Consider the following 57,671-nt stretch of genomic DNA (forward strand, 5'->3'; position numbering starts at 1 on the left):
CCAAGCGCGCTGGCCAGCGACCAGTTCGCCTGCCGGATCGCATAGTTCGCCACGAAAGAGCTGATGAGTTGGTCATCCCCGCCCCCCAGCAACGCCGGCAGGATGTAGAACCCCAGCGAGGTCATGAACACCAGCAGGGCCCCCGACACGATCCCCGGCATTGCCAGCGGCAAAAGCACGGTGCGGAAGGCCGCCAGTGGCCGCGCCCCCATGGAGGCCGCCGCCATCATGAGGCTCTTCGGCATTGCAATCAGCACGCTGTAGATCGACAGGATCATGAAGGGCAGCATCACATGCGTCATCGCGATCAGCACGCCGGTTCGGGTGAACAGAAGCGGCACCGCCTCGCGCAGGCCGCTGAGGGTGCGGATGATTTCGGCCATCACACCGTCCTTCTGCAGGATGATCAGCCACGCCATGCAGCGCACCAGAACCGATGTCCACATCGGCAGCAGCACCGCCGCCATCAGAACCTGCCGCACCCAGCCGGTCGTGACGGCCAGCAGCATGGCAAAGGGCAGTCCGATCAGGGCGCAGAACAGCGTCACCAGCGCCGAGATCCCGATCGTGCGCAAAAAGACCTGCCGGTGAACGGATTGGTCAGGGGGCATCGCCTCGACTCCCGCCTCGCCGCGCTGCAGGTCCAGCGCGCCCAGAAGGAAGCGGGTCGTATAGGGCGGAAGGGCCGACCGGATCGTATTCCAGAAGACCGGATCCTCCCATCGCTCATCGATGGAGGGAAGGTCGACGGCCCCCTCGGCCCGCTCCACGGCCTGCTGCGTGCGCCCGAAAAGCGACCGAAAGCCCGATGTCTGGGTGTTCAGACGACGCACCGCATCACCCATTGCCGTTTGCGCTGTCTCTCGGATGTCGGCGACCAGCGCCTCCTGCATGGCGGGAGTCGGAGGCGAGACCCCATCCCATTCGTCGATCACGCGGCCAAGGTTCGGAAAGGCGCGGGCGACCTCGTTGTCCGATACCGCCGTCGTGGCGATGCTGACCAGCGGCCAGACGAAGAACAGCGCAAGGAACAGGATCAGGGGCAGAACCAGCGCGAAGGCGCGGATCCCCAACGTGCGAGACCCCGTCATGCCGGCAGCACCCAGCAATCCTCGGGCGTGAAGGAGGCGTTGATTGGCATTCCTGCGCGCAGCCCGTTCGCGCTGCACGGCAAGCGCCCGATCAACGTGCCGTCCGGCCCGTCCAGCGCCACACGCAGGTGATCGCCCATATAAACGCGGTCCGTCACTTGGCAGGACAGGACGTTTCCGCCCTTTCCGCCCAGATGCAACCTTTCGGGCCGCAGGCAGATGGACACATCGACGCCCGGCTCCAACCGCTGATGGACGCGGATGCGCGTATTGCCCGGCAGGGCGATCACGGAACCATCGGCCCCTGTCTCGGCCACCTTGCCGGTCATCAGGTTCGTTTCCCCGATGAACTCGGCCACGAAACGGGTCGCGGGCCGGTCATAGATGACTTCGGGCGTGCCGATCTGTTCGATGCGGCCATTGTTGAAGACGGCGATGCGGTCGGACATAGTCAGCGCCTCGGACTGGTCATGCGTCACGAAGACGATGGTCAGCCCGAGGCGCCGGTGCAGGTCGCGGATGTCCAGCTGCATCTGTTCGCGCAGCCGCTTGTCCAGCGCGCCCAGCGGTTCGTCCATCAGCACGACCCGCGGTTCGAACACCAGCGCGCGGGCAAGGGCCACGCGCTGCTGCTGCCCGCCGGAGAGTTGCGACGGGCGGCGTTCGGCCAGATGGCCCAGCTCCACCATCTCCAGCGCGCGGGCGATCCGGGTGCGTGCCTCGGACCGCGCGATCTTGCGCATCCGCAGCGGGAAGCCGACATTCTCGGCCACGCTCATATGCGGGAACAGGGCATAGTTCTGGAACACCATTCCCATGTTGCGCCGGTGCGGGGCCAGATCGTCGATCCGGTATCCGTCCAGCCAGATCCCGCCCTCGCTGGGGCGTTCGAACCCCGCGATCATCGTCAAAAGCGTGGTCTTGCCCGATCCCGAGGGGCCGAGAAGGCTCACGAACTCCCCCTGAAAGATGTCGAGCTGCAGGGAGTCGATGACACGGCTCGCCCCGAAGGACTTGGACACGCCATCGCAGCGGATGAAGGGCGAACGGCTCAATCCCGGATCCCTACTACTGTGCCAGCCAAGCGTTGAAGCGGGTGGTCAGCGCCTCGATGTTATCCACCCAGAACCAGGTGTCGATCGGGATGGAATTACCGGAGTTCTCGGGTGCAGTCAGCAGGAGCGAGGCTTCCTCGGGCGTGAGCATCGACATCGCCTCGCTGTTGGGCACGCTGTAGGGCAGAAGCGCGGGCATCTGCGCCATCCTGTCCGCCTGGCTCATGAAGGAGACAAGCTCCATCGCCTGATCCTTCATCGGGGTGCCCTTCAGCACGACCCAGCTGTCGGTGGCATACAGCGCGCCGTCGAAGGACAGCTTGAAGTTGCGGTTTTCGTCCCGGGCGGCCATGGTCAGCCGGCCGTCATACGCGGCTGCCATGACAACCTCGCCCGCGCCCAGAAGCTGCAACACCTGCGCGCCAGACTCCCACCAGATCACATCGGACTTGATCTCGTCCAGCTTGGCGAAGGCGCGCTCCACACCTTCGGGCGTGGCCAGCACATCATAGATCTCCTCTCCCGGAACGCCATCGGCGAGAAGCGCGATCTCCAGCGAACCTTTCGCGCCCTTTCGCAGTCCGCGCTTGCCGGGGAAGCGATCGGTGTCCCACATGTCGGCCCATGTCTCGGGGCCTTCGGGCAGCACGTCGGCGTCCCACCCCAAGGCGAAGGCCCAGGTCAGCGTGCCCGCGCCGCATTCCGAGGCGGTGCCGCCCGCGAACTGGTCCTCGGTCCCGATCAGTGCCCAGTCCAGCGGCTCATAGATGCCGTCGGCACAACCAAGCTCCAACTCGTCCGCCTCCACCTGCACTACGTCCCAATTTATGTCGCCGGTGCCGACCTTGGCCTTGATGATGCCATAGCCGCCGCCCCAGCTTTCCTGCTGAAGCGGGATACCTGTTTGTTCGGTGAAGGATTCGAAGAAAACCTCCTCCTGGGCGGCCTGGCCGGCGCCGCCCCAACCCACCACCACCAGGTCACGGGCCGAGGCCGCCGCGGAACCGAAGGCAAGAACCGCAACGCCAAGCGCAAGGGTGCGAAATGCCATGTCTCTCTCCTGTCCAGTGGCTCAGGCCAGCACGTCGGCGGCCACGTCGTCCAGCGCCCGGCGGACGCGAACCATCATGTCGTCGACATCGGCGCGGGTCATGATCATCGGCGGGCAGAAGCACTGCGCATCCACGACCGCACGCGAGATCACGCCATGTTCCATCAGCTTTGCCTGCACCTTCGCGCCAAGCTGGCCCGGCTTTTCCAGCGCAGTCCGCGCCGCCTTGTTTGTGACCAGTTCAAGCGCGGCGATCATGCCGATGCCCCGCACCTCGCCCACAAGCGGATGGTCGGCCAGTGCGCGCAGCCCTTCGATCATGTAGCTGCCAACTTCGGCCGCGTTGGCAACAAGGTCCCGCTCCTCGATGATGACGATGTTTTCCAGCGCCACGGCGGCGCAGACAGGATGGGCCGCGGCGGTGTATCCATGCGCCAGCACACCCACGCGGTCCGACTGCTCGATAATCGGGTCCAGCACCCGGTCATTCATCAGGATGGCCGAAATAGGCAGATAGGAGGAGGATATCTGCTTGGACAGCACGATGATGTCGGGCGTGATTCCGTAGGTGTCGCAGGCAAACATCTGGCCGGTGCGCCCAAAACCGGTGATGACCTCGTCTGCGACCAGCAGGATATCGTATTTGCGCAGAACTTCCTGAATCTTTGGCCAATAGGTTTCAGGCGGGACAACCACGCCGCCCGCGCCCATCACGGGTTCGGCGATCATGGCGCAAACGGTTTCGGGGCCGGCCTTCAGGATCTCACCCTCCAGCTCCTCGGCCAGACGGGTGGCGAAAGCATCCTCGCTTTCTCCCTCCTGCGCCTCGCGATAATGGTGGGGGCAGGTCAGGCGGATCATGTCCGGCACGATCAGGTCGAAGCTGTTATGGTTGGCCGCGATCCCCGTCAGCGAGGTCGCGGCAATGGTGATCCCGTGATAGGCGCGATTGCGCGAGATGATCTTCTTCTTCTGCGGCTGGCCAAGCGCGTTGGAGCGATACCACAGGAATTTCAGCGCGGTGTCGTTCGCCTCGGACCCGGAACTGGTGAAAAAGGCCTTGGACATGTTCCCCGGCGCCATCGTCACCAGCTTTTCCGCCAGATCCACCGCAGGTCCATGGGAGCGGTGGGAGAATATCTGCGAATAAGGCAGCTTCAGCATCTGCGCGTAAGCCGCATCGGCCAGCCGCTTCTCGCTGAACCCGACGCCCACCGACCAAAGCCCCGCCATCGCTTCGATATACGTCTTGCCCGAGGTGTCGGTGATCCGCACGCCCTCCCCCCGCTCCATGATGATGGGGCCGGTGGTGCGGTGCGCCTTGGCGTTGGTGACCGGGTGCAACAGGTATTCGATGTCGCGCGCCTCGGTGGAATTGGGGGCATGGCGCGGCAGCGAGTTCGGGTTTTCCAACTGCATGGGGATTGGTCCTTTGGCTTGTTCGCAAGGCAGTTCCGCAAGCAAAAGCCGCGGCTTGACCTGTCATCCTGCCGATACGCTACGGAAGGGCCGCGCCAGCTGTAAAGTGCCAGTGGTCGCCTTTGTGAAAGGACCAGTTGATGCCTTACGACATGCCCGTCATCGGCCTGACGCTTGACCGTGCCAGTGCCGTCCCGATCCAGCAGCAACTGTTCGAGCGTCTGAGGGAAATGATCCTGTGTTACGATCTGGAAAAGGGAACCGAGCTTCCGTCCACCCGCGCGCTGGCCGGTGCGATCGGCGTCTCCCGCAATACCGTCTCCTGGGCCTATGAGCGACTGGCGGCCGAGCGGTATATTGCCACCCGCCCCGGTGCGCCCGCCCGCGTGACGCTGGAGCCCGCATTCCGGGAGGAGCGGGTGCGACCCGAGGGCGCCCTTCCCGCTCCCGCCTCCGCCCTACGCACGGGGGCGGGTCTCATGCGCGGCCACCGGACACCGCGCGCCATTGCCGAGCGTCCGGGCTTCTGGCCTTTCGTGCCCGACCTGCGGCAGTTCCCCTTCAAGACGTGGCACCGGATGGTTGCGCGGCACCTGCAGATGTCGCGGCATGATGACCTGACCTATGACCAGCCCGCCGGACTGCCCGACCTGCGGGCGCTGATCGCGCAGAACCTGCGCCTCAGCCGAGGTGTGGTCTGCCATCCGCATCAGGTGGTCATCACCAATGGCGGGCAGGCAGCGCTCGACGTGATCTTTCGCCTGATCCTGAAGCGGGGCGACATGGTGTGGATGGAAGAGCCTGGCTATACCGGCGCCCTTGCCGCGATCCTTGCCGCGGGGGCCACGGCCGCTCCGCTGCCGGTGGGGCCGAAAGAGGGGTGGGACCTTTCGCACCCGCATCTCGTCCCGCCCAAGGCGATCTATGTCACGCCAAGCTGCCAGCAGCCGTTCTGCCGCGTCATGCCGCTGGCACAGCGGCACTGGATATCGGACTACGCCCGCCGGACGGATGCATGGATCGTGGAGGACGATTTCGACAACGAGTTCCTGCCACCCCGCACCATCATCCCTGCGGTCCAAAGGCTGGATGGCGGACAACGGAGCTTTTATGTCGGCACTTTCGCCAAGACGATGTTTCCCGCCCTGCGTATCGGTTATGCCGTGGTCCCCGAGGCATTTGCCGATGACATGGCAGAGGCGACCTTCATCTCGGGCCACATGGCCAGTCTGCCGATGCAGGCGGCGCTTCTCGACTTCATCCGGCAGGGCCATTTCGCTCGCCACATGACGAAGATGCGCAGGGTGTATGACGCGCGTAAGCAGCGCCTGCTGAGCCTTGTGCAAAGCACCCTGCACCCTTGGCTTGAGCCGCTGCCCACCTGCGTCGGCCTTGCCTTGCCAACGCTGATGCGTCTGCCAGATGTACCGGTGTCGGAAGAAGCGCGCCGGCAGGGCTTGCGCATCCCGCCCATCTCCGGCCGCTACCACCAGTCATCCCCGCGGCAGGGGCTTCTGCTGGGCTTCTGCGCCATGACAGAGCCGGAACTGTTGGCCAACGTTGCCACGCTGCGACGTATTCTGGAGCGCGCTGCCTGATTGGTTGCTTCTGGAAGACGTGGCAAACTCTGACGGACGGGCATCCATGCGACATCGATGTGCCTTCCGAAGCGTAAAAATAGCGCCTTCGGGGGGAGTGGAACTTCCCCCGGTATCACGCGCAAGCAGATGCCTGATGCGCTGGCGGCGACCGAGCGTTCGCGCCTACCGGCGCACCGCGAACTGGCCATTGCGGCAATCGCGGAACGCATGGGCGACACCACCACAAACCCCGACTCGGATTACGCCGTCCGCCTTACCCGAGTCCTGTTCATGTGATCACCAGGCGGGACCGGAGGGTACCTTCATTCCGGTCCACTCCACGTCCGCCCTCGAGGCCCCGTGGTAGCAGAGATGCCCTTCAGGTCCCGACCTGACCAAAGCCGGGCAGACTTTGAATCCATCCTGAAAAGCAAAAGAAGAAGGCTTCATTGCGCGTCAAATGATCCTCGGTATGCATCTGGGAAATGACCACGGCGCTCTGCCCCACGCCTGGCGGATGCCCGGCACGGACCCCCGCGCCTATACCAGCTTCGATGCGAAGGTGCGGCAGGCGCAGACCGCCGAGCGCGGGAAGTTCCAGTTCCTGTTTCTGCCCGACGGTCCCTCTGCCGTTTCCGTCGATCTCGATCACGAGCCGTCCGGCTTCAATCTCGACGTGATGATGACGCTGGCGGCCGTCGCCCGCGAGACCGAACGGATCGGCCTGGTCGCCACCGGATCAACCACATTCAATGGCCTTCAATCTCGCCCGGCAGTTCAAGGCACTGGATATCATGAGCCATGGGCGGACGGGCTGGAACGCCACAGCGCTTTGGGCTGTAACGAAAGCACGTCTCTCTGACGCCGAACGTCCGACAGGCCAGCACAACACTGATCCCCTGCGTCACCACCGCCTTCGCAGTCCACTCGCGGCGGCAGAGGATTGACTACGGGTTCATATGTGAACAAAAGGTGAACTATGCTATGAACCGATCCCTCAACGGAGGCTGACACTGCCATGTCCGCTCGCTCCCCTAACCCGGCCCTTGCCGCGCTGCGCCAGCAGGTCGCGGCGATCGAGGGTGACGGCGGCCCGCCACCCGCGGTGCTGCCATTCGATATACCCGAACTCGATCGTCGCCTGCCAAAGGGCGGCCTCGTCCTCGGCTGTCTGCATGAAGTCGCGGGCGGCGGGGGTGGTGCCGTGGACGGGGCGGCGGCCGCGTGCTTTGCCGCCGGCATCGCCGCCCGCCTCAACGGCCCAGTGCTGTGGTGCGTAACGCAGGCCGATCTTTTCGCACCCGGGCTGGAGCAGGCCGGGCTGCCCCCCGACCGCGTCATCTATGTGGACGCCGGTGATGATCAGGGCGTGCTGGCCTGCATGGAGGAAGGCTTGCGTCATGGTGGCCTTGCCGCCGTCATTGCGGATGTGGCCAGATTGTCGATGACGGCATCGCGGCGTCTGCACCTGGCGGCCAAGGGATCCGGCACCACCGGCATCGCCCTGCGCCGCTGGCGGCATCCCACGGAAGCCAGCGACTTCGGCCAGCCCACGGCAGCCATGACGCGCTGGCGTGTGTCGGTGCTTCCTTCATCGCCGCTGCCGGTTCCCGGCGTCGGGCGGGCCCGCTGGCTGATCGAACTGATCCGCGCGCGGGCGGGCGAAAGTCTGGATATCGAGCTGGAGGCATGTGATGGCACGGGTCATCTCGGTCTGCCTGCCGCTGTGGCCGACCGATCGGCTGCGACGGCAGGACGACACGCTTTCGGCTAGGCCGCTGATCATCGCCGGACGGGTCGGCAACCGCCGCATCGTCACCGCTGCGGACGAAGCCGCCATGGGTTTGGGCCTGCACCCCGGCATGCCGGTCAGCAAGGCGCAGGCGCTGGTTCCGGACCTGCTGATCGAACGGGCCGATCCGGCGGCGGATCTGGCAAGCCTTGAGCGGCTGGCTTTCTGGGTCTTGCAGCGCATCGCCCCCATCGTGGCGGTGGACCCGCCGGACGGGATCGTCATCGATTCCACCGGCGCCGACCATCTGCATGGCGGCGAGGAGGCGATGCTGGATGCGCTGATCGGACGGCTGGTCCTGTCCGGTGTCAGCGCCCGCGCCGCCATTGCCGACACATGGGGGGCGGCCCATGCGCTGGCGCGGTTCGTGGCGCAGCCGGCGATCATCGCACAGGCGGGTTCGGCAGAGGCACTGCTGTCACCCCTGCCACTGACAGCCCTGCGCCTGCCGCCATCCGTTGCGTCAGGCCTGCACGATCTTGGCTTTGCCTGCATCGGCGATCTTCTTGGCCAGCCCCGCGCGCCGCTGACCCGCCGTTTCGGGCCAGAGCTGTGCCGCCGTATGGATCAGGCGCTTGGGCAGCTTGCCGAACCCATCGAACCGCTGCGCCCCGAGGGGCTGGTCGAGGTGCGCCGCGCCTTTCCCGAACCCATCGGTGCGGCAGAAACCATCGCCCGCTATATCCGCAAGCTGGTCGCCTCCCTCTGCACGGCGCTGGAGGAGCGGGGCCTTGGCGTGCGCCGTCTGGACCTTCTTTGCACCCGCGTCGACAACCGGGTGGAGACGGTGCGCATCGGCCTTGCCGTCCCGCAGCGCGACCCGCAGCGGCTGACCCGCCTGCTTTGCGACAGGATCGAAACCATCGCTCCCGGCTTCGGCATAGAGATCATGACCCTGACCGCGACGCTGACAGAGCCGCTGGCGGCCAAGCAGATCAGCAGCCTCGATGCCACGGCACCGGACCTCTCCGGACTGATCGACGTGCTGGCAAACCGGGTCGGCCCCCGCGCCGTTTACCGCATGGCCCCGGTGGCCAGCGACGTGCCGGAACGGTCGGTTCGGCGCATCCCTGCCCTGGCCGAGGAGACCGGTGCCGGCTGGCCCGACCACTGGCCCCGCCCCTCGCGCCTGCTGCCCCGGCCCGAGGCGATCGAGACCATGGCCCTTCTGCCCGATCACCCGCCGAACTGGATCTCGTGGCGGGGCATCCGCCGGCGCGTGCGCCGGGCCGACGGGCCAGAGCGGGTGTTTGGCGAATGGTGGAAGCGGGACGCCGAGCTGATCGCCGTGCGCGATTATTTCCGCATCGAGGACGATGCGGGCGAGCGGTTCTGGATCTTCCGCGCGGGTGATGGCGAGAATGCCGCCACAGGCTCGCATCGCTGGTTCCTGCACGGGGTGTTCGGATGAGATATGCCGAGCTTCAGGTCACCTCCCACTTCTCCTTCCTGCGCGGCGCATCTTCGGCCGAGGAGTTGTTCGCCACCGCCGCCCTGATGGGGATGACCGCGCTGGCGGTGACCGACCGCAACACCCTTTCCGGCATCGTGCGCGCGCATGAGGCGGCGAAGACGACCGGCATGCGGCTGATCGTCGGCTGCCGTCTGGACCTTGCCTGCGGCACGGCGCTGCTGGTCTATCCCATCGACCGCGCAGCCTATTCGCGCCTTTGCCGCCTGCTGTCGCTGGGCAAATCCCGCGCCGGCAAGGGCGGCTGCCATCTGGAATGGACCGATCTTGCGCCTTATGCTGAAGGGCTGATCGCGGTGCTGGTGCCCGACCTTGCCGATGACACCTGCGGGCTGCGCCTGCGGCGGTTGCGCAAGCTGTTCGGCGACCGCGCCTATCTTGCGCTGACCCTGCGCCGCCGCCCGAACGACCAGATGCGGCTGCACGAGCTTTCCACGCTAGCGGCACAGATGCGGGTGCCGACGGTGGTCACGAACGACGTCCTTTACCACGAGCCGTCCCGCCGCATCCTGCAGGACGTGGTCACCGCCATCCGCCACACCACCACCGTCGACGCCCTCGGCTTTCGGCGCGAACGTCACGCCGACCGCTATCTGAAGCCGCCGGAGGAGATGCACCGCCTCTTTGCCCGCTATCCCGAGGCGCTGGCCCGCAGCATCGAGATCGCGAACCGCTGCCGCTTCTCGCTGGACGAGCTGAAGTATCAGTATCCGGAAGAGCGCGATGATCCCGCGTTGACCCCGCAGGAGACGTTGGCCCGCCTTACCTGGGAAGGTGCCGCAACCCGATATCCGGACGGCATTCCGGACGGGGTCACTGCTTCGCTGAACCACGAGCTGACGCTGATCGACAAGCTCGGCTATGCCCCCTACTTCCTGACCGTGCACAGCATCGTCCGCTTTGCCCGCTCCCGCGGGATCCTCTGCCAAGGGCGCGGGTCGGCCGCAAATTCCGCCGTCTGCTACGTCCTTGGCGTCACCTCGATCGACCCGAGCCGCAATGACCTCCTTTTCGAGCGGTTCATCTCTGCCGAACGCCACGAGCCACCCGACATCGACGTGGATTTCGAGCATGAACGCCGCGAAGAAGTGATCCAGTGGATCTACAAGACCTATGGCCGCGATCGCGCTGCCCTTTGCGCCACGGTCACCCGTTATCGCGCCAAGGGGGCGCTGCGGGATGTGGGCAAGGCGATGGGGCTGCCGGAGGATCTGATCGCCTCCCTTTCCGGCCTGATCTGGGCCTGGTCGGAAACCGGCGTCAGCGACAGCCAGATACAGGAGCTGAACCTGAACCCCGATGACCGCCGCCTGCGGCTGACCCTGGCGCTGGCGGCGCAGCTTCAGGGCACTCCGCGCCACCTGTCGCAGCATCCGGGCGGGTTCGTGCTGACGCAGGACCGGCTGGACGATCTGGTGCCGATCGAACCCGCCGCCATGGCCGACCGGCAGATCATCGAATGGGACAAGGACGACATTGACGCGCTGAAGTTCATGAAGGTCGACGTGCTGGCGCTTGGCATGCTGACCTGCATGTCCAAGGGGCTGGATCTGATCGCCGACCACAAGGGTGTACGCTATGACCTTGCCACCATTCCGGCCGAGGACCCGCGCACATATGCCATGATCCGCCGCGCCGACACGCTTGGCACCTTCCAGATCGAAAGCCGGGCGCAGATGGCGATGCTGCCGCGCCTGAAGCCACGCACCTTCTATGACCTTGTCGTGCAGGTGGCCATCGTCCGGCCCGGCCCGATCCAGGGCGACATGGTCCACCCCTACCTGCGAAGGCGGGCGGGGCTGGAGGCGGTGGAATACCCGACGGACGCGTTGAGGAACGTGCTGGGCAAGACCCTCGGCGTGCCGCTGTTCCAGGAACAGGCAATGCGCGTCGCCATCGACTGCGCCGGCTTCACGCCGGGCGAGGCTGACATGCTTCGGAAGTCGATGGCGACATTCAAGTTCACCGGCGGCGTCAGCGCCTTCCGCGACAAGCTGATCGACGGCATGGCCGAGCGCGGCTATTCCCCCGACTTCGCCGAACGCACCTTCCGGCAGCTGGAGGGCTTCGGCTCCTACGGTTTTCCCGAAAGCCATGCCGCCAGCTTCGCTCTAGTTGCCTATGCCTCAAGCTGGCTGAAGTGCTGGCACCCCGATGCCTTCTGCGCCGCTCTTTTGAACAGCCAGCCGATGGGCTTCTATGCCCCGGCGCAGATCGTTCGCGATGCGCAGGAACACGGGGTGGAGATACGGCCCGTCTGCATCAACGCCTCCCACTGGGATTGCACGCTGGAGCCTGCGGGCGAGGCCTTCGCCGTCCGGCTGGGGCTGCGCATGGTGAAGGGGCTGGCCAATGCCCATGCCGCTGCCATCACGCTGGCGCGGATGGATGACCCCTTCACCTCGATCGAGGATCTGTGGCGGCGGGTGGACGTTCCTGCCGCCAGCCTTGTCCGCATTGCCGAGGCCGACGGCTTCCACCCCAGCCTGCGCCTTGCCCGCCGAGAGGCATTATGGGCAATCAAGGGCCTGCCGCAGAATGAACTGCCGCTGTTTGCCGCCGCGGATCGCGAAAGCCGGCAAGACACTGCGGAACCCGCCATTGCCCTGCGCCCCATGCCCGACGGACGCGAGGTGGTGGAAGATTACAGCCATACGGGCCTCTCACTGCGCCGGCACCCGGTGGCCTTCCTGCGCCCGGACCTTGCAAGACGGCGGATCATTTCCTGCGCCGAGGCCATGGCCACGCGCGGCCGCCGCTGGTGCGAAGTGGCGGGTCTGGTGCTTGTGCGCCAGCGTCCGGGTTCGGCCAAGGGCGTGATGTTCCTGACGCTGGAGGATGAAAGCGGCATCGCCAATCTTGTTATCTGGCCAAAGGTGTTCGAGGCGCACCGCCGCATCATCCTTGGCGCGGGAATGATTGCCGTGAAGGGTCAGGTCCAGCGCGAGGGCGAGGTCGTCCACTTGATCGCACGCAACATTGCGGATCTGTCGGCAGAGCTGAAAAGCGTCAGCACGCGGGAAAGCAAAGGGAAGGTGGAGATGGGGAACGGGGCGGAGACGCCAATCCCCGCGAGCCCGTCAAAAGGGGTGCGAGTGCGGGATATCTATATCCCCGATCTTCATCTGGATGCGATCCGTGTGAAAACGAGGGATTTTCGATAGCAGACAGAGCGGCGCCTGCCCTGTGAGCGTCCTTGAACCGGCAGGCTGGCCGCAACCCTAATCAGTGTCGCCATGCCGGTGGCCGGCATCATCATGCCACCAGCAGATCACGCGGCTTTCAGCGCGCAGCCCGTCGCTGGCCGATGGCTGGCTCAGCGCGCGGTGGCAGGTGACGCCGCCGATCTGCAATTGCCCGAATACGTTGTGGCCAAGATGGGCCGTCATGACCTTGTCGATCAGATAGGGGCTCAACTCCTCGGGGCGAGCGCAGGCGGGATCCGCCACGATCTCGGCCAGACGCTCGCGCCTGGCATCTTCGGCGGCAAGGATCCGGGCCACTTCCGCACGGAAGGATTCTTCCGTCGCGGCATAAGCCTCCAGCGCAGGCAGCGATTTCTGCGGGGGTTTCTTCAGCTTCAGATGCCCGCCCCTGTAAAGGGCCAGCAGCACCCGCGCGCCGATGGGAGAGGTCAGCTGCACCGATGCTTCGCGGAACGCGAGTTCCTTTTCCTCGGCCGACAAGCGCAGCGACAGGGGCCTGCCATCCAGCACCGCCCGTCGCAGGGCCGCCAGCGCAGGGGTGCGATGTACGTTCGGGATCAGATCGATGACCGAAAGCGCCGGCTTCATCAGCGCCTGAATGTCCCACAGCATGATTTTTCCCCGCCAAACAACCCTTGGTGCCGGATTAGACCGCCGCAGGGTGGGAAGTCCACTCGTGTCGGGCGGGAAAGGCTTGCAAAGGTCACGGAACGGGCGCATTCAGATCATCGTGAAATCTGCATCCGATCATCCTCGTTCGGCACTCGATGCCCTTGGTTGGCAGGCGTTCTTTGCCGAACAGCTGGACGCCGAGGAGCTTTCGCTTGCCCCCATGCGCGTTGCGACCGTTCACCGGGCGCGGATGACGGCGGCTTCCCCCGATGGCCCCGTCCGCCTGAACCTGCCACCCAGGACCAACACCTCGGATTATGCGGTGGGCGACTGGATCCTGGTGGAGCCGGAAACCGGCCTGCTGGTCCGCAGGCTTGAACGCAAGACCTTGCTGCGCAGGCGCACCGAAGGGGGGCGCGAGCCGCAACTGATCGCGGCGAATGTGGATACGCTTTTCATCGTCACCTCTTGCAACGATGACCTGAATCCGGCCCGCATCGAACGGTATCTGGCCCTTGCCAACGAAGCAGGCACCACGCCCGTGGTTGTTCTGACAAAGGCCGACCAGGTGGCGGATGTTGCCCCTTACCGCGATCAGGTCACGGGCCTGCAACGCGGGTTGGCGGTGGTCTCGCTTGATGCAACCTCGGCCATGGCGGCGGAAGTTCTGGCACCCTGGTGCGGCGTGGGCCAGACGGTTGCGCTGGTCGGCTCCTCCGGGGTGGGGAAATCCTCGCTGCTGAACACCATCACGGAAAAAGACCCCGATGAGGCGCAGTTGACCGGCAGCATCCGCGAGGATGATGCCAAGGGGCGGCATACGACCACGTCCCGCTCGCTTCACGCGATTGCGGGCGGCGCACAGGTGATCGACACGCCAGGCATCCGCACCCTGCACATCAGCGATATGTCGTTGGGACTGGACGTGCTGTTCGCCGAGATTGCAGAGCTTGCGCCCCATTGCCGCTTTCGCGACTGCACCCACGCCCACGAGCCGGGCTGCGCGGTTCAGGCAGCCCTGGCAGACGGATCGATCGATCCGGCCCGGGTGGACAGGTGGCGCAAGCTGGCCGAGGAAAGCCGTGCCAACACGCCCGTTCAGTCGGGCCCGCGCGGTAACAGGATCACGAAACCTGCCGGCAAGCGCCGCTGAAATCCCGCTGCGTCGCGCGCCCCTGCGTGACGGGCTTCGGGCGCCCGCGCCTGATCCGAAAAACAGCTAGACTTCTCTGGACCCTGCCCCACCTGAAACCCGAAAGCATCCTGATCCCGGGCTGAAGCAAGCCGAAGGATCAGCGCAATGAGGAGGCGATGATGGCAGACGCAACCTTCCACAAATCCGGCTGGATACGCGCAGGAATCCCCCGCACGGGCGGATGGCGGATCGCCACCATCGTGCTGGCGGTCGTGCTTGGCCTGTTCGGCATCGCACTGCTTCTGGGTGGCATCTGGCTGATCGCGCTGGGCGGAAGCTGGTATTACGCGCTGGCGGGGGCCGGACTTTGCATCACGGCGTGGCTGCTTGCAAGACAACGGCGCGCCGCACTGCCTTTCTATGTGATCGTCTGGCTTCTGACCGTCGTCTGGGCCTTCTGGGAGGTGGGGACCGATTGGTGGGCACAGGTGCCGCGCCTTGTTGCGCCAACCGTGGTGCTGGTGCTGATCCTGCTGGTGCTGCCTGCGCTTGGCCGCGCCCGCAACCGCTGAACGGGGAGGAAACGACATGAACTCGATGATCCTGCGCGCCGGCCTTGCCGCGCTTCTGGCATCCACCGCACTGCCGATATGGGCACAGGAAACGGCCGCCCCGCCTGCAGGCGATCAGGCCCAAATTCCTTCGGCGCTGCCGGAAGCCGAGGATGCCGAAGCGGCTCCCCCCCAGCAGGCACCACAAATCCAGCCCGCACAGCCAACGGCCGAACCTGAACCGCAACCCGATGCTGCCGCGCCGGGCGAACCCGCGCCCGACGATCTTCCCGCGCCCGAAGGGGCCGGTCAGGCCGAAGCGCCGGTTCCCGCCCCGGCTGAACGCCCTGCGCAGGCGCAGGCGCAAGTCGGCAGCGACTGGCCCTTCTGGGGCGGCAACGCCGATGCCACCCGTTATAGCCCGCTAAGCCAGATCACGCCTGAAAACGTGGACCAGCTTGAACGCGCATTCGTTTACCGCACCGGCGACATGCCGATGGGCGATGCCGAAGGCAAATATGCCGCCGAAACGACGCCGCTGAAGATCGGCAACCAGCTTGTGATGTGTTCGGCAAAGAACATCCTGATCTCCATCGACGCCGCGACGGGCGAGGAGAATTGGCGATACGATCCGCAGGTTTCGAACGATGCGATCCCCTATTCTGCATCGTGCCGCGGGGTGTCGGTCTATACGGCGCCGGACGTGCCCGATGGCGCTCTTTGCAAATCACGGGTGATCGAGGCAACCATCGATGCCCGCCTGATCGCGGTTGACCTGACAACAGGAGATCTTTGCTCCGATTTTGGCGAAAACGGCCAAATCGACCTGTGGCAGGGCATCGGAGAGAAAGTGCCCGGCTGGTATGCGGTGACCGCGCCCCCCGCCATCGTGCGCGGCGTGGTGATAACGGGCGCGCAGGTCAAGGACGGTCAGGCCGAGGATGCGCCCTCTGGCGTGATACGCGGCTATGATGCCGTGACGGGCGAATTTGTCTGGGCGTGGGATCTGGGCAATCCCGGCGAATACGGCCAACCGGCCGAGGGTGAGACCTATACCCGCGGCACACCCAACATGTGGACCACCGCCGTTGCGGATGAAGAACTGGGATATGTCTATCTGCCGATGGGCAACTCTTCGGTCGATTACTATGGCTCCAACCGCAGCGAGCACGAAAATCAGTGGGCAACATCACTTGTGGCGCTGAACGCCCTGACGGGCGAGCCGGTCTGGTCCTTCCAGACCGTTCGGCGTGATGTTTGGGATTATGACTTGGGTTCCCAGCCGTCATTGCTGGACTTCGAAGGCACGCCCGCGATCCTGCTGCCATCGAAACAGGGTGACATCTATATCCTTGATCGCACCACCGGCGAGCCCCTGGTCCCGGTGGGAGAGATCGAAGCCCCCACCAAAGGCAGCGTGGAGCCGGACTTTCTTGCCAAATCGCAGCCGATTTCCGAATGGCACACGCTTCGCAAGGATGATCTGACAGAACGGGACATGTGGGGCTTCACCCCCATCGACCAGCTTTGGTGCCGCATCCAGTTCCGCCGCGCCAGTTACGAAGGCTTCTTCACGCCGCCTTCGGCAGACCGCCCGTGGATCCAGTATCCTGGCTATAACGGCGGGTCCGACTGGGGATCGGTTGCGGTCGATACGGACCGCAACATCCTGATCGCCAATTACAACGACGTTCCGAACTACAACAAGCTGATCCCGCGCGAGAAGGCTGACGAGATGGGTCTGCGCCCGATCAATGAAAAGTCCCCGGGCGAAAGCAGCGGCAACAATGCCGAAGGTGCGGGTGATCCGCAGGCTGGCAGCCCCTATGCCATCGATGTGAACGCGGGCTGGCGCAACACCGGCACCGGCGTGCCCTGCACGCGCCCCCCGTATGGTGGCATCCGCGCCATCGACATGACCACGGGCGAAACGATCTGGGATACGCCCATCGGAACCGCCCGCCGGAACGGACCCTTCGGCATCCCCTCCTACCTGCCCATGAAGATCGGAACGCCGAACAATGGCGGTGCAGTCATAACGGCAAGCGGGCTGATCTTCATCGGGGCCGCAACCGATAACCTGTTCCGCGCGATCGATGTCGAAACCGGAGAAACGGTCTGGTCCGATGTGCTGCCCGCCGGGGCACAGGCCAATCCCATCGCCTATGAAGTTGATGGCCGCGACTATGTCCTGATCGCGGCAACCGGGCACCATTTCATGGAAACGCCGATCGGGGATTACATCATCGCCTACCGCCTTCCGGAATGAGATCATCCTGATGTCGATTCACAAAAGGCGCCCTGCGGGGCACCTTTTCATAATGGAAGGCCGCTGAAGCTAGGCCATGCACTTCCGGTAATCTTCAGCCGTATTTATATTGAAGAACGGATCGGTGGGGGCAGAGGCGAACTCCACCATCGCGGCACCGGCCAACCGCGCAGCGTGCATGATGCTGCGATCCCCGCTATGCAAACAGTCCCGCAGCAGCGGGGCCGCCTCCACTGGCCACAGCCCGAAGGTCGGGTGAGGCCGCCCGGCCGAGGTTGCAATCCGGACTGCAGCGCCATCCACATCGCAAAGCCGCTTCACCAGATCATCCGGAAAGAACGGTGTATCCGTGGCAACGGTTACGATACGAGTCGCCCCCGCCCCTTCGGCCCGGATCATCCCTGCAAGGATTCCGGCAAGAGGTCCGGGATAATCGGGCGTTTCATCCTGCACGACGGGAAGACGCCCCTGAAAACGCGCGGGATCGCCGTTCGCGCTAAGCACCAGTGTATCGACCTGCGGCGCAAGCCTTTCGACCACGTGATCCAGAAGCGGGCGCTGACCAAGCGGCAGGAGCGCCTTGTCCGCCCCACCCATCCGCTGGCCACGGCCGCCCGCAAGGATGACCCCGCAGATCATCAGGCCGGTTCAGGCACGACCCGCACCGGCGCGCTTTTGTAAGCGGGCGTGTGCGAGGCCTGATCGTGCAGGTCCAGCGGCACAAGAACGTTCGCTTCGGGATAATACGCACCAACACAGCCCATCGGCAGATCATAGGCCGTAATTTTCAACCCGTCGAGACGCCGTTCCGTCCCATCGTCATGCGCGGAAAGAAGGGAAACGCGCTGGCCGTCGCGCAAGCCGGCGGCGGCGATCTCCTCGGGTGACATCAGGACGATCATCCGGTCCGTTTCCAACCCGCGAAGCCGGTCGCGATACCCATAGACGGTCGTGTTGAACTGGTCGTTGGACCGCAGGGTAACCAGCGTATAGATACCCTGCCCCGGCATCGTGCCAAGCGCGCTTGCGCTGGTGGGCGTGGTGAACCGCGCCTTGCCTGTCTTGGTTTTCCATTCCCGCCGTCGGGCCGCGTTTCCGCGATAGAAGCCCCCCGCCTGGAACATGCGCTCGTTGAAGTCGTGGAACTGGTCGGGATAGGTTTCGGCGATCAGGTCGCGGACAAGCCCGTAATCAGCCACCCAGTCATCCCAGCGGACGTTGGGGTTTGGATCAAGTGTCGCCTTGGCGATGCCGGCAACGATGGCGGGTTCCGACAACAGCGTATCGGCCGCCGGTTTGCGCCGCCCGATGGACCCGTGGATATGGCTGAGGCTGTCCTCCATCGTCACGGCCTGCGGGCCGCTTGCCTGCAGGTCCACCTCACCGCGCACAAGGCAGGGCAGCAGCCATGCCCCGTCACCCACCAAGGCATGCGACCGGTTGAAGCGGGTGGCGATCTGAACGTTCAGTTCCAGATTGGCCCAAGCGGGATCGGCGCGGCCCGGATCGGGAATGGCACGCGCAAAGTTGCCACCAAGGCTGAGGAATCCTTTCACCGTGCCATCAAGGACGCCCTGCACCGCTTCGATCGTCGTCATGCCTTTATCGCGCGGCGGCTCGAAGCCGAACATCTTGGCAAGCTTGTCCAGCGGCACCAGCTCGGGCTTTTCGGCGATGCCAACGGTCCGCTGGCCCTGCACGTTCGAATGGCCCCGCACCGGGCAGATGCCCGCACCCTGCCGCCCGATATTGCCGCGCATCAGCAGAAGGTTGATCAGCATGTCCACCGATTGCGACCCGTGCACATGCTGCGTCAGGCCCATGCCGTAAACGCCGATCACGCGGCCGGAATTTGCGTAAAGTTCTGCCACCTCCTCCAGATCGGCGCGGGTCAGGCCGGAGACATGCTCGATCTCGGCCCACTCCATCCCGCGGGCCCATTCCTCGAACGAGGCGAAGCCGTCGGTATGTTCTTCGATGAAGGCACGGTCCAGAACGCCGTCGGCGCGGTCCTGCATCGTGAAAAGGTGCTTGGCCATTCCTGCAATGGCCGCAATGTCACCCCCCGGCTTCACCTGAAGATAGATGTCCGAGATCTTGGTTCCCTTGCCGCTTGCCATCTCGGTCGGGCTTTGGGGATTGGCGAATTCTATCAGGCCGCGTTCGCGCACGGGATTGAAGGTCACGACCTTGCAGCCACGCTTGCGGGCCTGCTGCAGCGGATGCAGGAACCGGGGGCTGTTGGACCCGGTGTTCTGGCCGAAGAACATGATCAGATCGCAGCTTTCGAAATCCTCCAGCACGCAGGTGCCCACAGGCGATCCGATGCTTTCCTTTAACGCCACGCTGGTGGTTTCGTGACACATGTTGGAACTGTCGGGCAGGTTGTTGTGGCCGTAAAGGCGCGCGAACAACTGCCACATATAGGACGTCTCGAGGCTGGCCCGGCCCGAGGCATAAAAGACGGTCGAACGGGGGTCCAGCTTGCGAAGCGAGGCACCGATGGCTGCGAATGCCTCCTGCCATGTTGTTTCAACATAACGGTCGGTCGCGGCGTCGAAGCGCATCGGGTGCGTCAGGCGGCCCAGCATTTCCAGATCGTGATCGCGCCACATCCGCAGTTCGGTCACCGTATGGCGGGCCAGCACATCGGGCCCGCAGCGTTCGCGCGTATGGTCCCAGATCGTGGCCTTGGCGCCGTTCTCGCAAAACTCGGCCAGATGCGGCGAGGCGGGCTTGGCCCAGGCGCAGGACGTGCACATGTGCCCGCGCGGCTTGTTCTGGTTCCACAGGGTATCCAACACCCCAAGCGAGGCGTTGCCCGTTCCCATGTGCCGAAGTACGCTTTTCACCGATCCCCACCCCCCTGTCGGGCGGTCATAGAACGGGGTCGTCGGGTCCTGCTGGCGTTCGGTGTCGTCTTTCATGGGATGTCCTGCTGGCAGATCGGGGGGGGGGGGAAGCGGTCGCGGCTGGCAAACACTCCTGACGAAACGGGCAAGGCCGCCCGCTGTTCCCTTGATCTTAACCTTCGTGAACGCGGAATCCATGGGTGAAGCACTTGAAGCCGTCGCTGCGGGCCAGCCCGATCAGCGTGATGCCCAGATCATCGGCCAGCATTGCCGCCTGATAGGTCGGGGCAGAAACGGAAATCAGAACCGGCGCGCCAAGCATGGCCACCTTCTGCACAAGATCAACAGAAACGCGGCTTGTGATCAGCACCGCGCCTGCATCCGGCCGCCCCAATGCCCCTGCCAGCTTGTCCAGCGCGTTGTGCCGGCCGACATCCTCGCGCACGGCAACGATCCCCGCGTCCGGCGTCCAGAACCCTGCGGCATGCATGGCGCGGGTGGCATCATGCAGCGGCTGATGCGCCGGAAGCGCAGCCATCGCCCGCCCTACATCTGCCGCCCTTATCCGCAGGTCGGACGTCACGGGTGGCACATCCCTCAGCGCCTGCTCCAGTGAATCGATGCCGCACAGGCCGCAGCCGACGGGCCCTGCCATGACACGCCGCCGCTCGGCAAGGCGCGCGCCCGCCGCCGGTTTCAGCCAAACCCGCAGATCAATGCCGCGCGGCACCTCGGCCACTTCCACCGCCTCGATCTCTTCGAACGCGGCGATACCTTCGGTCAGGGAAAAACCGCGGGCGAAATCTTCCAGGTCCCGAGGTGTTGCCATCATCACTGCCTGTGTCGTAGTGTTGTAGCTGATGGCAATCGCAACCTCTTCCGGCAGCAGCCGCCCCTGCAGAAGCGCTGCGCCCTTTGCTTCATCCATCATCCCGCTCCTCGTAACCGGGGAAAAATAAGATATCACGCCAGCGCGTCAACCTGCTGCTTGACAGGCTGCGCCCACCGCAACCTATGATTGACGCAAGAAGGTCGTCAGGGACATTATCATGACCGAAACGGCACGGATCGGCTCCCTCTGGGTCGGGGGAACCCTGTCCTGGACGCAGATCGCCTCCATCCGCTCATTCCTTGAACTGGGGCATGATTTCACGCTGTTTACGTATCATGGCGTGCCGAATGCCCCTGAAGGTGCGCATGTCATGGATGCGCGCGAGGTTTGGGATGTCGATCTTCCCCGCCCCGCCGAAACAGAGGCTGCCACAAACCATGTCGATGCGTTCCGCACCTTCATGATCGCGCAGGAAGGAATGGTCTGGGCAGGCATGGATATCCTCGCCCTGCGCCCCTTCCCCGCCTCCATGAAATGGTTCCTGGGGCATGAGCGTTCGGAGCGTCAGCTTCTTTGCGATGCCATCGTGGGCATGCCGCATGGTTCCAGAACCCTTGGCGCGATGATGAACTTCCTGACTGCCGAAGCCCCGATCCCCCCCTGGGCGAAAGCCGGGACCCGGCGGCGGCTTCAGCGAATGCGCGACCATGGCGCCAGTGTCCCGCTTGAAGATCTTTCATGGGACACCACAGGATCCGAGGCACTGACATGGTTCGCCACCGAAGCCGGAGAGATGGAGCATGCGCTGCCAGCCAGCACCTTCTTCCCCCTTTCGTTCGACGAGCGCAAACGGCTGGTCAAGCCACCCGAACGTGAAAGCCTGATCGCGCAGCTTGAACAGGACCAAAGCCTGTGCCTTCGCATTTTCCAGCCGTGGCTGCAAAAGTTCACCAGCAACCTTCCCGGCGGCCTGCCCGCACGCACAAGTTGGCTCGGGTCGCATCTGGAAAGCCGGGGGCTGGCGGATTACGAAGCCATACCCACCCCTGCGGCAGGCAAGATCAGGTATGTGCCGACACCGGAGGAAAAGGCCGCCGAGCGGGCCGCCATCGCGCTGGATCCCGAAAGCTTCCTGTCGGATCTGGCGGCAAGAAGGAAGAACATCCCGGGCGGGGCAAATACATCCCCCAACGGCCGCATCACCCTTGTCACGATGGCCAAGGACGAAGGGCCCTATGTGCTGGAATGGGTGGCTTATCACCACCTGCTGGGGTTCACGGACATCCTTGCCTATACCAACGACTGCACGGATGGCACGGACGAGATGCTGGATGCGCTTGCGGGACTGGGCCTTGTGACCCGGATGGAAAATCCGCCCATACGCGACATGCCCCCGCAATCGCGGGCCTTGAAGCGTGCGGCGCATCATCCGCTGGTACGATCGTCCGATTACCTCATGGTGATGGATTTCGATGAGTTTCTGGCGATCAAGACAGAAGCGGGTGACGTGGACAGCCTGATCGACCTGATGAACCAAACGGATACGGACGCGATGGCCGTGACGTGGCGTTTCTTCGGATCTTCAGGCATCCAGCGATATGTCGAGGCGCCGGTCACCCGGCGTCTGGTCTGGGCAGCGGATGATGATTTCAACCCCGGTTATGGCGTGAAGACATTGTACCGGAACGAGGATTACCTGCGCATCGCGATCCATCGTCCCCGCGCGCAAAGCCATATCGAAAACCCGCCCGGGCTGCCGTGGATCAACGGATCGGCCCAGCCCATCGATGGGCGGGTCATGACGTGGCGGCAAACGCGGCATTCAAAGGGCTATGACTTCGCGCAGGTGAACCATTACGGCGTGAAAACGCATGAGGAATACCTGATGCGCCGCCTGCGGGGGGACGTTCTGAACAATCACGGCAAGTACGACCTCAACTATTTCCGCCGCTTTGACCGGAACGAGATCGAGGACAGATCGGCCCTGCGCATGGCTGACCGGCTGGATGCGCTGCTGGCCACGCTGCGCGCCGATCCGGCAATTGCCGCGGCCGAAGCCCTGATCCGCAAGCGCTTTGACGCCAAGCTGAAGCGTTTGCGCATGTCTGAAGGGTATCAGGAGGAGATGCGCGACATGGCCAACCAGTCGCGCATCATCACGGTCACCTAAAGATCGTGGAACCGGGCCCGCTGGCGTGCCGTCCACAGCACAGCGATGCTGTGGCCATCCTCGACCGGCGTTTCCGCCTCTACCACGCCTTCTTCATGCAGCCATGCACGGCGGCGCCCGTCGGCGAAGGGAACAGTCAGCGTTTCCTGCGTGCGGTCTTCGTCCAGCGCGCGTGTCATCGCCTCGATCAGCGGCAGCACGTTTTCACCTGTCAGGGCGGAAAGTGGGAAGACATGTTCCGACTGCGCACCCCGTTCAAGGATCGCAACCCGCGCAGGCCCTTCGACCAGATCGGTCTTGTTCCACACCTCGAACATCGGCACGGCAGGATCGACGCCAAGCGAGTTCAGGATGTCACCCACATCCGCCGCCTGTTCGGCGCTTTCGGGATGGGCGATGTCGCGGACATGCAGGATCAAGTCTGCCTCAAGCACCTCTTCCAGCGTGGCGCGGAAAGCGGCGACAAGCTGCGTCGGCAGGTCCGAGATGAAGCCCACCGTGTCAGACAGGATGATCTTCAGGCCGGTCGGCAGCTCCACGGCGCGCATCGTCGGGTCCAGCGTGGCAAACAGCATGTCCTTGGCCAGAACCTCGGCCCCGGTCATGCGATTGAACAGGCTGGATTTGCCGGCGTTGGTGTAACCGACTAGGGCCACCACCGGAAACGGCACCTTCCGGCGGGCCGCACGATGCAGCTCGCGCGTGCGGACGACTTTTTCAAGCTGCCGCCGGATGCGGATCATCTGCTCGTCGATGGCGCGGCGGTCAGCTTCGATCTGCGTCTCGCCGGGGCCACCCACAAAGCCCAGACCGCCACGCTGGCGTTCAAGGTGTGTCCAGGCCCGCACCAGGCGCGTCCGCTGATAGGACAGCGCCGCAAGTTCCACCTGCAGCACCCCTTCCCGCGTGCGGGCACGGTCGGCGAAGATTTCCAGAATCAGGCCGGTGCGGTCCAGAAGCTTGACGCCCCATTCCTTTTCAAGGTTCCGCTGCTGAACCGGGGAAACAGGGCCGTCCACCAGCACAAGAGACACCTCTTCGGCCTTCATGCGGGCGCCCAGTTCATCCATCTTGCCGGATCCGAACAAGGTTCCGGGCGCGACCTTGGATATGCGGACAACCTCCGCCCCAACGACATCAAGGCCCGGAAGCGCCGCGGCAAGCGCCACCGCTTCGGCAAGACCGTGTTCTGGCAAGCGGCGCGACTGGCTTGCCTTAAGGTCGGGATGCAGGACATAGGCGCGCGTAAGCGCGGCCTCGGTTTCGTGCGGGGCACCCCGCGGGGTATCGTTATCGGTAATCAGTCTTCACCCTCGTAAAGGTTGATGGGCGCACCCGGCATGATTGTCGAGATGGCATGCTTGTAGACAAGCTGAGATTGGCCGTCGCGACGCAGGAGCACGCAGAAATTGTCGAACCAGGTAATCACACCCTGCAACTTCACCCCGTTGATCAGGAAGATCGTTACAGGCACCTTGGCCTTGCGAACGTGGTTCAGGAAGGCGTCCTGGAGGTTCTGCTTGTCAGCGGCCATTCGCGTTTGCCTTATCGTTATTATGCGTCTTATCCCTCGCCCGCCGGCCATGGGCCTTGCGGTGCATATCCACTATGAAGCGGAAAAGGGCGATGTTCCAGACCCAAACCGCTGATCAGCGACGCCACGTTGCAGGGGTGATCAGCGCAAGAACCGCCAATGTTTCCACACGCCCCAGCACCATGGCCGCCGCCAGAATGACCTTTGCCGCCGCCGTTTGATCCGACCACAGCACCGGCACCTCTCCCGCAACCCCTGCAAGGGGGCCGGTCGTGGTCAGGGCTGATATGGTGAGGATCAGCGCAGATTCAAACCCCACCCCCACCAGTGCCAGCGCCATCATGGCAACGGCGGCAGAAAGGGCGAAAAGCATCAGGAAGATCCACGCGACATAGGCCCCCTCGCCGCGGATACGCCGCGCGACCGGCCCGCCACCCCCGATGGAGGACGGGTGGATGATCCGCTGCATCTCGCGCTGCGAATGGCGAAAAAGGGCATAGACACGCAGCAATGTCACGCCGCCCGCTGCCGTTCCTACACCGCCGCCCACCACGGCCAGCCCCAGCAGGATCAGGCCGGAACTGTCCAGCCCTGACCAGCCCCGCGCCACATCCCACCCCCCCGAAACATACCCCGTCGTCGTCATGAAGCTGAGTGTCGTGAAAATGCTGCCCCAAAGCGCGTGTGCGAACTGCCCCAGCCCGCCGGTATAATCCACGTTGCCCAGCCAGTGGCGCAGGACCAGCATCGTCGGCGCGCTAAGCATCAGAAGTGCCGCGAACTGCACCTCGGGGTTGTCGCGCATGCGGAAAGACCGCTCGATCGAGGCGAGGCCGGGCAGCATCCTTCGGGTGATCGCCACTGAAAAGAACAGGAAGACGAACATCTCTCCCATGCGAAGGCCGGGCTGCTGCGCGAAGTCCACGCCCGGATAGATGCCGGACGTGGAAAGCGTGCCCATGGCGAAGGACAACGCGAAGATCCCCGGCTCTCCGCTGACCAGCAGAAGTGCCCAAAGCACCAGTGTCAGGCCGGTATAGACGGGAAAGATGCGTAGCGCGTGATGCTGGATCCGCTCTGAAGGATCGGCAACCTCGATCCATGCGCCAAGGGCGGGACGGCCCGGCGGACGGCCCGAGATGACCTCGATCCCGCCAAGGTTCATCGGTGCCATGACCGCAACCGCCGTCAAGATCACGAAGAACCCGCCCAACCAGCCGACAAGCGCCCGCCACAGGTGCAGCGTGTCGGGCAGACGCCCCGGCGTGTCGTACAGCGTCGCGCCCGTGGTCGTGAAGCTGGACAGCATCTCGAACCACGCGTTGAAGAAGCTTGTATCCGGCACTGTCCAGTTGAACGGGATCGCGAGCACAAGCGGCATCACCAGATAGGCCGCGAGCATCGCTGCCAGATGGCCCCGCGCCACGTCTTTCGAGCGGCGGTTCGCGGTCGCGATGGCCAGCATTGCCGCGACGATCAGAACCAGCGTCCCGGAATAGAAAAAGGCCCGCGAAACGGGCATGTTCCCCCGCACCAGCGCATGGCCGGCCGGAAGATACATGAAAGCGCCGCCGATGATGCCAAGCCAGATCAGCAGCGGAAGTCGTGCAAGGCGCGACATCAGAAGAAGTCGATGGAAACTTGCAGCAGGCGTTCCACCTCGGGAACGTCCGCACTCATGGCGAAGATGGCGATGATGTCGCCCTCCTCCACCCGCAGATCGGGGTCGGGCTTCATCATCCGGTCACCTTTCAGCAGCCCCCCGACCAGCACGCCCGGCGGAAAGGCGATGTCACGGATCATCTTGCCCGACATGGAAGAGGTTGAAAGGACCTGCGCCTCGATCAGTTCCGCCTCGGAATCGCCAATGGCATAGATCTGGCGAACCCGCCCGTGCCGGATATAGCGCAGGATCGATGAAACGGTGGTCGCCCGGGGATTGATATGGGCGTCGATGTTCAGCGGCCCCATCAGCGGCACCAGCGTCGGATCGTTCACCAGCGCGATCGATAACGCACATCCCGCCTCCTTCGCGCGAACGGCGGCCAGAAGGTTCGTCTTGTCGTTATCGGTCAGGGCAAGAACCGCATCGGCGCGGCCGATATCGGCTTCCTCCAGAAGAGAACCGTCCATCCCGTCGCCATTCAACACGATGGTCTTTTCCAGCGCGTCGGCGGCGGCTTCCGCACGGCCACGGTCATACTCGATCAGTTTCGCACGCACGCCATCGCGGCGCTTTTCCAGTGCCTGCGCCACAGCAAGCCCCACCGCGCCGCCGCCGATGATGACAACCCGTTCCTGTTTACGGCTGGCCTTTCCGAACACCTCCATCGTGCGGGCGACGTCATGCGAATGGGTGAAGATGTAAACGGCGTCCCCCGCCAGAAGCTGAACGCCCGCATCCGGCACGAACAGCCGCCCTTCGCGCCGGATACCGACCACGATGGCCCGCAGGGTGGAAAACAGCTCGTTCAGCTGGCGCAGCGGCGTGTGCAGAACGGGGCAATCCTCGTCCAGCGCAAGGCCCAGAAGCTGCGCGCGCCCTTCCATGAAGCTTTCAGTGTCAAAGGCCTGCGGGGCTGCCAGCCGTTGCAGCGCGGCCTCCGCCACCTCCTTTTCGGGGGAGATCACGACGTCGATGGGCATATGCCCCGAGCGGTACAGATCGGCATAGATCGCGTCGAGATAGCTTTGCGCCCGAAGGCGCGCCACCTTGCGCGGCACCTCGAAGATGGAGTGGGCCACCTGGCAGATGACCATGTTCACCTCGTCCGACCGGGTGGCCGCGATGATCATGTCGGCATCCTTGGCGCCCGCCCGTTCCAGCACATCAGGATAGCTGGCGAAACCGATAACACCCTGAACATCAAGCGTTTCCGTAGCACGCCGCACCAGATCCACCGTCATGTCGATGATGGTCACGTCATTGCGCTCGCCCGAAAGCTGGCGGGCGATCTGCCAGCCCACCTGCCCGATGCCGCAGATGATGACCTTCATGCCTGATCCTCGGTTCCGTTGCCCTTGACCACGCCAAGGGACTTCAGTTTCCGGTGCAGCGCCGAACGTTCCATCCCGACAAAGCTGGCCGTGCGGCTGATATTCCCGCCGAAGCGGTTGATCTGGGTCAGAAGGTATTCCCTTTCGAACAGTTCGCGCGCTTCGCGCAGCGCCATGGATGCGATCAGCCCGCCGATGCTTAACCGGCCATCCATCGCGGGGGCGCCTTCCAGGCCAGGCAGTTCGGCCGGTTCAATCGGGCCGGAGCCTTCGCCAAGGATCAGCACACGCTCGATCACGTTGCGAAGCTGGCGCACGTTGCCGGGCCAGGGCATGGTCTGCAAGGTCGCCTCGGCATCCGGCGACAGGCGGCGCAGCGGCAGCCCCTGCGCCTTGTGCAGCAGTTCAAGGAAATGCCGCGCCAGTTCGGGGATATCGTCACGCCGGTCGGCCAGCGACGGCACCGCGATTGGCACCACGTTCAGCCGGTCATAAAGCTCCTGCCGGAAGCGCCCGGCGGCAATCTCGGTTCGCAGATCCCGCGAGGTGGAGGAGATGACCCGCAGGTCGACGCGCACCTTCTCCACGCCGCCTACTCGTGTGAACTGCTGTTCAACCAGAACCCGCAGCAGCTTGGACTGGGTGCCGAGCGGCATCTCTGCCACCTCGTCCAGATAAACGACGCCGCCGTGGGCCTGTTCCAGCAGTCCCTTTTCCAGCCCCCGCTCGGTCGTTTCGCGGCCGAACAGCACATCCTCCATCCGCTCCGGCTCGATCCCGGCCGAGGACACGGTGACGAAAGCGGCCTCCCCGCGGGCAGAATTAGTGTGGATGTACCGCGCCGCCATTTCCTTGCCCGACCCTGCCGGGCCCGTCAGCATTACGCGCCCGTTGGACTTCGTCACTTTGTCCAGCTGCTGGCGAAGCGTCCGAAACGCCGAGGAGGAGCCGATCATCTCGGCCGAGGTGGTGTCGCGGCGACGCAGCTCGCTGTTTTCGCGACGAAGGCGGGACGTTTCCATTGCCCGCGTCACAACAACCATCAACTGGTCGATGTTGAACGGCTTTTCGATGAAATCATATGCGCCCTGCTTGATGGCGGCGACCGCGATCTCGATGTTGCCATGGCCCGAGATGATCACCACCGGCACATCGGGGTTGTTGCGCTTCACCGTCTTGAGGATGTCGATCCCGTCCATCCGGCTGTCCTTCAGCCAGATATCAAGGATGATCAACGAGGGCGGATCGGCGTTGATTTCGGCCATGCAATCGTCCGAATTGCCGGCAAGGCGCACGATGAAGCCTTCGTCGCGCAGGATGTCGCCAATCAACTCGCGGATATCACGCTCGTCATCGACGATCAGGATGCTGCTCATCTGCCTTCTCCGTTCTTGCGGCGGCGCGGAGTGCGCGGCAGACGGATTTCCGCCATCGCACCCGCATGATCATTTCCATCGAACACTGGCGCATCCGTCAGCGACAGCGTGCCCCCATGTTCTTCAACGATTTTCTTGACAATCGCCAAGCCCAGTCCCGTCCCTTTTTCACGTGTCGTCACATAGGGCTCGAACAGGCGCGATCTATCTGGCGGAAGGCCGCAGCCATTGTCGGCGATGCGGATCACAGCGGCCTCTGCCTCGGTGCAAAGCGAAAGACGTATCTCCGGGCAATAGTCTTTTACTGTCGATTTACCTGCCTCCTCAATGGCTTCACCGGCATTCTTCAACAGGTTTGTCAGGACTTGCGAGATCATTGTGGCGTCAAGATCCATCACGAGGGGGGTGTCCGGCAGATCCGTCTTGATATTCAGGCCGACCTGCAGGATTGCCGCATCTCGCAGGATCTTCACAAGGTCGTGTTCGCGACGATCTGGCTCCGGCATGCGGGCAAACCTTGAAAATTCGTCGATGATGCGCCGCAGGTCATTCGTCTGCCGCACGATGACGTCGGTATATTGTTCAAGATCACCCGCCATATCACCGACCAGGGGACGGAACTTGCGCTTGATGCGTTCGGCCGAAAGCTGGATCGGCGTCAGCGGGTTCTTGATCTCGTGCGCGATGCGGCGCGCCACGTCGCCCCATGCGGCCAGGCGCTGTGCGCTGACAAGATCCGTCACGTCATCGAACGCAATTACATAGCCTTCAAGCCCTTCAGGCGTTTCCCGCACCGACATGCGTACAAGAAGGCTTTCCAGCTTCCCCTTGCGCGAAATTCGCAGCTCTTCCTGTACGGTGCCGCCCATTTCGCGCAGGCGGGCGAACAGCGGCGCGAATTCCGGTACCGCCACGTCCAGCGGCAGATCGGTAGAATCCATGTCCAGCAGGCGGCGGCCGGCACGGTTGATGAAATCCACCCGCCCCTGCGCATCCAGACCGATCACGCCCGATGTCACCGAATAAAGCACCGAATCGAACAGCCTGCGCCGCCGTTCCACCTGCGCATGGCTGTGTTCCAGATCGTCCCGCTGGCGCTTCAACTGACGCGTCATCTGGTTGAACAGCCGGCCCAGCATGGCGATCTCGTCATCGCCATCCTCCTCAGCCACCTGAACGTCCAGATCGCCCCCGCCAACGCGCTGCGCCGCGCCTGCCAGACGGCCCACCGGCCCCGAAAGCCGTTCGGCGAACCACAGTCCCAGCCACACGGCAGCAAGGATCAGGATGACGGCAAAGCCCAGATAGAGCAGCGCGAATTCGAACAGCATCCGGCCGCGATCCGCCTCAAGCTGGTGATAAAGATGCACGGTTTCGCGCGTATCGTCCAGCAGGCTCAGGATCTGGCCATCCACCTCGCGCGTGACATAAAGATAGCGGTCGGGAAACGCCTCAAGGTGCACGATGGCGCGGAACTCGTTATGGGACCAATCTTGGATCACCGCCACGCCGTCCTGCTGTGCCTGCACAATCTGGGCTCGCGTGGGGCGGTCGAAATCGAACAGGTAGCTGCGATCACCCCGCGTGCGAAGCTCCCCCCCGCCATCGATCAGGTACGCCTCGCGCAACCCTCGTTGCACAAGCTCCTGCCCTTGCGAAAGGATGGGGCGCAACTGGTCATCCTGAAGGAAGAAGGTGGTGCGCTTGGCCGTGTCCAGATATTGCGCAAGGGCGCGGGCGTCGTCGATCAAGTCCTGCCGATGCTCCGCCTCATAGGCTTGCGCGGCTGCCAGCGAATTGCCAACAACACGCTGCACCCTGTCAGAGAACCAGCCTTCAAGACCGATGTTCAGCGTGATGACGGCGAAAACTGCGACAAGAATCGTCGGGATCAGCGCCACCAGCGCGAACACGCCCGAAAGCCGCAGGTGCAGGCGTGATCCAGCCGAACGGCTGTGCCTGTCGGCGACGATCTGCGCCACGCGCGCCATCACCAGCGCCGCCACGACCAGCACATAGACAAGGTCCGTCAGCAGCACGAGACGCAGCGCCGGCGATCCGCTGGACAGTTTCAACGGCCCAAGAAACAGCAGCGTCAGCCCCGTCAAGACCGGACCAAGCGCGACCAGTGCGAAGGTCGCAGCCGTTTGCACCTTGCGCTGGCGGCGAAGCCGCGACAGGCGCATGAAGGTGTTGTTGCGTGCCGCAGATCGCACGGAGACGCTTGCCCTCATTCGACGGGAAACTTTACCCACATGACCCACCGGATAGGCGTGCCTTCTGTTGCGCTTTTACATCAGCTTCCGGCGGCGTGTCACGCGAATATCCAGTTCGGTGATTTTCTTGCGCAGTGTATTGCGGTTGATCCCAAGCAGATCGGCACATTTCGCCTGGTTGCCGGCTGTCGCATCCAGTGCAATCTCGATCAGCGGACCTTCCACCTCGCGCAGCACGCGCTGATAAACGCCCGGCGACGGTAAGGCCCCGCCATGCAGATCGAAATACCGCTTCAGATGCCGTGCGACCGAGGCTGATAGCTTCTCGCCCTCGCCGCCGCCACGAAGGGGTTCCATGGCGGGCTGGTTGCCAAGAACCGCCTCCACCTCGGCCTTTGTGATCTCTGCCTCGGCCGAGGTGACGACAAGCCGCCGCAGGGTGTTTTCAAGCTGCCGCACGTTTCCGGGCCAGTTATAGGCGCGGACCATCTCCCGCGCCTCGGGGGAAAGCCGGCGGGTGGACCCCGTGTCCCGCTCTCCACGTGCAAGAAAATGTTCGGCCAGAAGCGGAATATCGTCCACACGTTCGCGCAGGGCCGGCACATGCAGCGTCACGCCGCCAAGGCGATAGAACAGGTCCTGCCGGAAGCCCCCCTGTTCCATCCGGGCCTGAAGATCGGATTGCGAGGTTGCCATGATCCGCGGTGCGGAATCGCCCAGCTGATCCAGCAGGCGGACGATGCGGGCCTGCGTTTCATCATCGTAGTCGGCCACTTCATCAAAGACGAGGCTGCCGCCGCGGGCCTTCGACAATAGCGTGGCCGCGGCGTCCGGGCCATGCAAATCCGCCGGTTGCGCCACCACGAAAGGCTGCGCGCGCCGGTCGGAAAAATCGTGGATCGCGCGCGCGATCAGCGACTTACCGGTGCCCGATTCGCCGGTGACCAGCACGGGCAGATCGGTGTTCATCACCCGCGCCACCAACCGGTAAAGTGCCTGCATCGCCGGGGTGCGGCCAACCAGGGGCAGATCGTCCCCGCCCTCGCGCGGTTGAACGGGGCGGGCCGAGGCGCGCCGCTTGGTATCCAGCGCGCGCGCCGACCGCTTCATCAGGTCCGGCAGATCGAACGGCTTGGGAAGATAATCGAACGCTTCCGCCTCTGCGGCCTGAATGGCTGTCATGATGGTGTTCTGGGCCGAGATGACGATGACCGGCAGGCCCGGCCGCAGTCGCGCGATGCGCGGCAGCGCCTCCAGCCCGTTGCCGTCGGGCATCACGACATCCGAGATGACCAGATCCCCCTTGCCCTCTTCCACCCACCGCATCAGCGTCAGAAGGGACGAGGTGGCATGGACCTTGCAGCCCGCCCGCGTCAGCGCCTGGGTCAGCACCGTGCGGATGGTGCGGTCGTCATCTGCGACAAGGATCGTGCCGTCCATTCAGTTCTCCATCTGGTTTGATGTTGCCATGCGCGGGGCAACGGGCAGTGACACGCGGAACACGGTGCGGCCGGGAACGGAATCCACGCCGATGATCCCGCGATGGTCGGACACGATCTTCGACACCAGCGCGAGGCCAAGCCCTGTGCCGTTCTCACGCCCCGAAACGAAGGGATCGAACACTTGCGCCGCGATTTCGGGCTTTATGCCCGGGCCGTCATCGATGATCTCCACCTGCAGCGGGACGGTGCCCCCGCCATCCGGCCGGCGCAGGCGCAGTGACAGGTCATAGAAGGTCCGCAGGCGAATGGTGCCGCCGCCCGACCCTGCCGCCTCGGCCGCGTTCTTGATCAGGTTCAGGAACACCTGCATCAACTGGTCCGGATCGGCATAGGTCATGGGCAACGAAGGATCGTAATCCTCCACGATCGTCATCTGCGCGGCAAACCCGACCATCGCCGAGCGGCGGGCCTTGTCCAGCGCGTCGTGGATGTTCACGGGGCGAAGTTCGGGCGGGCGGACATTGCCGAACTGCTCCACCTGCTCCAGCAACTTCACGATGCGGCGCGTTTCCTCCACGATCAGATCGGCAAGTTCCCGATCCTCGGGCGCGAGGTTGACCGAGATCAGCTGCGCCGCACCCGATATGCCGGCCAGCGGGTTCTTGATCTCATGCGCCAGCATTTCCGCCATGCCGATGGCCGACCGTGCGGCAGACCGGACGGCGGCGGCCTTGCCCAGCCTGTCGGCAATCTCGCGCGGCCAGATCAGCAGCATGACTGCCCCCGGCACATCGGCGAAGGGTGCGATCTGGATGTTGCACTGGATCGGAGGGCGTTCCCCCGTCGTCACGTCCACATCATTGATGGACATCGCGCCTTGGTTGCGGCGCACGCGGGCGATCGCCTCGTCCATCGGCGCATCGATGGAAAGGCGGTCCAGCACCGGCTCGTTCAGCAGGCTTTTCTCTGACGCGTTCAGGAAGCTTTCCGCCAGCGGGTTGATCGCGATCACTGCATCCTGTGCATCCACCAACAGGGCGGGAACGGGAAGGCTGGACCAGATCGACGCGTCGCTGGGGAGGGTCATGCGGCGATCGCCTTCTGGCTGAACGCCCCGTGCAGCGCGTCGATCACCTGTTCTGGATCGTTCAGTGTCAGCACGTTTCCTTTGGGCGCCCCGGCGGCCTCCAGATACCAGCCCAGATGCTTTCGGGCGACCTTCACGCCGAGTTCGATGCCATAAAAATCCAGCATCGCCGTATAGTGGCCGATGACCATATGCGTCAGATCTGCACCTGCCGGCACTTCGGGCGCAGCCCCTCCGTGCAACGCCGAGGCGATCTGGGCCAGAAGCCACGGGCGTCCCTGCGCGCCGCGCCCCACCATGACGCCGTCTGCCCCTGACTGGCGCAACGCCTCGGCGGCAGCGGCAGGGCTGGTGATGTCACCATTGGCGATGACGGGAATGGTCACCGCCTCCTTTACCGGCCGGATTGCGGCCCAATTGGCCTGCCCCTTGTAGAACTGGCAGCGCGTGCGCCCGTGGATCGTGACCATGCGGATGCCGGCCCCTTCGGCCATGCGGGCGATCTGCGGTGCGTTCAGGCTGTCATCATCCCAGCCAAGGCGCATCTTCAGCGTGACAGGAACGGAAACCGCATTCACCACCGTTTCGATCAGGCGCAGCGCAAGATCAGGTTCCCGCATCAGCGCGGACCCGCAGGCCCCGTTGCCGCTGGCCGAGGTGACGCGCTTGGCCGGACAGCCCATGTTGATATCGATGATGCGTGCGCCCTGCCCCTCGACATAGCGCGCCGCCTCGGCCAGCCAGTGCGGATCGCGCCCTGCAAGCTGGACCGAGGTGGTCTGATCGCCCAGTCCCAGTTCCGCCTTCGCCCGTGCTTCGGGCTTGGCCTGCACGACCTCTTGGCTGGCGACCATTTCGGAAACAACGAGGCCCGCCCCGAACCGCGAAACCAGCTGGCGGAACGGCAAGTCGGTGATGCCGGCCAACGGGGCCAGCAGCACGGGCGGGTCAATGGTTACGGAGGCGATCTGAATGGACAACTGCCTAATCCTTGAGCGTCAGCCTTCGGGGTACGCCCTGCGCCAACGATTTACAATTTGGTTGCAACCGCATCAACGCCCGGAAAGGTGTTGATGATGCTTTATTGTGCGCCATGCACAGTTCGTGGGCGCAGGCGACACTTTCCTTGAGGGGTGGAGCATGCCATAGCAAGGAAATGACCACAGTTGCCATCATCGTCGCCGCAGGCCGCGGCAGCCGTGCCGGCGGTGGGCTGCCCAAGCAGTGGCGGCCCCTGAACGGGCGCCCGATCATCGCGCACACGCTGGAAGCGTTTGCCGGACTTCAACGCCTTCTTGTGATCCACCCCGATGATCGCCCCCTTGCCGAACCGCTGGAGGTGGAGGTTGTGGAGGGCAGCGACACACGCGCCGGATCCGTGCTGAACGCCTTGCGTGCATTGGAAGGGCGCGGCGTCACGCGCGTTCTGATCCATGACGGTGCCCGCCCGCTGGTGCCGCCCGCCGTGATCGCGCGTGTTCTGGCAGCGCTGGAGGCCTCCCCCGGCGCCGCACCCGCACTGGCTGTCACCGACGCGCTTTGGCGGGGCGAGGCGCATGTTTCCGGCACGCAGGACCGAACGAACCTTTGGCGGGCGCAAACCCCGCAGGGCTTCCGCTTCGACGCCATCCTTGCGGCCCATGAGGCGCATCCGGGCGGCGCCGCGGATGATGTGGAGGTTGCCCGCGCGGCGGGCCTTGACGTCGCCATCGTGGAGGGCGACGAATCCAACCTGAAAGTGACATGGCCCGACGATTTCGCGCGGGCCGAGCGGCTGTTGAAAGGGCGCGACATGGATATCCGCATCGGCAACGGCTATGACGTGCACCGCTTTGGCGAGGGGGATCACGTCTGGCTTTGCGGGGTGAAAGTTCCGCACGGACGCAGCCTTCAGGGGCATTCGGATGCGGATGTGGGGATGCATGCGCTGACCGATGCGATCTATGGCGCGCTTGCCGAAGGGGATATCGGGCAGCACTTCCCCCCGTCGGACATGAAATGGAAGGGGGCGGAAAGCCACATCTTCCTGCGCCACGCGATGGAACGGGTGGCCGCGCGCGGATATCGCCTGATGAACTGCGACGTGACGCTGGTGTGCGAGCGTCCGAAGATCGGTCCCCATGCCGAGGCAATGCGCGAAGCTCTGGCCGCGATCATGGGGGTGGAGGTCGGCCGCATCTCCGTCAAGGCGACAACATCGGAGCGGCTTGGCTTCACGGGCCGCGAGGAAGGCATCGCCTCTGTCGCCACCGCGCTTCTGATGAGGGACTGACATGACGCGCTGGATCTGCCTTGGTTTCGGGCTGGGCCTGTTGCGACCGGCCCCGGGAACCTGGGGCTCTGCCGGGGCGTTGATCCTTGGGCTGCTGATCGATCGGTATCTTGGTTTCCCCGCGCTGGTCGTCGCGACGGTTCTTGTGACCGTCGTTGGCTGGTGGGCCTTGGGTCACGAACTGCGCGGCGAGCATGAGGATCCGTCCGAATTCGTCATCGACGAAGTCGCGGGCCAATGGCTGGCGCTTCTGTTTCCCGCCGCCGCGTTCTGGTGGCACGGAGTGGAGAATTGGGCCGTCATCGCCTATCCCGGATGGGTGGGTGCGTTCCTGTTCTTCCGCCTGTTCGACATCTGGAAGCCGTGGCTGGTCGGCCGCGCCGACCGGAGGGGCGGCGTGGCCGGGGTGATGGCCGACGATCTTTGGGCCGGATTGTTTGCCGGTTTCGCCACGATGGTGGCCGCCGGCATCGCACATGGAGTGTTGATGTGAGCTGGATCGATTTCCAAAAACATGCCGAAGAAACCGGCATAACCATCGCAACCGCCGAAAGCTGCACCGGCGGCCTGATTGCCGCCGAGATCACGCGCAACCCCGGTTCCTCCAAGGTGTTCGAGCGTGGGTTCGTGACCTACTCCTACCCCTCCAAGGTGGAGATGCTGGGCGTTTCCCCCGAGACGCTGGATGCCGAAGGCGCGGTATCCGAAGCCGTTGCCGCCGAGATGGCGCAAGGCGCACTTGACCGTTCGCGGGCGACGATCGCCGTCAGCGTGACAGGCGTTGCTGGCCCCGGCGGAAGCGAGAACAAGCCTGAAGGGCGCGTCTGCTTCGGCCTTGCCATGCAGGATCACCCCACGGTGACGGAAACGGTCGATTTCGGCGCCCTTGGCCGAAGCGCGGTGCGGGAAGCGACGATGGCCCACGCGCTGAAGATGCTGCGCGCGGCCACCGGCATGGATCAGTTGCCCGAACCGTAAAGCTCTGCGGCCCGCGCCTCGAAGGCGCGGACGATCCGCTGCATCGCCTCGTTGAAGACCATCCCGATGATGCCCTGCAGGATGGCGTTGCGGAATTCGAAATCAACGAAGAAATCCACCTCGCAGCCGCCTTCCGGCAGGTCGCGGAAGGACCAGGTGGATTTCAGATACTTGAACGGGCCGTCCAGATATTCGGTATCGATCTTGTTCTGTTCGGGCCACAGCGTCACGCGGCTGCCGAACCGTTCGCGAAATACCTTGAACGAGATCACCAGATCGGCTTCCATCATCTCTCCGCCGCCCTCGACCGGCGTGCGGGACCGGATGCGCGCAGCCGAGTTCCACGGCAGGAATTTCGGGTAAGAGCCGACATCGGCCACAAGATCGAACATCTGCGCCGCCGTGTATGGCAGGCGGCGGGTTTCGTGATGGGTCGGCATGGCATCCTCCGTGACTTCCCGAGAGGTTTTCGCTACTCGGGTCCACATGTGCAAGGGGATAGCATGACGAAACGTTCCTACGAAATTGACCAGATGATCTCGGCCAAGGCCATTGCGGCACGGGTGGAGGATCTGGCACGCGAAATCACGGCCCATTACGAGGGGACGGAAAAACTGGTGGTGGTGGGCCTGTTGCGCGGCAGCTTCATCTTCATCGCGGATCTGGTGCGCGAGATCGGCCTGCCGGTGGAGGTCGATTTCCTTGAAGCCTCCTCCTATGGCGATGCGATGCAATCCAGCCGCGAGGTTCGCATCCTGAAGGACCTGCGCGGCGAGGTTGCGGGCCGCGACGTGCTGGTGGTGGAGGATATCGTCGATACCGGCTTCACCCTGTCGCATGTGACGGCGCTTCTGCGGTCGCGCGGCCCCAAAAGGCTGGAGGTTTGCGCCCTGCTGGACAAGCCTTCCCGCCGCGAGGTGGACATGAAGGCGACATGGACCGGCTTCACCATCCCCGACGAATTCGTGGTGGGATACGGGATCGACTTTGCCCAGTCGAACCGCAACCTGCCCTATATCGGCAAGGTACGGTTCACGGAGGATACATGAACCTGATCTGGTTCCTTCGCATGGCGCAATGGGTGCGTCACCCTCCGCCGATGTGGAAGGTGATCCTCGTGCTGTGCGTGATCGCGGCCTGTGCCGCGCTGTTCATCGTCGAACGCTATGTCGGGTGGCCGGACTGGCTGACCACCAATGGCGGCAGCCGGCCAGTCCGCCTGAACTAGACCCGGCGGGCGAGGCAGAATTCCCAAGGCCCCAAGGTTACCGACGCGGCAGGCGGCTTTGCTCCCGTGTCGGTTCCCATCACCATCCAGTTCCCTTCCGGAGGGCGCGCCTCGACCGTTCCGTCGCCAAGGTTGAAGGCGCAGAAGATCGTCTCCACCCCCAGCCGCAGGAACTGGATCAGATCGCCCTGCGTCCAAAGGGCGTCCATCGCGCCATGCCGCAAGGTGGGATAATCGCGGCGCAGGCGCAGGGCTTTGCGGTAATGCTCCAGCATGGAGCCGGGCACACCCGCCTGCGTTTCCACCGCCCTTTCCAGGTGGGTGGACACAACAGGCAGCCAGGGCTTCTGCGCGGTGCTGAACCCGCCATTCGTGCCCTGCGTCCACGCCATCGGGGTGCGTGCCCCGTCACGTCCCTTGAACTGTGGCCAGAACTCCTTTCCGTAGGGATCCTGCAGATCCTCATACGCCAGCTCCGCTTCGGGCAGGCCAAGCTCCTCACCCTGATAGATGCAGGCGGAACCGCGCAGGCACATCAGAAGAACGGCATAGCTTCGAAGCGCCGCGTCAGAGGCATTCCAGCGCGTCGGCAGACGGACTGTGTCGTGGTTGGTATAGGCCCAGCAGGGCCAGGCGTCCGGTGCCGCACGGTTCATCCGGTGGAACGTTTCCTCCAGCAGCGGCGCCGTCAGCTTCTTGGGCTGCAACAGTTCGAACGGATAGCACATGTGGACCTTGTCATTGCCGGTCGTGTATTCGGCCATGATCTCCAGTCCGCGTTGCGCATCCCCCACCTCGCCCACGGCAGCGGCGGCGTAGGGTTCCATCACAGCACGCAGCTTGCGCAGGAAATCGAGGTTTTCCGGTTGGTTCTTGTCAAACAGGTGCAGCTGGTGGTTATAGGGGTTTACCGACGGCGCGATGCTGTCATTCCGAAGCTCGCGCGGAAGCGGCGGGTTGCTCCGCAGGTAACGGTCGCAGAAGTAGAAGTTGATGACATCGAAGCGGAAGCCGCTGACCCCCCGCTCCAGCCAGAAGCGCAGAACGTCCAGCAGCGCCTCCTGCACCTCGGGGTTGTGCAGGTTCAGGTCGGGCTGCGAGGCCAGGAAGTTGTGAAGATAATACTGCTCCCGCTGCGAGTCCCATCGCCAGGACGATCCGCCGAACATCGACAACCAGTTGTTCGGCACGGTGCCGTCGGGGCTGGGATCGGCCCAGACATACCAGTCCGATTTCGCATTATCACGGCTGAGGCGGCTTTCCTGAAACCAAGGATGCCGGTCCGAGGTGTGCGAGAACACCAGATCGACCATCACCCGCAGGCCCAGCGACCGGGCCTTCCGGATGACCGCGTCGAAATCCTCGTTCGTGCCGAACATCGGGTCGACGCGGGTGTAATCCTCCACGTCATAGCCGAAGTCCTTCATCGGCGATTTGAAAAACGGGCTGATCCAGATGGCATCGGCACCAAGATCCGCGATGTGATCAAGTCGCTGCTCGATCCCTCGCAGATCGCCCACACCATCGCCATCGGTATCCTGAAAACTGCGCGGATAGATCTGGTAGATCGTCGCTCCGCGCCACCAGTTCCTGTCGGCCCAGTCGACAGGCTTCGCTGCTGCGTCCATGCGCTCTCCTCGATTCGCCTAAGTCCAACATAAGACGGGATTTCGAAGTTGCGAGGGAACGAAGAACACCTAAACTCAAGTCAAAGGGAGGATTTCATGTCCAATCTCAGCCTCGTGGCCGATATCGGCGGCACGAACACCCGGATCGCCCTGTCCGACGGGCTTACAATACGCGAGGACAGCGTCCGCCGCTTTGCCAATGCAGATTTCACGGGCATCGACATGCTGGTGAAGCGCTTCCTTGTCGACGCGGGAGAGCGCATTTCTGGCGCATGCCTTGCAGTGGCGGGCCCCGTGGGCAACGGCGTGGCCCGCTTGACCAACCTTGACTGGACGATCGATCCCATCCGGCTGGCCGAGATCACCGGAACGTCATCGGTGGCGGTTCTGAACGACCTTCAGGCACAGGGCCATGCGCTTGGCCACATTCCGCTGCGAGAAATCCTGCCCGGCAAAGCAGCCCCCGAAGATGCCAGCCGCCTGGTTGTGGGCGTGGGAACGGGGTTCAATTCCAGCCCCGTTTACACTACGGCCTTCGGTCGTATCGTTCCGCCCTCGGAAAGCGGCCATATCAACCTGCCGGTCCGGACCGAGCAGGAGTTGCGCTTTGCGCGGCATCTGGAAACCATCCACGGCATCGCAACGGTGGAAGAAGCCCTGTCGGGGCGTGGCCTTGCCGCGATCTACGGCTTCGTGACCGGCAGCGAGCGCGCATCGAGGGAGATCATCCCGATGATCGGGCAGGACAGCGACGCAACCGAGGCGGCACGGATTTTTACCGGCCTTCTTGGTTCGGTGGTCGGCAATCTTGCGCTGCTTCACCTGCCCTTCGGCGGGATTGCGCTGTGCGGGGGGATGGCGCGGGCGATGGTTCCCTGGATGGGCCAGCTGGGCTTTGCCGAGGCGATGCACGACAAAGGCCGATTCTCCGATTTCGTGCGCGCCTTCCCCGTCAGCGTGATCGAGGATGATTACGCAGCCCTGAAGGGCTGCGCAGCAGCGATCAGGTGATCACGTCAGGCTCGGTCCGTCCGGTATGGCCAGCGATGTCCGCCAGTTCATGCGCAGCCTGGATCACCGGGGCCAGCGCGTCCTGCGGGTCGCGATCGAAGCCTGACTCGGCATACCGTTCCAGATAAAGGCGCAGGGTGGCACCCTGCGTGCCCGTTCCGGACAAACGCATCACGATGCGGCTGCCATCCTCGAACAGCACCCGGATGCCCTGCTTGGCCGACGTGGAACCGTCCACCGGATCAGTATAGCTGAAATCGTCGGCGGCAGCGACGGCCATGCCCTGCATGGTGCGCCCCGGCAGATCAGCCAGTGCACCACGCAGCGCGGCCACCATCTCGTCGGCCTTCTCCTTGTCCACCGCCTCGAAATCGTGGCGGGAGTAATAGTTGCGCCCGTATTTCTGCCAATGTTCGTTCAGGATATCGGCCACCGACTGCTTGCGCACAGCAAGGATGTTCAGCCAAAGCAGAACTGCCCACAGACCATCCTTTTCACGCACATGGTCCGAACCCGTGCCGAAGCTTTCTTCGCCGCAAAGGGTGACGCGGCCCGCATCCAGCAGGTTGCCGAAGAACTTCCAGCCGGTCGGCGTCTCGAACGCCTCGATCCCCAGATCCTTGGCAACGCGGTCCACGGCAGCCGACGTCGGCATGGAGCGGGCAACACCCGCGATCCCCTTGGCATATCCCTTCGCCAGATGCGCATTCGCCGCCAGAACGGCAAGGCTGTCGGAGGGGGACACATAGATGCCACGCCCCACAACCATGTTCCGGTCCCCGTCCCCGTCCGAGGCTGCGCCGAAATCGGGCGCGTCCGGGCCCATCATTTCGTCCATCAGCTCATGCGCCCAGGTCGGGTTGGGATCGGGATGCATGCCGCCGAAATCGGGCATGGGCGTGCCATGTGTCACGGTGCCTGCGGCGGCACCAAGGCGGTTCTCGATAATCTCGGTCGCGTAAGGGCCGGTCACGGCGCACATCGCGTCGAACCGCATGCGGAAGCCGCCCGCAAACATCGCGCGGATCGCGTCGAAATCGAACAGCGTTTCCATCAGTGCCGCGTAATCGGCAACGCTGTCGACCACCTCGACGGCCATGCCGTCAAGGCTGGTTTCCCCAAGGGCGTTCAGATCTACATCCTGCGCCTCGAGGATTTCATAGCTGACGATGGCTGAAGCCTCGCGGTACATCGCGTCGGTGATGCTTTCGGGGGCGGGACCGCCGTTGGGCATGTTGAACTTGATGCCGAAATCTTCATCCTCGCCGCCGGGATTGTGGCTGGCCGACAGGATGATGCCGCCATCCGTCTTGCGCTGGCGGATCAAGTTGGATGCGGCTGGCGTGGATAGGATGCCGCCCTGCCCCACGATGACCCGCGATGCGCCATTCGCTGCCGCCATGCGCAGGATAACCTGCACCGCGCGGTCGTTGAAATAACGCCCGTCGCCGCCAAGAACAAAGGTTTTGCCCCTGGCGCCCCCGATCGCGGTGAAGATCGCCTGAACGAAGTTTTCAAGGTAGTGCGGCTGCATGAAGACGCGCGTCTTCTTGCGCAGGCCCGATGTGCCGGGCTTCTGGTCGTCGAAAGCAACTGTCGGAATTGTCGTCATCTTCTGTCCCTAGTCGGTGTGCCGGAAGACCAGCACGGAATGCGCGGGCGCTTCAAGCCCCCATGCCGGCGCATCGGCATCGGGTTGCGTCGTATCAAGAACCAGTTGCCAGTCACGCCCCGTCGGAAGGGAAAGCGCAGCGGCGCGGACGGGGTTGAGCACGATGAACGCGGCCTCCCCCTCACCATTGAGCTCCATGCACAGCATTGCCATGTCGTCCCAATCCTGCGGACCGGCCTCGCCGCCGCCGGGCAGATGCCATGCAACGTTCGGACGGCCCGAGGCGGTGGCCTCCCCATGCAGGAACCGGCCCTGACGCAGGAGGGGCATGTCGGCGCGCAGCGCGATCAGGCGGGAGACAAAGGACGTGATCGGATCCTTCGTCCACTGCACCCAGCCCGTCGGATTATCCTGGGCATAGGTGTTGTTGTTGCCCTGCTGGCTGTTTCCGGTTTCGTCGCCGGCAAGGATCATCGGCGTGCCCTGCGCCAGCATCATCGTGGCCAGCATGTTGCGGCGGCGCAGGGCGCGCGCCTCGTCCAGCGCCTCGTCCGGGCCTTCGGTCCCCATGTTGTCCGAGAAATTTTCGGCCTTACCGTCTTTGCCATTTTCGCCGTTCGCATCGTTATGGCGCTGCGAATAGGTCACCAGGTCGGTCAGCGTGAATCCATCATGCGAGGTGACGTAGTTGATGGAGGCCCATGGCGCCCGCCGGTCATGGTCGAACACCTCGGCCGAGCCGGTCATCCGCGCCGCCACCGCGCCCATCACCCGGTCACCCCGCCAAAGCCGGCGGATGTCGTCGCGGAACCGGTCGTTCCATTCGGCAAAAGGCGCGGGAAATTCCCCAAGACGATAGCCACCCTCGCCCATATCCCACGGTTCGGCGATCAGTTTCAGGTCACGCAAATCCGGATCCTGCCGGATCATGTCGAAGATCGTGGCGCGGGGGCTGAAGCCGCCGGCCCCGCGACCCAGCACGGTTGCCAGATCGAAGCGGAACCCGTCCACCCCTTGCGTGGCCCAGAAGCGCAGCGCATCCATCACCAGCCGCTGAACGACGGGCTGCGTCAGGTCCAGCGTATTGCCGGTGCCCGCATCGTTCAGGTACCGGCCACCATCCATCCGGTAATAGCTTTGGTTGTCCAACCCGCGATACATCACCGAGGGGCCCGTTTCGTCGCCCTCGCCCGTGTGGTTGAAGACAATGTCGAGGATGACCTCGATCCCTGCCTTGTGCAGGGCGCGGACCATGCTGCGAAATTCGCCCAGCGTGCCGTAACGCGGATCGGGCGCGAAATAGCCCAAGGACTGATAGCCCCAGTAATTCGTCAGCCCCCGCTCTGTGCTGAAGCGGTCATTGATGAATGCCTGAACGGGCAGCAATTCCACCGCCGTGACGCCCAGTTGCTTCAGGTGCCGGATGATGGGCCTGGAGGCGATGCCAAGAAAGGTGCCGCGGAACACGCTGGGAACCTTGTCCGCCAGCATGCTGAGGCCACGGACATTCGCCTCGTATATCACGGTGCGGTCCCACGGGGTTTCGGGGCCACGGGGCAGCGGCGGTCTCGGCGCCGTCACCACACAATGCGGCAGATCGTCCGCACCGCCCTCCGGCGCGTCCGGTTGCAGCGCCACGCTCCATTTCAGCGGGCCGGTCCATTCATGTGCATACGGGTCCAGCAGCAGGCGGTCCGGATTGAACCAATGACCCTGATCGGGTTGCCACGGGCCATGCGCACGAAACGCATATTCGGTGCCGGCGCCGATACCGGGCACCTCAACCTCCCACACATCGCCGTTCCGCATCATGGGGATGCGGCGGTCAGGGTGAAAAAGGCAAAGCTCCATCGCTTCGGCATGTGCGGAATACAGGCGGAACTGAACGCCCTTGTCGGTGATCGTCGCGCCGAGGTTCATCCAACAAGCTCGGCATAAAGCTGCGCGTATTGCTCGGCCGACGCTTCCCAGCCAACCGGGTGACGCATCGCATTGCGCTGCACCTGCGCCCATGCTTCGGGCTCGTGCCAAAGCCGGACCAGACGGCGCAACGCCCCCGCAAGCGCATCCGCCGTGGTGGGCGAGAACGTGAATCCCGTGGCCACACCCGCCATCATCGAGGCGGGGTTCACGTTGATGATGCTGTCGGCCAATCCGCCCACCTGCGCCACCACGGGCAGCGTGCCGTAACGCAGCCCGTACATCTGCGTCAGGCCGCAAGGTTCAAACCGCGAGGGCACCAGCACCGCATCCCCGCCCGAGAACATCAGGTGGCTCAGCCCTTCGTCATATCCCACACGCACGCCGACGCGTTCGGGATAACGCAGTTCCAGCGCACGCATCGCCCCTTCCAGCGCCGGATCACCCGACCCTAGGATGGCAATGCCTCCGCCCGCCTCGATGAATTCGGGCAGCACTTCGGGCAGAAGGTCGATCCCCTTCTGATCGGTCATGCGGCTGACGACGATGGCAAGCGGGCCCGGCACCTCAAGATCGAACGCGGCGCAAAGCATGGCGCGGTTCTCGATTTTGCCGCGCAGATTGTCGAAGCTGTAAGGCGTTGCCTCGGCATCCGGCGACCAGACCTGCGTGTCGACGCCGTTCAGGATGCCGCTGACGATATCCGCCCGTTCGGCCAGAATGCCCTGCAAGCCCATCCCATATTCCGGCAGCATCAGTTCGATCGCATAATTGGGGGAAACGGTGGTGATCGCGTCTGCCGTGACCAGCGCCGCCTTCAGGCTGGACAATCCGCCATAATATTCCAGAGAATGGATGTGGAATTCGTGCGGCGGAAGGCGCAGTTCGTTCAACAGCTCCGCCTTGGCCCAGCCTTGGAAGGCGATGTTGTGGATGGTGATGATGCTTTTCACATCCCGCGGGCCGCCCCATTCCAGATAGGCGGGCGCGAAGCCGGCCTGCCAGTCGTGGCAATGCAGTATCTGCGGACGCCACCCGTCGTTCAGCCCCTGCCGAGCGATCCGCGCCGCAACCCATGACAGCGCCGCGAAACGTTGCGGGTTGTCTTCCCAGTCGCCCCATGGGCCGGAATATGGCCCTCCTTCGCGGTCGAACAGGTGCGGCGCATCAAGCAGCAAAAAATCGATCCCGCCGATGGTCCCGCCATAAACGCTCCCCGTACCGCCGAACAGGTTTTCTTCCTGAAACAGCACCTCCATGCCGTCCAGCCGCCAGCGCTGCTTGCGGTATGCAGGCATCAGCACGCGCATCCCTACCCCGCGTTCTGCCAGCGCCTGCGGAAGGGCACCGGCCACGTCTGCCAACCCCCCCGTTTTCAGAAGCGGAACGCATTCCGACACTACCGATAGGACACGCATCGTCTTTGCCATCCGCCTCCGCCCTCCCTCTATTGATATCGTCCCGTGTGCCGGAACATGATGGCCGACAAGGGCGGCAGGCAGATGCGGGCCGAATGGTCCTGCCCGTGCCAGCCCACCGCCTCTGTCGTGACCGATCCCAGATTGCCGCGATCTTTTCCTCCATAGATCGCGGCATCGGTGTTCAATATCTCGGTCCATTGCCCCGCAGCGGGGAAACCAAGGCGATAGTCCCGTTCGATTGGGGTGAAGTTCGCGACGAAGACCACCATCTCGTCCTCTGCCGCGCCAAGGCGGGCCCATGCCAGCACCGAAGCATCGGCGTCGTTCGGCTCCAGCCAGCGGAAGCCTTCGGGGCGGGTGTCGTTGCGGTGCAGTGCAGGCAGGTCGCGGTAAAGCGTGTTCAGATCACGCACCAGAAGCTGTACGCCGCGATGCTGCGGCAGATCGGCCTCGTGCCAATCAAGGCTGTGATCATGTGTCCATTCGCGCCCCTGCGCGAATTCACAGCCCATGAACAGAAGTTTCTTACCCGGATGCGCCCACATGAACGCATAATACGCGCGGAGGTTGTCAAATTTCTGACTGCCCTCACCCGGCATCTTCGCGATCATGCTGCCTTTGCCGTGCACCACCTCGTCATGGCTGATCGGCAGGATGAAGTTTTCCGACCATGCGTAATGCAGGCCGAAGGTCATCTTGTGATGATCGTACTTGCGATAGATCGGGTCCTTCTGGATGTAGGACAGCGTATCGTTCATCCAGCCCATGTTCCATTTGAACCCGAAACCCAGCCCGCCATGATCCACGGGGCGCGACACACCGGGAAAGGACGTGGATTCCTCGGCCGCAGTCATGATGCCGGGATGCGTGCCATAGGCGGCGCTGTTCATGTCGCGCAGCATGGCGATCGCTTCAAGATTTTCACGGCCGCCAAGGTGGTTCGGCACCCATTCACCCTCCCGGCGCGAGTAATCCCGGTACAGCATTGACGCCACGGCATCGACGCGCAACCCGTCTAAATGATACTCTTCCAGCCAATAAAGGGCGTTGGCGGTAAGGTAGTTTTTCACCTCACGTCGGCCGTAATTATAGATCAGCGTGTTCCAGTCATGGTGGAAGCCTTCGCGCGGATCAGCATGTTCATAAAGCGGCGTGCCGTCGAAGCGGCCAAGGCCATGCGGGTCCGACGGGAAGTGGCCCGGAACCCAATCCAGAATGACGCCCAGCCCCTTGCGGTGCGCCGCATCTACCAGCGCACGGAATTCATCGGGCGTGCCGTGGCGGATGGTCGGCGCGAAAAGCCCGACGGGCTGATACCCCCAGCTTCCATCGAACGGAAACTCCGACACCGGCATCAGTTCGATATGCGTGAAGCCCATCCAGTGGACGTAATCCACCAACTGCTCGGCCAGCTCGGTGTATGACAGCATCCGGTTGCCGGAGGCGCGCCGCCAGCTGCCCAGATGCACCTCGTAGATGGAAATCGGCGCATCGATGTTCTGCGCATCCTGCCGCCGCAACATCCAGTCGCCATCGTGCCAGTCGGGATGGGCCAGATCCCGAACCACCGAGGCGGTGCGAGGGGGATGTTCCGCGCCAAAGCCCACAGGATCGGCCTTCTGGATCACCTCGTCCGAGTTGCTGCGTATCTCGTACTTGTAGGGCGTGCCGGGGCCGATAGCGGGCAGAAAAATCTCCCATACGCCCGTCGCTCCGCGTGCGCGCATGGGGGTGCGACGCCCGTCCCAAAGGTTGAAATCCCCCACCACGGAAACGCGCTGCGCATTGGGGGCCCAGACGGCGAAATGCGTGCCTTCCACGCCTTCATGAACAATAGGATGCGCGCCCAGCGCGTCCCAAAGCTGATGATGTGTCCCTTCGCCCAGCAGGTATTCGTCGATCTCTCCCAGAACGGGTCCGAAACGGTACGGGTCGTCGACGGTCCATTCCGTGCCGTGGCCTTGCGCCCACAGGCGATATTCGCGGGTGGCCGTTTTGCCGATGAACAGGCCGGGAAACCCCTCCACGGGCTGCGCCTCGCCGCCCGGCTCCAGCCACACCCGCTCCGCGCCCGGCTGCCACACGGTGACGCGCCACCCCTTGGCTGCAGGGTGCGGCCCCAGGACTGCGAACGGTTGGCCATGCCGCCCTTCGCAGATGGCGGCGGCTTCGTTCGGGTCCATTGCCGGCGTCACGTTCGCTCCCACTGTCCGTCCTTCAGATCGCGGGCTCGATGTCCCAGATGTCGGTCATGTACCCCCGGATGGTCCGGTCCGAGCTGAAGAAGCCCGAACGGGCCGTATTCAGCGCGGCCATCTTCAGCCAGCGGTCGCGGTCGGCAAAGGCGCGGTCGGCCTCTCCCTGGGCTTTGATGTAGGAGTCGAAATCGGATGCGACCAGAAAATAATCGTGGTGCCACATGCGATGTACCAGCTGATGATACCTGTCCGGCTGATCCGGAGAGAAGCGCCCTTCGGCGATCATTTGCAGAACATCCAGCAAGGTCTGGCTTGCCTCGATGGCGTTGCGGGCATGATCGGGATCCTCGCGCCGGCGGATGACTTCGTCCGCGGTCAGGCCGAACAGGAAGAAGTTGTCTTCCCCCACCTCGCGCAGGATTTCCACGTTGGCACCATCAAGCGTTCCGATGGTGGGGGCACCATTGATCATGAACTTCATGTTGCCCGTACCCGACGCCTCCTTCCCGGCCGTAGAGATCTGCTCGGACAGATCGGCAGCCGGCATCAGCTTCTCCGCCATGGAGACGTTGTAGTTCGCAGGGAACACCACCTTCAGCATATCCCCTGTCACGGGATCATTGTTGATGACCGTGGCGACATCGTTGATGAGGTGGATGATCTCTTTCGCGACGGCATAGCCGGGGGCGGACTTGCCCGCGAAGATCTTGACCCTCGGCACCCAATCGGCATTCGGATTGTCGCGGATCGCTTTCCAGCGCGCGATGGTTTCCAGAATGTTCAGAAGCTGGCGCTTGTATTCGTGGATACGCTTCACCTGCACGTCGAACAGCGCATCGGGATCGACGGCGATGCCCGTGGTCGTGTTCAGCCAGTTCGACAGCCGCACCTTGTTCGCCCATTTGGCCGAACCGAACTTCTGACGGAAGGAAGCATCATCCACATGCGGCTCCAGCCCCTTCAGCTTGTCCAGATCGGCTTCCCACCCTTCGCCGATGGTTTGCGTGATCAGGCGCGACAGTGCCGGGTTGGACATCTTGAGCCAGCGGCGCGGAGTGACCCCGTTCGTCTGGTTCACGATACGCCCCGGATGCAGCCTGTCCAGATCGGGAAACAGGTTCTGGCGGATCAGGTCGGTGTGCAAGGCTGAAACGCCGTTCACCTTGTGTGCCATGATGAAGGCAAGCTCCCCCATCCGCACTTCGTGATGTTTTACGATGCCGACATAGTGGGGACGCGAAAGGTTTTCCTCCAGATGCAGCCCGTCGATCTGCTCCACGATCTGCATGTGGCGCGGAAGGACGTTACCGAAGGTATAGGTCGCCCAGCGCTCCAGCGCCTCGGGCAGAAGGGTGTGGTTGGTATAGCCAAGGCACTTTTGCGCAATATGCACCGCATCGCGCAGTTCGATTCCGTGATCATCAACCAGCAGGCGGATCAGTTCGGGCCCCGCGATGGCGGGATGGGTGTCGTTCATCTGGATGGCGACATATTTCGGCAGTGCACGCAGATCGCTCCTGCTTTGCAGGAAGCGGCGCAGAATGTCCTGCAGTGCGGCCGATGTCAGGAAGAACTCCTGCTTCAGCCGAAGCTCCTTTCCCTGATAAGTGGTATCGTCGGGATAAAGCACCCGGCTCAGCGTGCGGGCCAGGGTTTCAGGTTCGGCCGCGGCGGTATAGTCACCCCGGTTGAACCGCTCCAGATCGAACTGGCCGGTGGGACGCGCACTCCACAAACGCAGCGTATTCGCCCACTTGCCCTGCCAGCCGATGACGGGCGTATCATGGGCCTGTGCGAAGACGGTTTCTTCCGGAACCCAGACCTGCTTGCTGTCCCGCTGCTCCACCATTCCCTTGAAAGGGATGACGTATTGCGCTTCGGGGCGGTCGAAGTCCCACGGGTGGGGATGGTCCAGCCAATCCTCCGGGGCTTCGACCTGCTGGCCACCATGGAAGCTTTGCCGGAACAAACCGTGTTCATAGCGGATGCCATAGCCATAGGCGGGGCAGCCCAGCGTGGCCATGGACTCCATGAAGCATGCGGCAAGACGGCCAAGACCGCCATTGCCCAGTGCGGGGTCCGGCTCATCCTCCACCACGGCGCGGTAATCTACGCCCAGCGCCGCAAGCGTTGCCTCCGCCTCCTCGTGAAGGCCAAGGTTGATGGCGGCGTCCTCCAGCAAACGGCCCGTCAGGAATTCCATCGACAGGTAGTATACGCGCTTGCGGTCTTCCGCCCAGGTGCGGCGCGTGGCGGCGAACCACGGCTCCATCACCCGGTCGCGGATGGCATAGGACAGCGCCATCCGCCAGTCATAGGTTGTGGCGTGGGCTTGGTCCTTCCCGATGGTAAAGGAAAGATGGCGAAGGATGTCGACTCTCAGTGATTGTGTCACGGCGCGTCTTTTGGTTGCGGACGGATGCGTTCAAGATGACCGCCAGCGCGCGCGCGTCAAGCGCCGTCTCCCTTCATTCGCCCCAACTGCGATGAAGTACACCGACCCAGTTGCGCCAAGCCAGCTTTTCCAGCAGCACATCGTCATAGCCATGGGCGCGCAGCGCATCCAGCAGCACGGGAAGTCCCGTCACGTCGCCGATCCCCTCTGGCACCGTGGAGCCGTCGAAATCCGAGCCGAAGCCGACATGGTCCTCCCCCAGCCGTGCGATCAGGTGGTCCAGATGGCGCAGCACGGGTTCCCATCCCATCTCGGGGGCGCGGCGCCCATCCTCGCGCAGGAAACTGGTGGCGAAGTTCAGCCCAACCATGCCGCAGCTTTCGCGGATCACGTCAAGCTGCCTGTCCGTCAGGTTTCTGGCAGAGGGCGTGACGGCATGCGCATTGGAATGGCTGGCCACCAGCGGCGCATCTGACAGGCGCGCCACGTCGTCGAACCCCGCCTCGTTCAGGTGGGACAGGTCGATCACGATCTTCAGCTTGTTGCATTCGTGCACAAGACGCCGGCCTGCCGGTGTCAGGCCCGGGCCGGTATCGGGGCCCGAAGGGAAGCGGAAGGGAACGCCGTGCCCGAAGGCTGTCGGGCGGCTCCAGACCGGTCCAAGCGAGCGAAGGCCCATCGCATGAAAGACGTGAAGCATATCAAGGTCGGTATCGATCGCTTCCGCCCCCTCCATATGCATGACACCGGCGATTGCGCCGTCGCGCATCGCGTTCTCGATTTGTGCTGCCGTTCTGGTGATGCGGAAGGCGCCGCCACTAACACGCTGCATCCACAACAGGTGACCGGCCATCGACATGGCATAGGGCAGCGCCTCGGCATGGCTCATCTCGGGCGGCAGGGGCACGTCATAGGGGGGCTCGTCCATGCGCCGGCCGCCCGCCGCCTCTGGTGAGGGAACGTAGATGGCGAAAAGGCCGCCTGCAAAGCCGCCGTTGAGCATCCGCGGCAGGTCAAGATGCCCGATCCCCTCGCCTTCCAGCCAGATCTTCTCGCGGCGCTTGGGCGCACGCTGCAGGCGCAGCAGGAAATCGTTATGGCCATCGAAAACCGGAATTGCGTTCATCTTGTCGTCCCCCTGTTTTGCGGGGAACGTGCCATGCGTCCAGCCGATTGACCAGTGGGGCGGACCCCCTGCAGTCCGGACAGTGCCGCCCGCTGACATAGTTAACCAAAGGTGAATCCGGGCCGAAGTCGCTTGACGCTCGCCCCTCCTGCGTGTGAATTCGAAACGGAAGGGCGTTTGCCCGGACAGGGGAGGTTATACTTATGTCCAAGACACTGCGTGGAGTGTTGGGAGCAAGCTGCCTTGTGGCACTTGGCTTGCCGGCAATGGCCGAAACGATCACCGTGGCCACGGTGAACAACGGCGACATGATCCGGATGCAGGGCCTGATGTCCCACTTCAACGAGAAGCATCCCGATATCGAGGTGAACTGGGTCACGCTGGAAGAAAACGTCCTGCGCCAGCGCGTCACCACCGACATCGCCACCAATGGCGGCCAGTACGACGTTCTGACCATCGGCAACTATGAAGTTCCGATCTGGGCCGGCCAGGGCTGGCTTCTGCCGCTGGACGACATGGGCGAGGATTACGACGCCGAGGATCTTCTGACCCCGGTGGCCGCCGCCCTGACTGTGGACGGTACCCTTTACGCAGCGCCCTTCTATGCCGAAAGCGCAATGCTGATGTATCGCACTGACCTGCTGGAAAAAGCGGGCCTGACGATGCCGGAAAATCCCGATTGGGACTTTATCACCGAAGCCGCCGAGAAGATGACCGACAAGGCCAACGGCACTTATGGCATCTGCCTGCGCGGCAAGGCCGGCTGGGGCGAGAACATGGCCTTCCTGACGGCGATGTCCCATTCGATGGGCGCGCGCTGGTTCGACATGGACTGGAAACCCCAGTTCGACAGCCCGGAGTGGAAGGCGACGCTGGACACCTATCTGAACCTGATGACGAACTATGGCCCGCCCGGTGCATCGTCGAACGGCTTCAACGAAAACCTTGCGCTGTTCCAGACCGGCAAGTGCGGCATGTGGATCGACGCCACGGTGGCAGCCTCGTTCGTGTCCAACCCCGAGGATTCGGTCGTGGCCGAGAACGTGGGCTTCGCCCCCTTCCCCACGGCTGCCGGCGGCGACAACCACGGCAACTGGCTGTGGTCGTGGAACCTTGCGATCCCCGCATCCTCGACCAAGCAGGAAGCGTCCAAGGCATTCGTGGCCTGGGCAACGTCCAAGGAATACACAAACCTTGTCGCGCAAGAGGATGGCATCGCCAACGCACCTCCCGGCACGCGCACCTCGCTTTATGAAAACGAGGAGTACATGAAGGCGCCCTTCGCGCAGCCCACGCTGACCGCGATCGAAAATGCCAACACCCAGAACCCTTCGGTTCAGGATGTTCCCTATACCGGCGGCCAATGGATTTCCATTCCGGAATTCCAGGCAATCGGCACGGCTGTCGGTCAGGTCTTCTCGGCGGCGCTGGCAGGTTCGTCGGATGCCGATCAGGCGTTGACGGCGGCCCAGGCACTGACCCAGCGCGAAATGCAGCGCGCCGGCTACCCGAAGTAAATCGCGCTTCACGCGCATGACCCGAAGGTGCGGCGGATCTCCGTCGCACCTTTTCGACAAGGTGAAGGACCGCCCGCATGGCCACGCAAGCCTCTCGCGCCGCCGGACGTCTGATGATCTCTCCCGCCGTCATCCTGCTGTTTCTGTGGATGATCGTGCCCTTGGGGATGACGATCTATTTCTCGTTCCTGCGTTACAACCTGCTGATCCCCGGCGATAACCCCCTCGTGGGCTTTGAGAACTACCAGTTCTTCTTCACCGATCCGAACTTCTGGCCCGCCCTGATCAATACGCTGGTGCTGGTGCTGGGCGTCCTGCTGATCACCACGATCGGGGGCATCCTGCTGGCGCTGCTGCTGGATCAGCCGATGTTCGGCCAAGGCATCGTGCGCGTGCTTGTCATCGCGCCGTTCTTCGTGATGCCCACCGTTTCGGCGCTGGTCTGGAAGAACATGTTCATGAACCCGGTCAACGGCCTGTTCGGCTGGCTGGCAACGGTGTTCGGGCTGCAGCCTTTTGATTTCCTGGCGCAGGCGCCGCTGTTTTCGATCATCCTGATCGTGGCGTGGCAATGGCTGCCCTTCGCCACGCTGATCCTGCTGACCGCCTTGCAAAGCCTTGACAGCGAACAGCTTGAAGCCGCGGAGATGGACGGCGCGGGACCCGTCAGCCGCTTCTTCCATATCATGCTGCCGCACCTTGCACGCGCGGCGACGGTGGTGATCCTGATCCAGACGATCTTCCTGCTGTCGATCTTCGCCGAGATCCTCGTGACGACCAATGGCGGTCCGGGCAACGCATCCACCAACCTGACCTACCTCGTCTATTCGCAGTCGCTGCTGCAATATGACGTGGGCCTGGGGTCTGCAGGCGGCGTCATCGCCGTCATCCTCGCCAATATCGTCGCGATCTTCCTGATGCGGATGATCGGCAAGAACCTGGAGACGTAAGATGGCCCGCGAAAGCACCCCGCAACGCAAGATCGTGGTGACAGTGATCGCATGGATCATCGCGCTGGCGATCTTCTTCCCCATCCTGTGGACCATCCTGACCAGCTTCAAGACCGAGGCACAGGCCATCGCGATCCCGCCACGGTTCCTGAACTTCGACTGGACGCTGGCCAACTATGTCACCGTGCAGGAGCGTTCGAACTATTTCGGGCACTTCATGAATTCGGTCATCATCTCTCTCGGCTCCACCATTCTTGCGCTGGCCGTGGCAATTCCGGCGGCATGGTCCATGGCCTTCGTGCCGGGCAAGCGGACCAAGGACGTGCTGATGTGGATGCTGTCCACGAAGATGATGCCCGCGGTCGGCGTGCTGATCCCGATCTATCTTCTGTTCCGCGACTGGGGCCTGCTGGACACCCGCGCCGGCCTGATCATCGTGCTGATGCTGATGAACCTGCCCATCGTCGTCTGGATGCTGTACACCTATTTCAAGGAAATCCCGGGAGAGATCCTCGAGGCCGCACGTATGGACGGCGCCAGCCTTGGCAAGGAAATCCTTTACGTCCTGACGCCGATGGCCGTCCCCGGCATCGCCTCCACGCTGCTGCTGAACATCATCCTGGCGTGGAACGAGGCGTTCTGGACGCTGAACCTGACAACCTCGAACGCGGCGCCGCTGTCGACGTTCATCGCCAGCTATTCCTCTCCCGAGGGGCTTTTCTACGCGAAACTCTCTGCCGCTTCGACGCTTGCCATCGCGCCGATCCTGATTCTGGGCTGGTTCAGCCAGAAGCAGCTGGTGCGTGGCCTGACCTTCGGCGCCGTGAAATAAGGAAGAAGACCATGGGCCAGATCGAACTCAAAGGTGTGACGAAGCGCTTCGGTGATGCCGAGGTCATTCCCCCGCTGGACCTGCAAATCAACGACGGCGAATTCGTGGTCTTCGTTGGCCCTTCGGGCTGCGGCAAGTCCACGCTGCTGCGACTGATCGCGGGGCTTGAAGACGTCTCGGGCGGCGAGATCCAGATCGACGGGCGCAACGCAACGGCAGAGCGGCCCGCGCAGCGCGGCCTTGCGATGGTGTTCCAAAGCTATGCGCTTTATCCGCACATGTCGGTGCGCAAGAACATCGCCTTCCCGCTGAAGATGGCGAAGATGAGCCAGAGGGAAATCGACGCCAAGGTGGACAATGCCGCCAAGGTGCTGAACCTTTCCAGCTATCTTGATCGCCGTCCGGGCCAGCTTTCGGGCGGCCAGCGCCAGCGCGTCGCCATCGGCCGCGCCATTGTCCGCAGCCCCAAGGCGTTCCTGTTCGACGAACCGCTGTCGAACCTTGATGCCGCGCTGCGCGTGAACATGCGGCTGGAGATTTCGGAGCTGCACAACACGCTGAAGACCACCATGATCTATGTCACACACGACCAGGTGGAGGCGATGACCATGGCCGACAAGATCGTGGTGTTGCAGGCAGGCCGGATCGAACAGGTCGGCAGCCCGCTTGACCTTTATCGTCATCCGAAGAACCGCTTCGTGGCAGGGTTCATCGGCAGCCCGAAGATGAACTTCATCGGCGGGGCCGAGGCGGCGAAATACGATGCGCATGAAATCGGCATCCGTCCCGAACATATCGACGTCGGAACGACGGGCGCATGGCAGGGCCGCGTGACGGTATCGGAGCATCTGGGTTCGGACACCTATCTGCATGTTCAGACCGATTACGGTATCATCAACGTCCGCGCTGATGGCGAGGTTGCGTTGCATCACGGCGATACCGTCTGGCTGACGCCCAACGCGGCCTGCATCCATCGGTTCGACCAAAGCGGAAACACCCTGTAAGGCTTCGGGCCGGTGCTGCACCGGCCGTTCCCTACGACATCCGGATAAGCTGACATGAAACTGAACGAAGCCAACCTTTCCTCCCTTCCCGAAGGCATCCGTGTTCCCGCCTATGACCGCAGGGCGTTGACGCCGGGGATCGTGCATATCGGCACCGGCAACTTCCACCGCGCGCATATGGCCGTCTATCTCGACGATCTGTTCGGCATGGGCCTTGATCATGACTGGGCGATCCTTGGCGCCGGGGTGCGCGAAGGGGATGAAAAGATGCGCCTGTTGCTGGCTGAACAGGATTACCTGTCGTCGGTAACGGAACTTGATCCGAACCAGACCGTCAGCCGTGTGATCGGCGCAATGCCCGGTTTCGTTCCCGTCGATCCGACGAATGCACCGCTGATTGCGGCCATGGCCGATCCCGCCATCCGCATCGTTTCTTTGACCGTGACGGAGGGTGGATATTTCATCGACCCCAAGACCGGCACGTTCAGCCCCGAACATCCCGCAATCCAGCGTGATGCCGCAAATCCGGACACGCCGGAAACGGCCTTCGGCGCGATCATTGCCGCGCTGAAGGCGCGGCGGGCAGCGGGCGTTCAGCCCTTCACCGTCATGTGCTGTGACAACCTTCCCCATAACGGACATGTCACGCGCGATGCAGTCGTCGGCCTGTGCCAGCTGTTCGATGAAGAACTAGCGGGCTGGATCAGGGCAAATGTCGCATTCCCGAATTCCATGGTGGACCGCATCACCCCGGCAACCGGCCCACGAGAGTTGCAGATGGTCGCAGGCCTTGGCATCGAAGATGCCGCCCCCGTCACCTGCGAGCCCTTCCGCCAATGGGTGGTGGAGGACAACTTTCCCGCCGGCCGCCCGCAGCTTGAAAAGGTGGGCGTGACCTTCACCGACGCAGTCGATGCATACGAGACGATGAAGATCCGCATCCTGAACGGCGGTCATGCGATCATCGCCTATCCCGGCGGGCTGAAGGATATCCACTTCGTGCACGAGGCGATGGAGGATCCCCAGATCCGCGCCTTCCTTGACAAGGTGGAGGTGGATGAGATCCTGCCGATCGTTCCGCCGGTGCCGGATACGGATCTGAACGCCTACAAGCAGCTGATCCTTGATCGTTGTGCCAACCCTGCCGTGGCCGATACGGTGCGCCGCCTTTGCCTTGACGGATCGAACCGCCAGCCGAAGTTCATCGTGCCTTCCATCCGCGACGTGGTGGCCAAGGGTGGCGATGCAACGGGCCTGATCCTGTTGTCGGCGCTGTGGTGCCGCTATTGCTTCGGCACCAGCGAGAAGGGAACGGAGATCGCGCCAAACGACCCGAACTGGGAAAAGCTGACGCTCGTTTCGGCCAAAGCGAAGGACGACCCTGCAGCATGGCTGGCCATGCACGAGGTTTACGGCGATCTGGGCGAGAATGCGGCTGTGGCCACGCGCTTTGCCGAACTGCTCCGCGCCGTCTGGGCCGAGGGCAGCGAGGCGGTGATCCAGCGCTATCTGGATGGCACACTCTGAAGCATCGCGGGAAGGCTGGCGATCAGCCTTCCCCATCCGCTGGGCCGCCAGCCAAGAGCTTTCAGCTTCGTGCAGTCCATCGCACTGACCTGGCTGCGATCGCCGCGCGGCGGAAGGGCTTGAACACATCCTGTCACGATGGCGACCTCTGCCAACAGGTCGCGCCGGTCCAGCACCAAATCCGAAACGTTGAAGACACCTTGCCCCCGACCCAGCACGGCCAAGACAGCCGCGGCAAGATCAGCGCCATGCACCTCGGTTGCGACGCGGGGCTTGACGGCGCGGCCCGCAAGATAATCCGCGAACATCTCCTG

General features: G+C 63.6%; 47 protein-coding genes (2 of these 47 running past the window's edge). 21 read left to right on the forward strand and 26 right to left on the reverse strand.

The features are described from left to right. The 4 genes in view from JX25_RS05940 to JX25_RS05955 are tightly spaced (at most 21 nt apart) and all read right to left on the reverse strand, a layout consistent with a single transcriptional unit that may run on beyond the window. Window positions 1–1,091: the 5' portion of an ABC transporter permease gene (locus JX25_RS05940; RefSeq protein WP_128254141.1), read on the reverse strand. Its footprint begins 76 nt before the window's first position; the window shows 1,091 of its 1,167 coding nt (coding positions 1–1,091); its start codon is at window positions 1,089–1,091; its stop codon lies beyond the left edge, outside the window. Continuing rightward, complete coding sequence (locus JX25_RS05945) at window positions 1,088–2,146, reverse strand: ABC transporter ATP-binding protein (protein WP_128254142.1); 1,059 nt, start codon at window positions 2,144–2,146, stop codon at window positions 1,088–1,090. The genes JX25_RS05940 and JX25_RS05945 overlap by 4 nt, the downstream gene beginning before the upstream one ends. 13 nt (window positions 2,147–2,159) lie before the next feature. Further along, window positions 2,160–3,197 carry an ABC transporter substrate-binding protein gene (locus tag JX25_RS05950; RefSeq protein WP_128254143.1) on the reverse strand — a complete coding sequence of 346 codons (1,038 nt, stop codon included), beginning with the start codon at window positions 3,195–3,197 and terminating at the stop codon, window positions 2,160–2,162. A gap of 21 nt (window positions 3,198–3,218) precedes the next feature. Further along, on the reverse strand, window positions 3,219–4,616 hold the full coding sequence (locus tag JX25_RS05955) for an aspartate aminotransferase family protein (RefSeq protein WP_128254144.1): 1,398 nt from the start codon (window positions 4,614–4,616) through the stop codon (window positions 3,219–3,221). A gap of 140 nt (window positions 4,617–4,756) precedes the next feature. Here JX25_RS05955 and JX25_RS05960 point away from each other — a divergent pair, with 140 nt between their 5' ends. The 6 genes from JX25_RS05960 to JX25_RS05980 all read left to right on the forward strand — a co-directional run bounded on the left by JX25_RS05960 (window position 4,757) and on the right by JX25_RS05980 (window position 12,623). Then, entirely contained in the window at window positions 4,757–6,214 is a 1,458-nt protein-coding gene (locus tag JX25_RS05960; RefSeq protein WP_128254145.1) for an aminotransferase-like domain-containing protein, read from the forward strand. Between the two features lie 129 nt (window positions 6,215–6,343). Further along, window positions 6,344–6,493 (forward strand): hypothetical protein, encoded by a 150-nt coding sequence (locus JX25_RS14800; RefSeq protein WP_164876078.1) that lies wholly within the window; start codon window positions 6,344–6,346, stop codon window positions 6,491–6,493. A gap of 163 nt (window positions 6,494–6,656) precedes the next feature. Further along, window positions 6,657–7,058: an LLM class oxidoreductase gene (locus tag JX25_RS05965; RefSeq protein WP_206611522.1), complete on the forward strand. Its 402-nt coding sequence runs from the start codon at window positions 6,657–6,659 to the stop codon at window positions 7,056–7,058. Between the two features lie 156 nt (window positions 7,059–7,214). After that, window positions 7,215–7,970: an ImuA family protein gene (locus JX25_RS05970; protein ID WP_128254146.1), complete on the forward strand. Its 756-nt coding sequence runs from the start codon at window positions 7,215–7,217 to the stop codon at window positions 7,968–7,970. After that, on the forward strand, window positions 7,891–9,399 hold the full coding sequence (locus JX25_RS05975) for a Y-family DNA polymerase (protein WP_128254147.1): 1,509 nt from the start codon (window positions 7,891–7,893) through the stop codon (window positions 9,397–9,399). The genes JX25_RS05970 and JX25_RS05975 overlap by 80 nt, the downstream gene beginning before the upstream one ends. Then, on the forward strand, window positions 9,396–12,623 hold the full coding sequence (locus tag JX25_RS05980) for an error-prone DNA polymerase (protein WP_128254148.1): 3,228 nt from the start codon (window positions 9,396–9,398) through the stop codon (window positions 12,621–12,623). The genes JX25_RS05975 and JX25_RS05980 overlap by 4 nt, the downstream gene beginning before the upstream one ends. Before the next feature lie 57 nt (window positions 12,624–12,680). Here the strand turns inward: JX25_RS05980 and JX25_RS05985 are convergent, their stop codons facing one another. Further along, window positions 12,681–13,277, reverse strand: a complete 597-nt coding sequence (locus JX25_RS05985) for a hypothetical protein (protein ID WP_128254149.1) — start codon at window positions 13,275–13,277, stop codon at window positions 12,681–12,683. A gap of 118 nt (window positions 13,278–13,395) precedes the next feature. Here JX25_RS05985 and rsgA point away from each other — a divergent pair, with 118 nt between their 5' ends. The 3 genes from rsgA (at window position 13,396) to JX25_RS06000 (ending at window position 17,232) form a co-directional block, all read left to right on the forward strand. Continuing rightward, window positions 13,396–14,430 (forward strand): ribosome small subunit-dependent GTPase A, encoded by a 1,035-nt coding sequence (rsgA, locus tag JX25_RS05990; protein ID WP_241557860.1) that lies wholly within the window; start codon window positions 13,396–13,398, stop codon window positions 14,428–14,430. 161 nt (window positions 14,431–14,591) lie between these two features. Beyond that, window positions 14,592–14,984, forward strand: a complete 393-nt coding sequence (locus JX25_RS05995) for a glucose dehydrogenase (protein WP_241557861.1) — start codon at window positions 14,592–14,594, stop codon at window positions 14,982–14,984. Between the two features lie 16 nt (window positions 14,985–15,000). Beyond that, window positions 15,001–17,232 (forward strand): pyrroloquinoline quinone-dependent dehydrogenase, encoded by a 2,232-nt coding sequence (locus JX25_RS06000; RefSeq protein ID WP_128254151.1) that lies wholly within the window; start codon window positions 15,001–15,003, stop codon window positions 17,230–17,232. 69 nt (window positions 17,233–17,301) lie between these two features. Here JX25_RS06000 and mobA read toward each other — a convergent pair whose 3' ends face one another. The 3 genes from mobA to fdhD all read right to left on the reverse strand — a co-directional run bounded on the left by mobA (window position 17,302) and on the right by fdhD (window position 21,012). Beyond that, window positions 17,302–17,871, reverse strand: coding sequence for a molybdenum cofactor guanylyltransferase MobA (gene mobA, locus JX25_RS06005; protein ID WP_128254152.1), 570 nt, complete (start codon window positions 17,869–17,871; stop codon window positions 17,302–17,304). After that, window positions 17,871–20,159, reverse strand: coding sequence for an FdhF/YdeP family oxidoreductase (locus JX25_RS06010; RefSeq protein ID WP_128254153.1), 2,289 nt, complete (start codon window positions 20,157–20,159; stop codon window positions 17,871–17,873). The genes mobA and JX25_RS06010 overlap by 1 nt, the downstream gene beginning before the upstream one ends. A gap of 97 nt (window positions 20,160–20,256) precedes the next feature. Beyond that, window positions 20,257–21,012, reverse strand: a complete 756-nt coding sequence (gene fdhD / locus JX25_RS06015) for a formate dehydrogenase accessory sulfurtransferase FdhD (RefSeq protein ID WP_241557862.1) — start codon at window positions 21,010–21,012, stop codon at window positions 20,257–20,259. Between the two features lie 121 nt (window positions 21,013–21,133). Here fdhD and JX25_RS06020 point away from each other — a divergent pair, with 121 nt between their 5' ends. Further along, window positions 21,134–23,086, forward strand: coding sequence for a glycosyltransferase family 2 protein (locus JX25_RS06020; protein ID WP_128254155.1), 1,953 nt, complete (start codon window positions 21,134–21,136; stop codon window positions 23,084–23,086). Here JX25_RS06020 and hflX read toward each other — a convergent pair. From hflX to dusB, 9 genes are all read right to left on the reverse strand, one after another. Beyond that, window positions 23,083–24,390 carry a GTPase HflX gene (gene hflX, locus JX25_RS06025; RefSeq protein WP_128254156.1) on the reverse strand — a complete coding sequence of 436 codons (1,308 nt, stop codon included), beginning with the start codon at window positions 24,388–24,390 and terminating at the stop codon, window positions 23,083–23,085. The genes JX25_RS06020 and hflX overlap by 4 nt on opposite strands. Beyond that, window positions 24,387–24,620, reverse strand: coding sequence for an RNA chaperone Hfq (hfq, locus tag JX25_RS06030; RefSeq protein WP_054303569.1), 234 nt, complete (start codon window positions 24,618–24,620; stop codon window positions 24,387–24,389). Before hfq ends, hflX begins: the two co-directional genes overlap by 4 nt. Before the next feature lie 115 nt (window positions 24,621–24,735). Beyond that, complete coding sequence (locus tag JX25_RS06035; RefSeq protein WP_128254157.1) at window positions 24,736–26,241, reverse strand: potassium transporter TrkG; 1,506 nt, start codon at window positions 26,239–26,241, stop codon at window positions 24,736–24,738. Then, window positions 26,241–27,617, reverse strand: coding sequence for a Trk system potassium transporter TrkA (trkA, locus tag JX25_RS06040; protein WP_128254158.1), 1,377 nt, complete (start codon window positions 27,615–27,617; stop codon window positions 26,241–26,243). The genes JX25_RS06035 and trkA overlap by 1 nt, the downstream gene beginning before the upstream one ends. Further along, window positions 27,614–28,993 carry a nitrogen assimilation response regulator NtrX gene (gene ntrX / locus JX25_RS06045; RefSeq protein WP_128254159.1) on the reverse strand — a complete coding sequence of 460 codons (1,380 nt, stop codon included), beginning with the start codon at window positions 28,991–28,993 and terminating at the stop codon, window positions 27,614–27,616. The genes trkA and ntrX overlap by 4 nt, the downstream gene beginning before the upstream one ends. After that, window positions 28,990–31,209, reverse strand: coding sequence for a sensor histidine kinase NtrY-like (locus JX25_RS06050; protein ID WP_128254160.1), 2,220 nt, complete (start codon window positions 31,207–31,209; stop codon window positions 28,990–28,992). Before JX25_RS06050 ends, ntrX begins: the two co-directional genes overlap by 4 nt. Before the next feature lie 75 nt (window positions 31,210–31,284). Further along, complete coding sequence (locus JX25_RS06055; RefSeq protein ID WP_128254161.1) at window positions 31,285–32,649, reverse strand: response regulator; 1,365 nt, start codon at window positions 32,647–32,649, stop codon at window positions 31,285–31,287. Beyond that, window positions 32,650–33,738, reverse strand: a complete 1,089-nt coding sequence (locus tag JX25_RS06060) for a two-component system sensor histidine kinase NtrB (RefSeq protein ID WP_128254162.1) — start codon at window positions 33,736–33,738, stop codon at window positions 32,650–32,652. It lies immediately after the preceding gene. After that, window positions 33,735–34,718: a tRNA dihydrouridine synthase DusB gene (gene dusB / locus JX25_RS06065; RefSeq protein WP_128254163.1), complete on the reverse strand. Its 984-nt coding sequence runs from the start codon at window positions 34,716–34,718 to the stop codon at window positions 33,735–33,737. The genes JX25_RS06060 and dusB overlap by 4 nt, the downstream gene beginning before the upstream one ends. A 176-nt stretch (window positions 34,719–34,894) precedes the next feature. Between dusB and JX25_RS06070 the strand changes: the two genes are divergently transcribed. From JX25_RS06070 to JX25_RS06080, 3 genes are read left to right on the forward strand one after another with little or no spacing between them, the layout of a single operon-like run. Continuing rightward, on the forward strand, window positions 34,895–36,010 hold the full coding sequence (locus JX25_RS06070; RefSeq protein ID WP_128254164.1) for a bifunctional 2-C-methyl-D-erythritol 4-phosphate cytidylyltransferase/2-C-methyl-D-erythritol 2,4-cyclodiphosphate synthase: 1,116 nt from the start codon (window positions 34,895–34,897) through the stop codon (window positions 36,008–36,010). Window position 36,011: 1 nt separating this feature from the next. Next, complete coding sequence (locus JX25_RS06075; protein WP_128254165.1) at window positions 36,012–36,503, forward strand: phosphatidylglycerophosphatase A family protein; 492 nt, start codon at window positions 36,012–36,014, stop codon at window positions 36,501–36,503. Further along, window positions 36,500–36,988 (forward strand): CinA family protein, encoded by a 489-nt coding sequence (locus JX25_RS06080; protein WP_128254166.1) that lies wholly within the window; start codon window positions 36,500–36,502, stop codon window positions 36,986–36,988. The genes JX25_RS06075 and JX25_RS06080 overlap by 4 nt, the downstream gene beginning before the upstream one ends. Here JX25_RS06080 and JX25_RS06085 read toward each other — a convergent pair. After that, a complete protein-coding gene (locus tag JX25_RS06085; protein ID WP_128254167.1) occupies window positions 36,970–37,428 on the reverse strand; it encodes a type II toxin-antitoxin system RatA family toxin in 459 nt (152 codons plus the stop codon). The two genes, JX25_RS06080 and JX25_RS06085, sit on opposite strands and share 19 nt — an antisense overlap. 63 nt (window positions 37,429–37,491) lie before the next feature. Here JX25_RS06085 and hpt point away from each other — a divergent pair, with 63 nt between their 5' ends. Beyond that, complete coding sequence (hpt, locus tag JX25_RS06090; RefSeq protein WP_128254168.1) at window positions 37,492–38,037, forward strand: hypoxanthine phosphoribosyltransferase; 546 nt, start codon at window positions 37,492–37,494, stop codon at window positions 38,035–38,037. Further along, window positions 38,034–38,216, forward strand: a complete 183-nt coding sequence (locus tag JX25_RS06095) for a hypothetical protein (protein WP_128254169.1) — start codon at window positions 38,034–38,036, stop codon at window positions 38,214–38,216. Before hpt ends, JX25_RS06095 begins: the two co-directional genes overlap by 4 nt. On the opposite strand, the gene JX25_RS06100 is transcribed toward JX25_RS06095, so the two are convergent. Continuing rightward, window positions 38,213–39,844 (reverse strand): alpha-glucosidase, encoded by a 1,632-nt coding sequence (locus JX25_RS06100; RefSeq protein WP_128254170.1) that lies wholly within the window; start codon window positions 39,842–39,844, stop codon window positions 38,213–38,215. The genes JX25_RS06095 and JX25_RS06100 overlap by 4 nt on opposite strands. A 96-nt stretch (window positions 39,845–39,940) precedes the next feature. Between JX25_RS06100 and JX25_RS06105 the strand changes: the two genes are divergently transcribed. After that, entirely contained in the window at window positions 39,941–40,855 is a 915-nt protein-coding gene (locus JX25_RS06105) for a glucokinase (protein WP_128254171.1), read from the forward strand. Here JX25_RS06105 and JX25_RS06110 read toward each other — a convergent pair. The 6 genes from JX25_RS06110 to JX25_RS06135 form a co-directional block, all read right to left on the reverse strand. Next, on the reverse strand, window positions 40,848–42,467 hold the full coding sequence (locus JX25_RS06110; RefSeq protein WP_128254172.1) for an alpha-D-glucose phosphate-specific phosphoglucomutase: 1,620 nt from the start codon (window positions 42,465–42,467) through the stop codon (window positions 40,848–40,850). The two genes, JX25_RS06105 and JX25_RS06110, sit on opposite strands and share 8 nt — an antisense overlap. Window positions 42,468–42,476: 9 nt before the next feature. After that, window positions 42,477–44,387 carry a glycogen debranching protein GlgX gene (gene glgX, locus JX25_RS06115; protein WP_128254173.1) on the reverse strand — a complete coding sequence of 637 codons (1,911 nt, stop codon included), beginning with the start codon at window positions 44,385–44,387 and terminating at the stop codon, window positions 42,477–42,479. Beyond that, on the reverse strand, window positions 44,384–45,817 hold the full coding sequence (glgA, locus tag JX25_RS06120) for a glycogen synthase GlgA (RefSeq protein ID WP_241557863.1): 1,434 nt from the start codon (window positions 45,815–45,817) through the stop codon (window positions 44,384–44,386). The genes glgX and glgA overlap by 4 nt, the downstream gene beginning before the upstream one ends. Before the next feature lie 17 nt (window positions 45,818–45,834). Further along, complete coding sequence (gene glgB, locus JX25_RS06125) at window positions 45,835–47,991, reverse strand: 1,4-alpha-glucan branching protein GlgB (RefSeq protein WP_128255196.1); 2,157 nt, start codon at window positions 47,989–47,991, stop codon at window positions 45,835–45,837. A 34-nt stretch (window positions 47,992–48,025) separates the two neighbouring features. Beyond that, window positions 48,026–50,401, reverse strand: a complete 2,376-nt coding sequence (locus JX25_RS06130) for a glycogen/starch/alpha-glucan phosphorylase (protein WP_241557864.1) — start codon at window positions 50,399–50,401, stop codon at window positions 48,026–48,028. 73 nt (window positions 50,402–50,474) lie between these two features. Next, window positions 50,475–51,527, reverse strand: coding sequence for a dipeptidase (locus tag JX25_RS06135; protein ID WP_128254174.1), 1,053 nt, complete (start codon window positions 51,525–51,527; stop codon window positions 50,475–50,477). 203 nt (window positions 51,528–51,730) lie between these two features. Here JX25_RS06135 and JX25_RS06140 point away from each other — a divergent pair, with 203 nt between their 5' ends. From JX25_RS06140 to JX25_RS06160, 5 genes are all read left to right on the forward strand, one after another. Beyond that, window positions 51,731–53,044, forward strand: a complete 1,314-nt coding sequence (locus JX25_RS06140) for an ABC transporter substrate-binding protein (protein WP_128254175.1) — start codon at window positions 51,731–51,733, stop codon at window positions 53,042–53,044. A 77-nt stretch (window positions 53,045–53,121) separates the two neighbouring features. Next, window positions 53,122–53,994, forward strand: a complete 873-nt coding sequence (locus tag JX25_RS06145) for a carbohydrate ABC transporter permease (protein ID WP_128254176.1) — start codon at window positions 53,122–53,124, stop codon at window positions 53,992–53,994. A 1-nt stretch (window position 53,995) separates the two neighbouring features. Beyond that, complete coding sequence (locus JX25_RS06150) at window positions 53,996–54,826, forward strand: carbohydrate ABC transporter permease (protein WP_128254177.1); 831 nt, start codon at window positions 53,996–53,998, stop codon at window positions 54,824–54,826. 11 nt (window positions 54,827–54,837) lie between these two features. After that, on the forward strand, window positions 54,838–55,830 hold the full coding sequence (locus tag JX25_RS06155) for an ABC transporter ATP-binding protein (RefSeq protein WP_128254178.1): 993 nt from the start codon (window positions 54,838–54,840) through the stop codon (window positions 55,828–55,830). A 54-nt stretch (window positions 55,831–55,884) separates the two neighbouring features. Further along, a complete protein-coding gene (locus JX25_RS06160) occupies window positions 55,885–57,357 on the forward strand; it encodes a mannitol dehydrogenase family protein (protein ID WP_128254179.1) in 1,473 nt (490 codons plus the stop codon). Here JX25_RS06160 and JX25_RS06165 read toward each other — a convergent pair. Further along, on the reverse strand, window positions 57,336–57,671 hold the end of the coding sequence (locus tag JX25_RS06165; protein ID WP_128254180.1) for an NAD-dependent epimerase/dehydratase family protein. Its footprint extends 471 nt past the window's final position; the window shows 336 of its 807 coding nt (coding positions 472–807); its start codon lies off the right edge, out of view; the stop codon is at window positions 57,336–57,338. The genes JX25_RS06160 and JX25_RS06165 overlap by 22 nt on opposite strands.

This window comes from Falsirhodobacter deserti, from assembly GCF_004015795.1.
GTDB classification, from domain to species: domain Bacteria; phylum Pseudomonadota; class Alphaproteobacteria; order Rhodobacterales; family Rhodobacteraceae; genus Falsirhodobacter; species Falsirhodobacter deserti.

Excerpts from the sequence above, each read along its gene's own strand:
- fdhD (WP_241557862.1), bottom strand. The coding sequence starts at position 21,012 with ATGGATGAAGCAAAGGGCGCAGCGCTTCTGCAGGGGCGGCTGCTGCCG.
- JX25_RS06140 (WP_128254175.1), top strand. The coding sequence starts at position 51,731 with ATGTCCAAGACACTGCGTGGAGTGTTGGGAGCAAGCTGCCTTGTGGCA.
- JX25_RS06155 (WP_128254178.1), top strand. The coding sequence starts at position 54,838 with ATGGGCCAGATCGAACTCAAAGGTGTGACGAAGCGCTTCGGTGATGCC.
- JX25_RS05965 (WP_206611522.1), top strand. The coding sequence starts at position 6,657 with ATGATCCTCGGTATGCATCTGGGAAATGACCACGGCGCTCTGCCCCAC.
- glgB (WP_128255196.1), bottom strand. The coding sequence starts at position 47,991 with ATGGACCCGAACGAAGCCGCCGCCATCTGCGAAGGGCGGCATGGCCAA.
- mobA (WP_128254152.1), bottom strand. The coding sequence starts at position 17,871 with ATGATCTGCGGGGTCATCCTTGCGGGCGGCCGTGGCCAGCGGATGGGT.
- JX25_RS06105 (WP_128254171.1), top strand. The coding sequence starts at position 39,941 with ATGTCCAATCTCAGCCTCGTGGCCGATATCGGCGGCACGAACACCCGG.
- glgA (WP_241557863.1), bottom strand. The coding sequence starts at position 45,817 with ATGGCAAAGACGATGCGTGTCCTATCGGTAGTGTCGGAATGCGTTCCG.
- JX25_RS06135 (WP_128254174.1), bottom strand. The coding sequence starts at position 51,527 with ATGAACGCAATTCCGGTTTTCGATGGCCATAACGATTTCCTGCTGCGC.
- ntrX (WP_128254159.1), bottom strand. The coding sequence starts at position 28,993 with ATGAGCAGCATCCTGATCGTCGATGACGAGCGTGATATCCGCGAGTTG.
- JX25_RS06150 (WP_128254177.1), top strand. The coding sequence starts at position 53,996 with ATGGCCCGCGAAAGCACCCCGCAACGCAAGATCGTGGTGACAGTGATC.
- JX25_RS06055 (WP_128254161.1), bottom strand. The coding sequence starts at position 32,649 with ATGGACGGCACGATCCTTGTCGCAGATGACGACCGCACCATCCGCACG.
- JX25_RS06020 (WP_128254155.1), top strand. The coding sequence starts at position 21,134 with ATGACCGAAACGGCACGGATCGGCTCCCTCTGGGTCGGGGGAACCCTG.
- glgX (WP_128254173.1), bottom strand. The coding sequence starts at position 44,387 with ATGAACCTCGGCGCGACGATCACCGACAAGGGCGTTCAGTTCCGCCTG.
- JX25_RS06060 (WP_128254162.1), bottom strand. The coding sequence starts at position 33,738 with ATGACCCTCCCCAGCGACGCGTCGATCTGGTCCAGCCTTCCCGTTCCC.
- JX25_RS14800 (WP_164876078.1), top strand. The coding sequence starts at position 6,344 with ATGCCTGATGCGCTGGCGGCGACCGAGCGTTCGCGCCTACCGGCGCAC.
- JX25_RS06145 (WP_128254176.1), top strand. The coding sequence starts at position 53,122 with ATGGCCACGCAAGCCTCTCGCGCCGCCGGACGTCTGATGATCTCTCCC.
- JX25_RS06010 (WP_128254153.1), bottom strand. The coding sequence starts at position 20,159 with ATGAAAGACGACACCGAACGCCAGCAGGACCCGACGACCCCGTTCTAT.
- hfq (WP_054303569.1), bottom strand. The coding sequence starts at position 24,620 with ATGGCCGCTGACAAGCAGAACCTCCAGGACGCCTTCCTGAACCACGTT.
- JX25_RS05950 (WP_128254143.1), bottom strand. The coding sequence starts at position 3,197 with ATGGCATTTCGCACCCTTGCGCTTGGCGTTGCGGTTCTTGCCTTCGGT.
- JX25_RS06000 (WP_128254151.1), top strand. The coding sequence starts at position 15,001 with ATGAACTCGATGATCCTGCGCGCCGGCCTTGCCGCGCTTCTGGCATCC.
- hpt (WP_128254168.1), top strand. The coding sequence starts at position 37,492 with ATGACGAAACGTTCCTACGAAATTGACCAGATGATCTCGGCCAAGGCC.
- JX25_RS05960 (WP_128254145.1), top strand. The coding sequence starts at position 4,757 with ATGCCTTACGACATGCCCGTCATCGGCCTGACGCTTGACCGTGCCAGT.
- JX25_RS05975 (WP_128254147.1), top strand. The coding sequence starts at position 7,891 with ATGGCACGGGTCATCTCGGTCTGCCTGCCGCTGTGGCCGACCGATCGG.
- JX25_RS05980 (WP_128254148.1), top strand. The coding sequence starts at position 9,396 with ATGAGATATGCCGAGCTTCAGGTCACCTCCCACTTCTCCTTCCTGCGC.
- JX25_RS05955 (WP_128254144.1), bottom strand. The coding sequence starts at position 4,616 with ATGCAGTTGGAAAACCCGAACTCGCTGCCGCGCCATGCCCCCAATTCC.
- JX25_RS06085 (WP_128254167.1), bottom strand. The coding sequence starts at position 37,428 with ATGCCGACCCATCACGAAACCCGCCGCCTGCCATACACGGCGGCGCAG.
- JX25_RS06110 (WP_128254172.1), bottom strand. The coding sequence starts at position 42,467 with ATGACGACAATTCCGACAGTTGCTTTCGACGACCAGAAGCCCGGCACA.
- JX25_RS06160 (WP_128254179.1), top strand. The coding sequence starts at position 55,885 with ATGAAACTGAACGAAGCCAACCTTTCCTCCCTTCCCGAAGGCATCCGT.
- trkA (WP_128254158.1), bottom strand. The coding sequence starts at position 27,617 with ATGAAGGTCATCATCTGCGGCATCGGGCAGGTGGGCTGGCAGATCGCC.
- JX25_RS06070 (WP_128254164.1), top strand. The coding sequence starts at position 34,895 with ATGACCACAGTTGCCATCATCGTCGCCGCAGGCCGCGGCAGCCGTGCC.
- JX25_RS06035 (WP_128254157.1), bottom strand. The coding sequence starts at position 26,241 with ATGTCGCGCCTTGCACGACTTCCGCTGCTGATCTGGCTTGGCATCATC.
- JX25_RS05995 (WP_241557861.1), top strand. The coding sequence starts at position 14,592 with ATGGCAGACGCAACCTTCCACAAATCCGGCTGGATACGCGCAGGAATC.
- JX25_RS06100 (WP_128254170.1), bottom strand. The coding sequence starts at position 39,844 with ATGGACGCAGCAGCGAAGCCTGTCGACTGGGCCGACAGGAACTGGTGG.
- JX25_RS05985 (WP_128254149.1), bottom strand. The coding sequence starts at position 13,277 with ATGCTGTGGGACATTCAGGCGCTGATGAAGCCGGCGCTTTCGGTCATC.
- JX25_RS05970 (WP_128254146.1), top strand. The coding sequence starts at position 7,215 with ATGTCCGCTCGCTCCCCTAACCCGGCCCTTGCCGCGCTGCGCCAGCAG.
- JX25_RS06075 (WP_128254165.1), top strand. The coding sequence starts at position 36,012 with ATGACGCGCTGGATCTGCCTTGGTTTCGGGCTGGGCCTGTTGCGACCG.
- JX25_RS06095 (WP_128254169.1), top strand. The coding sequence starts at position 38,034 with ATGAACCTGATCTGGTTCCTTCGCATGGCGCAATGGGTGCGTCACCCT.